Source organism: Pseudomonas juntendi (assembly GCF_009932375.1).
In the GTDB taxonomy this organism is placed as follows: domain Bacteria; phylum Pseudomonadota; class Gammaproteobacteria; order Pseudomonadales; family Pseudomonadaceae; genus Aquipseudomonas; species Aquipseudomonas juntendi.
The window spans coordinates 1-57,671 of sequence record NZ_BLJG01000013.1 but is presented as its reverse complement, the minus strand read 5'-3'; the positions used below and the strand labels follow the sequence as shown (position 1 = coordinate 57,671).

The following is a 57,671-nucleotide window of genomic DNA, read 5'->3' as shown; positions in this document are numbered from 1 at the left end:
CCCGCTACGGTCACGCTCGAGCAGTTGCAGGGCCATGCGCTGGGCGGTTTTCTGGCCTACACCTGGCAAGATGCGCAGGCCGTCGATCAATTGGCGGATAAGGGGGCTGAAGCTCATGGGGAAGGCCTGACAATTCAATAAGGGGCGGTTTATACCCAGCGGGGGCAGTGGCGTCAAATCAGCCTCCGGGTGGGAGCGCGCCGGGTCAAGAATAATGACCGCGGCGGCTGCCAGTACGCACAAAAAAAACCGCCGCTGGTGTCAGCGGCGGTTTTCGAGGGCGCATGCCTTAGAACGGCATCTTGAAGCCCGGCGGCAGCTGCATGCCGGCGGTCATGCCGCCCATTTTTTCCTGGCTGCTCTGCTCCACTTTGCGCACTGCATCGTTCAACGCAGCGGCGATCAGGTCTTCCAGCACTTCCTTGTCATCTTCATCGGTCGACATCAGGCTCTGGTCGATGCTGACGCGCTTGACGTCGTGACGACCGGTCATCACCACGCTCACCAGGCCGCCACCAGACTGGCCGGTGACTTCGGCGTTGGCCAGCTCTTCCTGCATTTTCTGCATTTTTTCCTGCATCTGCTGGGCCTGCTTCATCAGGCCGGCCATGCCACCTTTCATCATGGGGGTATACCTCGATTGGGTCATTTGATGCGGCCCGGCGCCGGGCCGGCCGCAGGGTTATCCGTTACTGGCCCTGGTTGGCCAGGGCTTCTACAGGCTCAATAGTATCCTGCCGCACCTTGGCACCGAACAACTTGATCATCTGCTGGATCAATGGATCCTGCTCGATCGAGGCGACGGCGCCCTGCTGACGCTCGGCCCGCTTGCGCGCGGCGGCCTGGGCCGGGGTTTCCTGCTCGGGCAGGACCAGTTCGATGCGCAGGTTCAACGTGCGCCCCAGATGCTGGTTGAGCGCCTCGTTAAGGCGCCGCTGCTGGGTCGTGTTGAACAGCGCACCCTGGCCTGGGTCCAGGTGCAGCAGCCAGTCGTCGCCATCGGCGGCAATCAGCGTACAGTTTGCTGCGATGTTGCCTGTCATACCCGAGACAGGCAACTGTGGGAATAATTCCAGCCATTGCAGGGCCAGACCGGTGGCCGGCTTGGCGGCTGGCAACGGGGCAGGCGCGGGCGCAGGGGCTTCTTCCTGAACGTGTTCGGCCAACTCGTCTAGGTAGCTGAAGCCAACCGGATCGCTTTCGCCGCCATAGTAGTCTTCGTCCAGCGGCGGCTCGTCGTCCCGGTCCATGCCAACGGCGGCGTAGGCAGACGGGTCGAAAGGCGGCTCGTCATGCACGGCAGGCGCGGCCGTAGGCGCCGCCTGCGGGGTCGGCCGCTGGGCTGACGCGGGCTCGGCAACAGGCTCTGCAACAGGCGCGCTGGTCGGGGCTGGGTCCTCCCACGGCAGGTCGACCACCTCGGCGACGGGCTCAGGCACCGAAATGGCCTCGACTTCGGCCCTCAGCTCGGCGTCTGCGGGCAGCTCGGGCTCATGGTCCACCGTGGCTGGCGGCGGCACTACCAGCGGCGCGGGCGCAGCGGGCGCAGGCTCGGCGGCGGGCGGCGGCACGGCAGGCGCAGGGGCTGCCACCGGGTTGGCAGGATCAGCTGTGGCCTGGCTGATCCCCACTGGCTTTAGCACCGGTTTCGGCGCATCGTCGGTGTCGGCCGGGCGGAAGGCGAGCATCCGCAACAAGACCATCTCGAAGCCACCACGCGGGTCCGGCGCCAGCGGCAGGTCACGCCGACCGATCAGGCCCATCTGGTAATAGAACTGCACATCCTCGGCCGGTAATGCCTGGGCCAGCGCCAGCACCCGGTCACGGTCGCCCTGGCCGTTGTCCACTGCCTCGGGCAGCGCCTGGGCGATGGCTACACGGTGCAGCACGTTGAGCATTTCCGCCAGCACGCCAGCCCAGTCCGGCCCTTGCTCGGCCAGGTTGCGCACGGCCTCCAGCAGGGCCCGGGCATCGCCCTCGAGCAGCGCCTGCAGCACCCCATAGACCTGCCCGTGGTCGAGGCTACCGAGCATGGCCCGCACATCGGCGGCCAGCACCTTGCCTTCGCCGAATGCGATGGCCTGGTCGGTCAGGCTCATGGCGTCACGCATGGAACCGTCGGCGGCGCGGCCCAACAGCCACAGGGCATCTGCCTCGAACGGGACGTTCTCCGCAGCCAGCACATGGCTGAGGTGCTCGACCACCCGCTCTGGGCTCATGTTCTTCAGCGAGAACTGCAGGCAACGCGACAGGATGGTGGCCGGCAGCTTCTGCGGATCGGTGGTGGCCAGGATGAACTTGACGTACGGCGGCGGCTCTTCCAGGGTCTTGAGCAAGGCATTGAACGAGTGCGTCGAGAGCATGTGCACTTCGTCGATCAGGTAGACCTTGAAGCGCCCACGGCTGGGCGCGTACTGCACGTTATCGAGCAGTTCGCGGGTGTCCTCGACCTTGGTACGGCTGGCGGCGTCGATTTCGATCAGGTCGACGAAGCGGCCCTCGTCGATCTCCCGGCACACCGAACAGGTGCCGCAGGGCGTGGAGGTGATGCCCGTCTCGCAGTTCAGGCATTTGGCGATGATACGGGCAATGGTAGTCTTGCCCACGCCACGAGTACCCGTGAACAGGTAGGCATGGTGAAGGCGCTGGTTGTCCAAGGCATTGATCAAGGCCTTGAGCACATGGGTCTGGCCGACCATTTCGCGGAACGAGCGCGGACGCCATTTACGTGCAAGAACCTGATAACTCATCGAAAAACCATCGTAGCCTGATCGAGCGGAAGATCGCTAATGCTAGCGGAGCGGGGGCAAAATTGCACCCTGCGCAGCTCGTCTAAGCTATGAAGCGGGCGCCTGTTGTCCAGGGAGGAGATGCTTTTGCGAAAACTGCTGGCCTTGCTGTTGGTCTGGGCTACCCAGAGCGTGGCAGAACAGCCGGTGCTGCGTTTTTCCGTGGCTGAAAGCTGGAGCATGCCGCTGGTGCGGATTGAAGATGACCAGCCGGTCGAGGGCCTGGTCTATGACCTTGTACAGGCGCTGGCCCGGGAAGCAGGGGTCCGCCCGCAGTATCACGTGATGGCCAGGCTGCGCTTGCAGGAGGCCATGAACAGCGGTGACATTGATGTGCGCTGCTACGTCAGCACGCAGTGGTTCAATGACCGCCCGGGGGACTTTGTCTGGAGCATCCCGCTGTTCCACCAGCGCGACGTGCTGGTGGGGCGCCTTGGCGACAGCAACCCGGTCGCAGCAGAACAACTGCCGCCCCAGGCCATCGGTACAGTGCTGGGGTACACCTATCCAACCTTGCAACCCCTGCTGGACCAAGGCCGGCTGAGCCGCGAAGACAGCCGCAGCCAGCTGCTGGTCCTGCAGAAACTGCAAGCCCACCGCTATCGCCATGCAGTGAGCAACGAGTTGTCGCTGCAGTGGTTCAACCAGGGGCAGCCGGCAGCTCGGCAACTGCAAGTGCTGGCAGTGCTGGAGGAGCAGGACCTGGGGTGCATGGTGCGCAACGACCCGGCGATACCCACCCAAGGGCTGCTGCGGGCCTTGGTGCGGCTGAAGCAGACGGGGGAAGTCGAGCGGATCCTCCAGCGGTATGCAGGGATGGGCCGTAGCGACAACCCGTCTGTCGCTCGCCCGTGAAACAGAAGCGCTGGTGATGTACAGAGGCTGCAAGCCAGCACGCTCCCTGTGGTCGCTGGCTTGCAGGCGATCTACGGTGAAGCTGGTGCCTATACCGCGTCGCCTGTTTCGCGGGCACGCCCGCTCCCACAGGATATTGCGGCCGATTCGAGCTCGCGTGCTGCCTGTGACATGGGTAGGCACCTAGAGGCGGAGAGCAAGGGCTGGCGACATGCGGCGCAGCGCCCTTAGGGAGATCACCTGGCCTGCCTAAATTCCAGCGACTGATGAAGCTGTCGGCGATGGGAGCATTGGGCGAGAAGCAGGACAGAAAGAAGGGATTCGCAGCAGATTGAGGTTTTCCGACCCCGGAAATGGAGGCGGCCCCACCAGCCACACCCCGGCACTCGATGTTCCCGCTATGGCTGCTCCCTTCCGGGCCTGACCAGGTTAACGGGTAATCAATGCGGGGGGACCGATGGGGCCACCACTACATGCCTCGCTGAGCAGCGAGTGGCGCCATTGTACCGGTCTTGGGGGCAGATACAACCTCTGGGAGCAGAAAAAGTCATCATTTCTCAATGACTTGTCTGGGTTGGGGTGGCGCTGCAGGCAAGACTGGCGCGAGGCCTGTGGGAGCGGGCGTGCCCGCGAAGCAAGCTACGCGATGGATGGCACCGGCTTTGCCGGTGTTCGCGGGCATGCCCGCTCCCACAAGTGGCGCGCGCAGGGACTCAAATAGTGATGCCCTGCTCGGCCAGGAACGCGACGAAGGCCTCTTCGTCCAGCACCTTCACGCCCAGCTCGCTAGCCTTGGCCAGCTTCGATCCAGCCCCCGGCCCTGCGACCACGCACTGGGTCTTGCCCGACACCGAACCGGCCACCTTGGCGCCAAGGCTCTCCAGCTTGTCCTTCGCCACATCGCGGCTCATGCGCTCCAGGGTACCGGTCAGCACCCAGGTCTGGCCGGCCAGCGGCAAACCTTCGGCGACTTTCTTCTCGCTGGTCCAGTGCATGCCGAACGCCAGCAACTGCGCCTCGATCGCGCGCGCCAGTTGCTGGTTGGCCTCATCCTTGAAGAATTCACGCACCGCATCCGCCTGCTTGGCCGCCAGTGCCTGGCGCAGGTCGATGCCGTCGGCAGCGATGATCTTGTCCAGGCTGCCGAGCTTGGCTACCAGTTTCTCGGCACCAGTTGGGCCTACCGAAGCGATGTCGAGCTTGGCGATCATGCCGGCCAAGCTGGTGCTGGCCGCGAATTCGGCGGCCAACTCGCCTTCGTCCTGCAGGTGCATGCCGCTGTCGAGCAACTGCTGGATAACCTTCTGGTTGTGCTCGTCTTCGAAGAAGTTGTGAATCTCGTAGGCGACCTCAAGGCCAATGTCCGGCAGATACGTCAGCACCTGCGGCAAGGCCTGCTGCACGCGCGCCAGGCTGCCCAGCGAACGGGCCAGCACCTTGGCCGTCTCCTCACCCACATCCGGTATGCCCAGCGCATAGATGAAACGCGCCAGGCTTGGCCGCTTGCTGGCTTCGATGGCCTCCAGCAGTTTGCGGGTGGACACCTCGGCGAAGCCTTCCAGGCCGACCACCTGCTCGAACTGCAGCTTGTACAGGTCAGCCGGCGAGCCGATCAGGCCTTCGTCCACCAACTGCTCGACACTTTTTTCGCCAAGCCCGTCGATGTCCATGGCGCGACGCGACACATAGTGAATGATCGCCTGCTTGAGCTGCGCACCACAGGCCAGGCGGCCGACACAGCGGTACACCGCCCCTTCGCTGGTGGTTTCCTTGCCCTTGCTGCGCTTGACCAGCTGGGTGCGCTCGACTTGCGAGCCACACACCGGGCACTCGCTTGGCACGGCAACCGGGCGGGCATCGTCCGGGCGACGCTCCAGCACCACCTGCATCACCTGCGGGATCACGTCGCCGGCCCGGCGGATGATCACCGTGTCGCCAATGCGCAGGCCCAGGCGGGCGATTTCGTCCATGTTGTGCAGGGTGGCGTTGGACACGGTCACGCCCGCCACCTTGACCGGTTTCAGGCGCGCCACCGGGGTGACCGCGCCGGTACGGCCGACCTGGAACTCGACGTCCAGCACCTCGGTCAGCTCTTCCATGGCCGGGAACTTGTGGGCGATTGCCCAGCGCGGTTCACGGGCGCGGAAGCCCAGTTCACGCTGGGCGGCCAGGCTGTTGACCTTGAATACCACACCATCGATTTCATACGGCAGGCTGTTGCGCCGCTCACCGATGTCGCGGTAGTAATCCAGGCACTCTTCGATCCCTGCCGCATGCTTGAGCTCGCGGCTGATCGGCAGGCCCCATGCCTTGAGCTGTTCAAGGATGCCGATATGGCTGTCGCCGATGCTGGCAGACAGCTGACCGACGCCGTAGCAGCAGAACTCCAGCGGGCGGCTGGCCGTGATTTTCGAATCGAGCTGGCGCAGGCTACCGGCAGCCGCGTTGCGCGGATTGGCGAAGGTCTTGCCGCCGGCTTCGGCCTGGGCTGCATTGAGGCGGTCGAAGCCGGCCTTGCTCATGTAGACCTCGCCACGCACTTCCAGCACCGCGGGCCAGCCCTCGCCGTGCAACTTCAGCGGAATGTTGCGCACGGTGCGTACGTTGGCGCTGATATCTTCGCCAGTGGTGCCGTCGCCGCGCGTGGCACCCTGCACCAGCAGGCCGTCGCGGTACAGCAGGCTAACGGCCAGGCCATCGAGCTTGGGTTCGCAGCTGTAGTCAACCGCGCCGGGCTGATCGAGGCCGTCCACCACGCGGCGGCCGAACTCACGCAGGTCGGCCTCCTCGAAAGCGTTGCCCAGGCTGAGCATGGGCACTTCATGGCGCACCTGGCTAAAGGCCGACAGGGCCGCACCGCCGACGCGCTGGGTGGGCGAGTCGGGGGTAACCAGGTGCGGGTGTTCGGCTTCCAACGCCTTGAGCTCGTTGAACAGGCGGTCGTATTCGGCGTCGGGCACACTGGGCTCGTCGAGCACGTAGTAGCGGTAGTTGTGCTGGTCGAGTTCGGCACGCAGTTCGTGGATACGGGTTTCGGCGGTCATGGAGTTTGTCTTCTCTTGCAAAGCAAAAGAGCAGCCTGGGGTGGCGGCTGGGGTCTGGACTAGCGATTGCCTGCCCTGGCCCTGTCGCCGGCAAGCCAGCTCCCACAGGCAATTGTGGGAGCTGGCTTGCCGGCGACAGGGCCGGAACAGGTAACAACACCCGAACCGGCCAGCACGCCCTCAGGCTGCTCTTTCGTTGGATCTGTCAGCGCTTCTGGGTCAGCGCACGGCGCTCGAACTCGACGATGCGCTGGCGATAGTGCTCGATGGTCTGGGCGGTCAGCACGCTGCGCTGGTCGTCCTTGAGCTCACCGTTCAGTTCATGGGCCAGCTTGCGCGCGGCCGCCACCATCACGTCAAAGGCCTGCTTCGGATGACGTGGGCCAGGCAGGCCGAGGAAGAAGCTCACCGCACGGGTGCTGAAATGGTCGATGTCGTCCAGGTCGAACACCCCAGGCTTGACCGCATTGGCCATGGAGAACAGCACTTCGCCGTGGCCGGCCATGCTTTCGTGGCGGTGGAAGATGTCCATTTCGCCGAAGCGCAGGCCGCTTTCAAGAATGTTCTGCAACAATGCCGGGCCCTTGAAGCCACCCTCGTCGCGGGAAATGACGCTGATGACCAGCACCTCTTCGGTCGGCGGCAGCTCCTTGACGCTGCTGCTGGCAGCGGGCGCCGGGTTGCCACGGGTGTTTTCGGCGGCGAAGTCGTCGTCGCTGTCGGTGAACAGGTCGGGCTCGCGCGGCTCGGCGCTCAGGCCCAGGTCGCCCTGCTGCACATCGGCCGCGGCTGTGGCGCGCTTGCCACGCTTGCTGGCCTTGGCCGGCTTTGGCTCGCGCTCGCGGTCACGCGCCGAGGCGCTGAGCGAAGGCAGGTCGCTTTCGTCCAGTTCCGGTTCTTTATGGGTATCCAGTACCCGCGACGGGCCGAGTACTTCGGCACTGCCGCCCTCTTCGTCCGGCAGGTTGGAATAACTGCGGTCCAGACGGAATTTCAACTTGCCTTTGCCGCCGCGCATGCGGCGCCAGCCGTCGAAAAGAATACCGGCAATGACAATGATGCCGATGAGGATCAGCCACTCGCGCAGACCGATTTCCATGTAATCCCGTGCCTCTATAAAAATATGCTTGAAAACAAAGGGTTCAAAGCCCTTTAACACGTGGCGCCAACTCTATGTTCTGACAGGCGTTTTACCCACGCAATAAACGAGTGACATTAAGCTAGCACGACCAAAGACAACTTTACACCGTCTGTCGCACATGACGGGGGCATTTCGTTGGAGAAAGTGCCCGCATCGTCGCACATCACGCATCGACCATGGCCATGGCGGCCTCCACATCAACTGCAACAAGACGTGAACAACCGGGTTCATGCATGGTTACCCCCATTAATTGATCGGCCATCTCCATCGCAATCTTGTTGTGGGTGATGTAGATGAACTGCACGCTCTCACTCATTTCCTTGACCAGGCGCGCGTAGCGCCCGACGTTGGCATCGTCCAGCGGCGCATCGACTTCGTCGAGCATGCAGAACGGTGCGGGGTTCAACTTGAAGATGGCAAACACCAGCGCCAATGCGGTCAGTGCCTTTTCGCCGCCGGACAGCAGATGGATGGTGCTGTTCTTCTTGCCCGGCGGTCGCGCCATGATCGTCACCCCTGTATCGAGTAGATCTTCGCCCGTCAGTTCCAGATAAGCGCTGCCACCACCGAAAACTTTTGGGAAAAGTGCCTGTAATCCGGCATTTATCTGATCAAAGGTATCCTTGAAGCGGTTGCGGGTTTCCTTGTCGATCTTGCGAATGACGTTTTCCAGGGTCTCCAGCGCCTCCACCAGGTCGGCGTCCTGGGCATCCAGGTAGCGCTTGCGCTCGGATTGTTGCTCGTACTCCTCAATGGCGGCGAGGTTGATCGCCCCCAGGCGCTGGATACGCGCCTCGAGTTGCTCCAGCGCCTGTTCGGTGCCCTGCTCGCTGGCATCGGCCTCCAGGGTGGCGAGCACCCCTTGCAGGTCGTAACCGTCGGCCAGCAGCTGCTCCTGCAGGGTCTTGCGCCGCACATCCAGGCCCTGGCACTCCAGCCGCAGCTGCTCCAGCTGGCCGCGCAACAACAGCGCCTGCTGCTCAGCCTGCGTGCGGCGCTTCTCGGCCTCGCGCAATTCGCGGTCGGCTTCGTCCATGTGCAGGCGCGCCAGGCGCATTTCCTCGTCAACACTCATGCGCAGTTCCAGCAGCGCTTCGAGCTTCAGGCGCAACTCCTCCTGTGGTGCCTCGCCCTCCTCCAGGTTCAGGCTCAGTTGCTCCTGGCGCTCGGTCAGCCTTGCTGCTTGCTGCTCCAGGCGCTCCAGGGCCTGGCGGGTGGAGTCATGCTGCGCACGCAGCGAGCCCAGCCGCACGGCCAGCTGGTGGGCGTGGTCCTTGTGCTGGCGGGCCTCCTGGCGCACCCGGTCGAGGCTTTCGCGCAGGGCGTCGCGGCGGGCCATCAATTGCTCGCGCTGCTCGGTGTCCTGGGCCATCAGCTCCACCGCCTCTTGCAGCAACAAGCGGGCTTCGCCCAGTTGTTCGTGCTCAAGGGCGCGCTGTTCTTCCAGTTCGGCCAGTTCTTCCTGCAAGCGCCGGCGGCGCAGCTCGACCTGTTCGGCGCGGGCACGGCTGGCCGAGAGGCTGGCTTTCAGTTCACCGTGCAGGCGGTTTTCTTCCTGGCTGCGGCGGCGCAGTTGCTCGCGCTGTTCTTCCAGGTCCAGCTGCTGCTCGCGCAGGGTTTGCAACTGTTGCTCAAGCTGTTCCAACGCCGCTTCCTGCTGCAGTTGTTCCTGGCCCAGGCGGTCGATTTCCTGGCCACGCGCCAGCACACCGCCTTCGGCCTCACCGCCACGGCGCACCCGCAGAAAGTGCCGGCCAACCCAGTAGCCATCGCGGCTGACCAGGCTCTGCCCGTCGCCAAGCGCTGTGCGCTGCGCCAGCGCCTGGGCCAAGTCTTCGACAGGCATGACCTGACCCAGCCAGGGTGCCAGATCGACACGGCCTTCGACCTTTTCCAGCAGGCTGCCGGGCAACGACGCGCTGGCATCGCTGGCCTGCAGCAAGCGCAGCTCGCCTTGTTCCAAACCAGCAAAATCGAGGCCGTTGAAATCGTCCACCAGCACGGCCTGCAGGTCAGCGCCGAGCACGGTTTCTACGGCAAGCTCCCAGCCCGGTTCTACCCGCAAGCCTTCGGCCAAGCGTGGCTGCTGCTGCAGGCCCTGGCCCTGCAGCCAGTCTGCGGCGCCCGCCCCCGGCTCCAGGGCTGCCTGCTGCAACGCTTCCAAGGATGCCAGGCGGCCGCCCAGGCGCTGCAGGTCGCCCTGCGCCTGCTGCTGGGCCTGGGTAGCCTGCTGCAACTGCCCGCGCGCGCTTTCCAGACGCTCGACCACCTGTTCTTCGGAGAGCTGCAGTTCTTCCAGCAACATTTCGCTGCTGGCCAGCTGCTCGGCCAGATCCAGCAGGGTGGCGTCCTGCGGATCGCTCCCCAGTTGCTCGCGCTCTTCGCCCAGCTTGCGCTTGCGCTCAGCCTGGCGCTCCAGGCTGGCTTCCAGCTGCTGCAGGCGCGCCTGCTGCACTTCGGCCTGGCGGCGCGGTTCGGCAGAGCGGCTGTTGAAGCTGTCCCACTGCTCTTGCCAGCCGTGCATGGCCAGCTCGGCCTCTTCCAGCCCCGCCGCAGCTTCTTCGGCGGCGCCCAGGGTCATTTCCTGCTCGGGTTCGAGCATGGCCAACTCTTCGCCCAGGGTCGCCAGCAAGGTGCGGTCATGCCCCAGGTGCGACTCGGTTTCCAAACGGGTGCGCTCGGCCTCCTTGAAGTCGTCCTGCAACTGGCGCAGGCGCTGCTGACCGTGCTGGATACTCTGCTCGACCCGGGCAATGTCACCGGCCACCGAATAGAAACGGCCCTGCACCTGGTTGAACCGCTCGGACAACTCGTGATGGCCGTCACGCAGGCGCTCGATGCTGGCATCGGCGTTGCGCTGCTCGGCCACCAGTGCCTCGTGGGCCACGCCCTGGTCACCGATCACCGACTCGCGCTGGCGTACCCGCTCGTCCAGGTCGCGCCAGCGCAAGGCCGACAACTGCGCTTTCAGCTGGCGCTCCTGCGCCTTGTACTCACGGTACTTTTCCGCGGCCTGGGCCTGGCGGTGCAGGCGCTCGAGCTGGCGTTCCAGTTCTTCACGCAGGTCGGTCAGGCGTGCCAGGTTTTCCTGGGTGCGGCGGATACGGTTCTCGGTTTCGCGGCGGCGCTCCTTGTATTTGGAGATGCCGGCGGCTTCCTCGATGAAATTGCGCAACTCTTCGGGCTTGGCCTCGATCAGCTTGGAGATCATGCCCTGTTCGATGATCGAGTAGCTGCGCGGCCCCAGCCCGGTGCCGAGAAAAATGTCGGTGATGTCGCGCCGGCGGCACTTGGTGCCGTTCAGGTAGTAGCTGTTCTGCCCGTCGCGGGTGACCTTGCGGCGGATGGAAATTTCGGCGTACGCGGCATACTCGCCGACCAGGGTGGTTTCGCTGTTGTCGAAGACCAGCTCGATGCTGGCCTGGCTGACCGGTTTGCGCCCACTGGAGCCGTTGAAGATGACGTCGGTCATCGATTCGCCGCGCAGGTTCTTCGCCGAGCTCTCGCCCATCACCCAGCGCACCGCGTCGATGATGTTGGATTTGCCGCAGCCGTTGGGGCCGACCACGGCCGCCATGTTGCTGGGGAAATTGACCGTGGTCGGGTCGACGAACGACTTGAAGCCGGCCAGGCGAATGCATTTGAGGCGCATCGGTCAGCCTCGGGCCAGTGCCGCCAGCACCAGTTCGCAGCTGCGCTGGCAGTAAGCGGTAAGCACCTCGCGAATGTGCGGCAGGTCACGGGCGACCACCGCTTCGAGCAGGCGGGCGAACAGGTCGAGGTAATCGATCATGTTGGCCTGGCGTTGGTCCAGCGCCAGGTAATAGGCACGGCTCATGGCCGGCTGCAGGTTTTCCACGGTTTCCTGCAAGAAAGGGTTATCGGCAAACGGATAGGCGGCGCGCATCACCGCGAAGCTGTCACCGACGAAAGCCTTGATGTCCAGCCGGTCGTGGGCGCGCTGCAGCCGCTGCTGAATCTCCAGAAACGGGCGCAGGTCGGCTTCGGTGCGCCATTTTTGTGCAACCGCATTGCCCAGCAGGATATAGAACTCGCCCATCAGCGCGCACAGGCTGCGCACGCTGCGTTCGTCCAGCTCGGTGACATGGGCACCGCGGCGCGGCAAGATCGCCACCAGGTGGCGGCGTTCGAGAATCAGCAACGCCTCGCGCACCGAACCGCGGCTGACATTGAGTGCCTGCGTAACCTTTTGCTCCTGAATGCGCTCGCCGGGCGCCAGCTCGCCGCGGATGATGCGTTCGGCCAGGTAATCGGCAATCTGCTCGGAGAGGCTGTCCGGGGCCTTGAACGTCATGGTTTTCCTTCAAAATCATTGAACTGGGCACAAGGGGCGAAGTGTAGCGCACTTGACCATTGGTCGCGCAGAGGGGGCAGGCGGTTTATTTGACCCAGCAGACAACCGCGGGCCCGGCGCGATCTATGCTTGCAATATGGGCAATGAAGAGGGTTGGGCGAGACCATGCGCAATTTCTTGACCCTTGGGTCAGAAAAATATTGACCTGCTGGACAGGTGTTGCTTAGAGTCCGCCCAACAACAATAAAACCATTGCGAGGCCATCCCCGTGATCCAGTTTCTCGTCAATCAGGAGCTGCGTAGTGAGCACGCCCTGGACCCTAACATGACGGTGCTGCAGTACCTGCGCGAGCACCTGGGCAAACCCGGCACCAAGGAAGGCTGCGCCAGCGGTGACTGCGGCGCCTGCACCGTGGTGGTCGGTGAACTGACCCAGGACGCACAGGGCAACGACAGCCTGCGCTACCGCAGCCTCAATTCGTGCCTGACCTTCGTCTCGTCGCTGCATGGCAAGCAACTGATCAGCGTCGAGGGCCTCAAGCACCAGGGCCAGCTGCACAGCGTGCAGCAAGCCATGGCCGACTGCCATGGGTCGCAATGCGGGTTCTGCACACCCGGCTTCGTGATGTCGCTGTTTGCCCTGCAAAAGAACAGCGACAGCGCCGACCTGCACCAGGCCCAGGAAGCCCTGGCCGGCAACCTGTGCCGCTGCACCGACTACCGGCCGATCCTCGACGCCGCCGAGCAGAGCTGCCGCCAGCCTTGCCGCGACCAGTTCGACGCCCAGCAGGCGCATACCATCAGCCGCCTGAAGGCCATTGCCCCCACCCAGACCGGTGAACTGAACAGCGGCGACAAGCGCTGCCTGGTGCCACTGACCGTGGCGGATCTTGCCGAATTGTACAGCTCGCACCCAGAGGCGCGGCTGCTGGCCGGCGGTACCGACCTGGCCTTGGAAGTCACCCAGTTCCACAAGACCCTGCCGGTGATGATCTACGTGGGCCACGTCGCCGAACTCAAACGCATCGAGAAAACCGCCAGCCACCTGGAAATCGGCGCTGCAACGCCGCTCACCGACTGCTACGGCGCCCTGAACGACGAGTACCCCGACTTCGGCGCCCTGCTGCACCGCTTCGCCTCGCTGCAGATCCGCAACCAGGGCACCCTCGGTGGCAACATTGGCAATGCCTCACCGATTGGCGACTCGCCACCCCTGCTGATCGCCCTGGATGCGCAGGTGGTGCTGCGCCAGGGTGAGCGTCAACGGGTGATGCCGCTGGAGGACTACTTCATCGACTACCGCATCACTGCCCGCCAGGACAGCGAGTTCATCGAGAAGATCATCGTGCCACGCGCCAGCCGCGACTGGGCGTTCCGTGCCTGCAAGGTATCCAAGCGCCTGGACGACGACATTTCCGCCGTGTGCGGCGCTTTCAACCTGAGCATCGAGGACGGGGTGGTCAGCGGTGTGCGCATCGCCTTCGGCGGCATGGCAGCGATACCCAAGCGCGCGCGCGCCTGCGAAGCCGCGCTGCGCGGCAAACCCTGGAACGCGGCGGCCATCGAGCGTGCCTGCCAGGCCTTGGCCGAAGACTTCACCCCGCTCAGCGACTTCCGCGCCAGCAAGGAATACCGCCTGCTGACTGCGCAGAACCTGCTGCGCAAGTACTTCATCGAACAGCAATCGCCGCACATCGAAACCCGGGTGACCGCTTATGTCTAACCACCATGTAGCCAAGAGCCAGGCCGAGATGGCCGAACTGTTCAGCCAGCACCTGACCACCGGGGTTGGCCGCAGCGTCAAGCACGACAGCGCCGACAAACATGTTTCCGGCGAGGCGCTGTACATCGACGACCGCCTGGAATTCCCCAACCAGCTGCACGTCTATGCCCGCACCGCCGACCGTGCCCATGCGCGCATCCTGCGCATCGACACCGCGCCGTGCTATGCCTTCGAGGGCGTGCGCATCGCCATCACTCACGAAGACATCCCTGGCCTGAAGGACATTGGCCCGGTGGTGGCGGGTGACCCGCTGCTGGCTATCGACAAGGTCGAGTTCTTCGGCCAGCCGGTGCTGGCCGTGGCTGCACGCGACCTGGACACCGCACGCAAGGCGGCCATGGCCGCAATCGTCGAGTACGAGGACCTGGAACCGGTGCTGGACGTGGTCGACGCGCTGCGCAAGCGGCACTTCGTGCTCGACAGCCACACCCACCAGCGCGGCGATTCCGCCAGCGCCCTGGCCAGCGCCCCGCACCGCCTCCAGGGCACCCTGCACATCGGTGGCCAGGAGCACTTCTACCTGGAAACGCAGATTTCCTCGGTGATGCCTACCGAAGATGGCGGCATGATCGTCTACTGCTCCACGCAGAACCCCACCGAAGTGCAGAAGCTGGTCGCCGAAGTACTCGACGTGCCGATGAACAAGGTGGTGCTGGACATGCGTCGCATGGGCGGCGGCTTTGGCGGCAAGGAAACCCAGGCCGCCAGCCCGGCCTGCCTGTGCGCGGTGGTGGCGCGCCTGACCGGCCAGCCGACCAAGATGCGCCTGCCGCGGGTCGAAGACATGACCATGACCGGCAAGCGCCACCCGTTCTACGTCGAGTACGACGTGGGCTTCGATGAGAATGGGCGCCTGCATGGCATCAATCTGGAACTGGCCGGCAACTGTGGCTATTCGCCCGACCTGTCTGGCTCGATCGTCGACCGCGCCATGTTCCACTCCGACAATGCCTACTACCTGGGCGATGCCACCGTGCATGGTCACCGCTGCAAGACCAACACCGCCTCCAACACGGCGTACCGCGGCTTTGGCGGCCCGCAGGGCATGGTTGCCATCGAACAGGTGATGGACCATATCGCCCGCCACCTGGGCCGTGACCCCCTGGCGGTGCGTAAGGCCAACTACTACGGCAAGACCGAACGCAACGTCACCCATTACTACCAGACCGTCGAGCACAACATGCTCGAAGAGATGACCGCCGAGCTGGAGGCCAGCAGCGACTACGCCGAGCGCCGCGAGTCGATCCGCCGCTTCAACGCCAACAGCCCGGTGCTGAAGAAAGGCCTGGCCCTGACCCCGGTCAAATTCGGCATTTCGTTCACCGCCACCTTCCTCAACCAGGCCGGTGCGCTGATCCACATCTACACCGATGGCAGCATCCACCTGAACCATGGCGGCACCGAAATGGGCCAGGGCCTGAACACCAAGGTGGCGCAGGTGGTGGCACAGATCTTCCAGGTGGATTTCAGCCGTATCCAGATCACCGCCACCAATACCGACAAAGTGCCTAACACCTCGCCCACGGCCGCCTCGAGCGGTGCCGACCTGAACGGCAAGGCGGCGCAGAACGCGGCCGAGATCCTCAAGAAACGCCTGACCGAGTTTGCCGCACGGCACTACCAGGTGACCGAGGAAGACGTCGAGTTCCGCAACGGCCATGTGCGGGTGCGCGATCAGATCGTCAGTTTCGAGCAGCTGGTGCAGCAGGCCTACTTTGCCCAGGTGTCGCTGTCCAGCACAGGCTTCTATCGCACGCCGAAGATCTACTACGACCGCAGCCAGGCCCGTGGCCGGCCGTTCTACTACTTCGCCTTCGGCGCTGCCTGTGTGGAGGTGATCGTCGACACCCTGACGGGTGAATACAAGATGTTGCGCGCCGATATCCTGCACGATGTCGGTGACTCGCTGAACCCGGCCATCGACATTGGCCAGGTAGAGGGCGGTTTCATCCAGGGCATGGGCTGGCTGACCACCGAGGAACTGGTGTGGAACGCCAAGGGCAAGCTGATGACCAACGGCCCGGCCAGCTACAAGATTCCGGCAGTGGCCGACATGCCACTGGACCTGCGCGTGAAGCTGGTGGAAAACCGCAAGAACCCGGAAGACACCGTGTTCCACTCCAAGGCCGTGGGCGAGCCGCCGTTCATGCTCGGCATTTCCGCCTGGTGCGCGATCAAGGATGCCGTGGCGAGCCTTGCCGACTACCGCGTGCAGCCGAACATCGACGCGCCGGCAACGCCGGAGCGGGTGTTGTGGGGGTGTGAGCAGATGCGAAAGGCGGTGGCCCAGCAGCAACCGTCTGAACAGGAATTGGAAACCGTCACCCACTGACAACGCAAGGCCCTGTAGGAGCGGCCTTGTGTCGCGAAAGGGTCGCGAAGCGGCCCCAAGATCTTGGCTACTGCATAGATTGTCGGGGCTGCGGTGCAGCCCATTCGCGACACGAGGCCGCTCCTACAAGGGGGCCGTGTCGATCTTTAGAGAGGTCGCATCATGCACCAATGGATCAACGCCCTCGCCGACCACCAGGCCCGTGGCGAAGCCTGCGTACTGGTGACCATCATCGAGGAACGCGGCTCGACCCCGCGCAATGCCGGCTCGAAGATGGTGGTCAGCGCCAGCGGCCTGTTCGACACCATCGGCGGTGGCCACCTGGAATACAAGGCCCTGCACATCGCCCGGCAAATGCTTGAAGCACAACGCACCACGCCGCACCTGGAACGCTTCAGCCTCGGTGCCAGCCTGGGCCAGTGCTGCGGCGGCGTCACCGTGCTGCTGTTCGAACCCATGGCTGCCGTGCAGGCGCACATCGCCGTGTTCGGCGCGGGCCATGTCGGCCGCGCTCTGGTACCCTTGCTCGCCGCCCTGCCCTGCCGGGTGCGCTGGGTCGACTCGCGTGAACAGGAATTCCCCGCATTCATCCCCAACGGGGTGACCAAGGTGGTCAGTGAAGAGCCGGTCGACGAAGTGGCACAGCTGCCACCAGGTTGCTACTGCATCGTCATGACCCACAACCATCAGCTCGACCTGGAACTGACCGCCGCCATTCTCAAGCGCAACGACTTCACCTGGTTCGGCCTGATTGGCTCGAAGACCAAACGGGTCAAGTTCGAGCACCGCCTGCGCGAGCGGGGCTACGACGACGCGCTGCTGGCGCGCATGCGCTGCCCGATGGGCCTGGCCGAGGTCAAGGGCAAGCTGCCCATCGAGATCGCGGTGTCCATCGCCGGTGAAATCATCGCCACCTACAACGCCTGCTTTGGCCAGCACGACGCTGCCGCCAATGCCGGCCCCATTGCCCAGTTGCTGCCGCCCTCCCGGCGCAGCCAAGCCCTTTGACGAGTGAGTTATGACCGTTACCCGCAAAGCCTACCGTGCCGCCATCCTGCACAGCATCGCTGACCCTGCCGAGGTGGGCCTGGAGGCATCCCATGAATACTACGAAGACGGCCTGCTGGTCGTCGACGATGGCCGCATCAGCGCCGTTGGCCACGCCAGCGAGCTGCTGCCGACCCTGGCCGCCGACTTTCCGGTCGAGCACTACCAGGACGCACTGATCACCCCGGGTTTCATCGATACCCACATCCACTTCCCGCAAACCGGCATGATCGGCTCCTACGGCGAGCAGTTGCTGGACTGGCTGAACACCTACACCTTCCCGTGCGAAAAGCAGTTTGCCGACAAGGCCCACGCCGACCAGGTGGCGAAGATCTTCCTCAAGGAACTGCTGCGCAACGGCACCACCACCGCATTGGTATTCGGCAGCGTGCACCCGGAATCGGTGAATGCCCTGTTCGAAGAGGCCGAGCGCCTGGACCTGCGGCTGATCGCCGGCAAGGTGATGATGGACCGCAACGCCCCGGACTACCTGACCGACACTGCCGAGTCCGGCTATGCCGAAAGCAAGGCGCTGATCGAACGCTGGCACGGCAAGGGCCGCCTGCACTACGCCGTTACCCCGCGGTTCGCCCCGACCAGTACGCCTGAACAGTTGACCCTGGCCGGCCAGTTGCTCAAGGAGCACCCGGGCGTGTACATGCACACGCACCTGTCGGAAAACCTCAAGGAAATCGACTGGGTCAAGTCGCTGTTCCCTGAGCAGAAGGGTTACCTGGACGTCTATGACCACTTCGAGCTGCTGGGCGAGCGCTCGGTATTCGCCCACGGCGTGCACCTGTGCGACGACGAGTGCCAGCGCTTGGCCGAAACTGGCTCGGCCGTGGCCTTCTGCCCCACCTCCAACCTGTTCCTCGGCAGCGGCCTGTTCAACCTGCCGCAGGCCGAGTGCTTCAAGGTCAATGTGGGCCTGGGCACCGACGTCGGCGCCGGGACCAGCTTCTCGCTGCTCAACACCCTGAACGAGGCGTACAAGGTGATGCAACTGCAAGGCGCGCGCCTGCACCCGTTCAAGTCACTGTACCTGGCCACCCTCGGCGGCGCCCGTGCGCTGCGCCTGGACGACCGCATCGGCAGCCTGCGCCCCGGCAACGATGCCGACTTCGTGGTGCTGGACTACAAGGCCACGCCGCTGCTGGACTACCGCATTCAGCAGTCCAACAGCATTGAAGAGACCCTGTTCGTGCTGACCACCCTGGGTGACGACCGCACCGTGCGTGAAACCTACGCTGCCGGGCGTTGCGTGCACCAGCGCTAGCCGCCACAGCCCTGGTAGGAGCGGCCTTGTGTCGCGATGGGCTGCAGAGCAGCCCCAGGGCTGAGCACACATGCACACCCCTGGGGCTAACCAGGCAAACGATCAGCCCTTGACGGAAACCTTGGGCTTTTTCAGCAAATGCGAGAACACCGCATGCAGGTCGTCCGAGGCGCTTTCCTCGTCCAGGTTCAGCTTGCTGTCGATATGGTCCATGTGGTGCATCATCAGGCTCACCGCCTGCTGGGCATCGCGCGCCTCGATGGCGTCGATCAGCTGCATGTGTTCGTCATACGAGCAGTGCGAACGCGTGCCGCTTTCGTACTGGGCAATGATCAGCGAGGTCTGCGACACCAGGCTGCGCTGGAAGCTGACCAGCGGCGCATTGCCCGCTGCCTCGGCCAACTTGAGGTGAAACTCGCCGGACAGGCGGATACCGGCACCACGGTCGCCGCGCGAGAAGCTGTCACGCTCTTCACGCACCATTTGCCGCAGCTCGTTCAGTTGCTCGGCGGTGGCATGCTGCACGGCCAGTTCGGTAATGGCCCGTTCTACCATGCGCCGCGAGAAGAACACCTGGCGCGCCTCTTCAACGGTCGGGCTGGCCACCACGGCGCCGCGGTTGGGCCGCAGCAAGACCACGCTCTCGTGAGCCAGCCGCGACAGGGCGCGGCGGATGATGGTGCGGCTGACGCCGAAGATTTCGCCCAGCGCTTCCTCGCTCAACTTGGTGCCCGGGGCCAGCCGCTGTTCAAGAATCGCCTCGAAAATATGCGCGTAGACGATGTCGTCCTGGGTACCGCTGCGGCCGGCCTTGCCGACCCGTGCAGGTTTCTTCAGAGGTTGCAGCTGTTCGTTCATGGGCTCTCGAGGCACGAAGAGAAAGTATGGCGCCATTGTACACAGGCTGAGGCGATTCCGCAGGGGGCGTTTTCGCTATATAGCCGTTGTACGACGCATTGCGCGCACAAAACATAAAACATTATTTGCATTCTTTGTACACAAAAGCATAATCCATCGAGCAACTTCTTGACCCATAAGTCAACAAAACGGTCGGACGCCTGCCTCACCTCGCGGGGTCACCAAGTGCATGGCGCAGGAACTGGCCCCCACAACAACAAGAAAGACTTGAGGAGTACACGCTGTGGAAAGCCGCAAATCCGAAGCCCCTACGCTGGATCTTGCCCCGCCGCTCGAAACGAGTTGGCTGGAGCGGATTTTCAAACTCAAGCAACACGGCAGCACCGTCAAAACCGAACTGATCGCGGGGGTGACCACCTTCATCACCATGGCCTACATCATCTTCGTCAACCCCAACATCATGGCCGACGCCGGCATCGACCATGGCGCCGCCTTCGTCGCCACCTGCATCGCCGCGGCGCTGGGTTGCCTGCTGATGGGCCTGTACGCCAACTGGCCGGTGGGCCTGGCGCCGGGCATGGGGCTCAACGCCTTCTTCACCTACACCGTGGTCGGCACCATGGGCTACAACTGGGAAACCGCGCTGGGGGCCGTTTTCGTTTCGGGCGTGCTGTTCATGTTCCTGACCTTGTCGAAAGTGCGCGAATGGTTGCTCAACAGCATCCCGGTCAGCCTGCGCCATGCCATGGGGGCCGGCGTCGGATTGTTTCTCGGGCTGATCGGCCTGAAAACCGCCGGCATCATCGTCGACAGCCCCGCCACCCTGATCAAGCTGGGCTCGCTGCATGAGCCAGGGCCACTGCTGGCGGCGGTGTGCTTCCTGCTGATCGCCATCCTCAGCTACAAGCGCGTGTTCGGCGCGATCCTGATCAGCATCATCGGCGTGACCCTGGCCGGCTGGGGGCTGGGCCTGGTGAAATTTGGCGGGGTGATGTCGATGCCGCCGAGCCTGGCACCGACCTGGATGGCGATGGACGTGGCGGGCGTGTTCAACGTCAGCATGATCAGCGTGGTGCTGGCGTTCCTGTTCGTGCACATGTTCGATACGGCCGGCACGCTGATGGGCGTGGCCCAGCGGGCGAATCTGGTAGCACCGGACGGCCGTATCGAGAACCTGTCGCGGGCGTTGAAGGCCGACAGTGCATCGAGCGTGTTCGGCGCGGTGGTGGGTGTGCCGCCGGTGACCAGCTATGTGGAAAGTGCTGCGGGCGTGGCCGCTGGTGGCCGCACTGGCCTGACCGCCGTAGTAGTCGGCCTGCTGTTCGTCGCGGCGATGTTCTTCGCGCCATTGGCCGGGATGATTCCGGCCTACGCCACCGCCGGCGCGCTGATCTACGTGGCGATGCTGATGATGGGCAGCATGGCGCATATCCATTGGGATGAAGCCACCGACAGCATTCCGGCGATCGTCACGGTGATCATGATGCCGTTGACCTTCTCGGTTGCCGATGGTATTGCGCTGGGCTTTATCAGCTATGTGGCGTTGAAGGCGGGTACCGGCAAGTACAAGGAAATCTCCGCCAGCCTGTGGGTACTGTGCGCGATCTTCATTGCCAAGTTCGTGTTCCTCTGAGCCCCGGTAGCCTGGCTGTAGAGGTTTAGTGTTTTCAAGATCGAGCGCCGCCCGCGCGGCGCGCGATTTCATGCCCGCTAGAACATTCAAGCCGAACACCCCGCATCACCCACCACTTTCCTGCAGACGAAAAAAAGCCCGCCAGTGTGAGAGCGGGCCAAAGGACCTACGAAGATTCTTCTAGCGACCAACTAGCTTCCACGGTAGGTCGAATAGCTATACGGCGAGATCAACAGCGGCACGTGGTAGTGCTCCTGCTGCTCGTCGATGCCAAAGCGCAGCACCACAACATCCAGGAACGCCTGGGCCGGCAGTTGCACACCGCGGGCGCGGTAGTAGTCGCCTGCGCTGAACTGCAGCTGGTAGACGCCAGTGCGGTAGTCGTCGCCTTGCAACAGCGGCGCGTCGACGCGGCCATCGCTGTTGGTCAGGGCGGTGTTCACCAGCTCCAGTTGCTGGCCTTCGACACGGTACAGCTCGACCTTGATCGAGCTGCCCGGGCAGCCATGCGCGGCATCCAGTACGTGTGTGGTCAAACGTCCCATTGCGTGTCGCCTCTTGTTCAATCTGTGGGCAAGAAATACTCGCCAGCGCACCCAAACAGGGCCTGCGGCAGGCGCGAATGACGCTATTAAGACATTCCACCGCAAAATTGTACACAATTTTTTAGACCCAGCGGTCGCCCCCCCACCGCACCTTGCCCACAAACGACCCAGCAGTCGCGAATACAGGCGGGATAACGACGTCCACTTCATTATCTGACCAATCAGGCAGGTTTCTTGCACTGTATTTCTTGCTGGCAGTGAAGCGACAAAAGGGCAGAAATGCGGAAAAACAGGCTTACAAAAGATTTCATAAGTTGTATACAATCAGCCCATCCGGTGGTGCGACATCCCGACGCGGCCCGCCCACCCCCCGCACCAACGCACAAGAAGGAAGACTGCAGTGAGCGCTGACTATCCTCGCGACCTGATCGGTTACGGCAACAACCCTCCTCACCCGCAATGGCCGGGCAACGCTCGCATCGCGCTGTCTTTCGTGCTCAATTACGAGGAAGGTGGCGAACGCAACGTCCTGCACGGCGACAAGGAGTCCGAAGCGTTCCTCTCCGAAATGGTTGCTGCCCAGCCGCTGCAAGGCCAGCGCAACATGAGCATGGAGTCGCTGTATGAATACGGCAGCCGTGCCGGTGTATGGCGCCTGCTCAAGCTGTTCAAGGACAGCGGCGTCCCGCTCACCATCTTTGCCGTGGCCATGGCCGCCCAGCGCCACCCCGACGTGATCCGCGCCATGGCCGAAGCTGGCCACGAGATCTGCAGCCACGGCTACCGCTGGATCGACTACCAGTACATGGATGAGGCCCAGGAGCGCGAGCACATGCTCGAAGCCATCCGCATCCTCACCGAAATCACCGGTGAACGCCCAGTGGGCTGGTACACCGGCCGCACCGGCCCGAACACCCGCCGCCTAGTGATGGAGGAAGGTGGCTTCCTCTACGACAGCGACACCTACGACGACGACCTGCCCTACTGGGAGCCGAACAACCCGACCGGCAAGCCGCACCTGGTGATCCCCTACACCCTGGACACCAACGACATGCGCTTCACCCAGGTGCAGGGTTTCAACTGTGGCGAGCAGTTCTTCCAGTACCTGAAAGACGCGTTCGACGTGCTTTATGCCGAAGGCGCCGAAGCGCCGAAGATGCTCTCCATCGGCCTGCATTGCCGCCTGGTCGGCCGCCCGGCGCGCCTGGCTGCGCTCAAGCGCTTCATCGACTACGCCAAGAGCCACGAGCAGGTCTGGTTCGCCCGTCGCGTGGACATCGCCCGCCACTGGCACACCACCCACCCGTACAAGAAAGAGAACGCCTGATGACCGCCTTCAAGACCCTCAAGCCCTCCGCCCTGGACCGCGACGCCTTCGTCGAGGTATTCGCCGACATCTACGAGCACTCGCCGTGGGTCGCCGAAAAAGCCTATGACCTGGGCCAACTGGGTGAGCTGGACGAAGTCGAGGCGCTGCACCAGCGCATGAGCGATATCCTGCTCAGCGCCAGTCACACTGACCAGCTGGCACTGATCAATGCTCACCCGGACCTGGCCGGCAAGGCCGCCATCCAGGGCGAGCTCACCGCATCGAGCACCAACGAACAGGCCGGCGCCGGTATCCACCAGTGCACCGCCGAAGAGTTCGCCCGTTTCACCGAGCTGAACGATGCCTACAAGGCCAAGTTCCAGTTCCCGTTCATCATGGCGGTAAAAGGCAGCAACCGGCACCAGATACTCGCCGCGTTCGAAAAGCGCATCCACAACGACAGCGAGGCCGAATTCAAGGAAGCCTTGGCACAGATCAACCTGATCGCCCTGTTCCGCCTGCTGCAGCTGTAAGCGGCAGCCGACCCTCATTCAGTACAACGAACATAAAAGAGAGACCCGCATGCGCACCCTGATGATCGAGCCCCTGACCAAAGAAGCCTTCGCTCCCTTCGGCGACGTGATCGAAACCGACGGCAGCGACCACTTCATGATCAACAACGGCTCGACCATGCGCTTTCACAAGCTCGCCACGGTCGAGACCGCCGAGCCTGAAGACAAGGCGATCATCAGCATCTTCCGCGCCGATGCGCTGGACATGCCGCTGACCGTACGCATGCTGGAACGCCACCCGCTGGGCAGCCAGGCTTTCATCCCGCTGCTCGGCAACCCCTTTCTGATCGTGGTCGCGCCCATTGGCGATGCACCTGTATCAGGCTTGGTCCGTGCCTTCCGCAGTAATGGCAGGCAGGGCGTTAATTACCATCGCGGCGTCTGGCACCACCCGGTGCTGACGATCGAAAAGCGGGATGACTTCCTGGTGGTTGATCGCAGCGGTTCTGGCAACAACTGCGATGAGCATTACTTCACCGAGGAACAGATGCTGATCCTCAATCCCCACCAATAAGAAAAGGTCGGTCATCGTTCTCGGTGATCGGCAGAGGTACATACTGTGGAAGCACACCTTCACGAATGGCTGAACCTGAGCATTCGCTGGGTTCACATGATCACCGGCGTGGCCTGGATCGGTGCATCGTTCTACTTCGTCTGGCTGGAGAACCACCTGAACCGAAGCAACCCGCGCGATGGGTTGTCGGGTGATCTCTGGGCGATTCACGGCGGTGGTATCTACCACCTGGAGAAATACAAGCTCGCCCCCCCGAAAATGCCCGAGAACCTGCACTGGTTCAAATGGGAAGCCTACTTCACCTGGATGTCCGGTATCGCCTTGCTGTGCGTGGTGTTCTACTGGAACCCGACGCTGTACCTGCTGGCCCCTGGCAGTACCCTCAGCGGTGCCGAAGGCGTGGCCATCGGTATCGGCTCGCTGGTCGCCGGCTGGTTCATCTACGACTTCCTGTGCGACTCGCCGCTGGGCAAGAAGCCGGCGTTGCTCGGTGCCGTGCTGTTCGTGCTGATCATCGCCGCCTGCTGGGGCTTCAGCCTGGTGTTCAGCGGCCGCGGTGCCTACCTGCACACCGGCGCGATCATCGGCACCATCATGGTCGGCAACGTGTTCCGCATCATCATGCCGGCCCAGCGCCAGCTGGTGGCCGCGATCGAGAACAACCAGACGCCCGACCCGGTACTGCCGGCCAAAGGCCTGTTGCGCTCGCGTCACAACAACTACTTCACCCTGCCGGTGCTGTTCATCATGATCAGCAACCACTTCCCGAGCACCTACGGTAGCCAGTACAACTGGCTGATCCTGGCCGGTATCGCGGTAGCTGCGGTGCTGATCCGCCACTACTTCAACACCCGCCACGACAGCAACAAGTACGCCTGGACCTTGCCTGTCGGTGCCCTGGCAATGATTTGCCTGGCCTACGTCACCGGCCCCAAACCGATGGCAGTGAGCCCTGAGCAGGCCGCCGCGAAGATCGAGTACCAGCCTCTGCCGGCTACGGCTGTGGGTGGCAAGACCGCCGCCGAGCAACGCGCCGAAGAGGCCGCCAAGGCCGCCGCAGCGCCTGCCGAAGCCCCGGCCCAGGCTACGGCCCAGGCCGGTGCTGGCGACTTCGACAAGATCCACAATGTCATCCAGGAACGCTGCACCGTGTGCCACTCGGCCAAACCGACCAGCCCACTGTTCAGCGCCGCCCCTGCCGGCGTGATGTTCGACACCCCGCAGCAGATCCAGGCCCAGGCCGCGCGCATTCAGGCGCAGGCAGTGGCCAGCCAGATCATGCCGCTGGGCAACATCACCCAGATGACCACCGAGGAGCGCAAGCTGGTCGGTGACTGGATCGCCAAGGGCGCCCAGGTCAACTGATCGAGCCACAAGCGTCAAGCTGCAAGCCTCAAGCTGTACGTAGTAGGAAGCAAGCATCGAGTGCCAGGCTCCAGTGCGGATACCAAGCTTTTTCTTGAAGCTTGCCGCTTGGAGCTTGGCACTTGGATCCGAGAATAAAAACAAAACTCGAGGTGCTGCATGTCCGAGTCCCGCAAGGCGTACATACCCGTTGCGCCACCGCGCGAACCCTTGCCCCTGTTCCAACTGTTCCTGGTTGGCCTGCAACACGTTTTGCTGATGTACGGTGGCGCCATCGCTGTGCCGCTGATCATTGGCCAGGCCGCCGGGCTGTCCCGTGAAGAAGTCGCTTTCCTGATCAACGCCGACCTGCTGGTCGCTGGCGTCGCCACCATCATCCAGTCGTTCGGTATCGGCCCGGTGGGCATCCGCATGCCAGTGATGATGGGTGCCAGTTTCGCAGCCGTGGGCAGCATGGTGGCCATGGCCGGCATGCCCGGTGTAGGCCTGCAGGGGATCTTCGGCGCGACCATCGCCGCCGGCTTCTTCGGCATGCTGATCGCACCGTTCATGTCCAAGGTCGTGCGCTTCTTCCCACCGCTGGTCACCGGAACGGTGATCACCTCGATTGGCCTGTCGCTGTTCCCGGTAGCGGTCAACTGGGCCGGTGGCGGCCAGGATGCCAGTACGTTCGGCTCGCCGATCTACCTGCTGGTGGCCGGCCTGGTGCTGGCCGTGATCCTGCTGATCAACCGCTTCATGCGCGGCTTCTGGGTCAATGTGTCGGTGCTGGTTGGCATGGGCCTGGGCTACGTGCTGGCCGGCACCATCGGCATGGTCGACCTGTCAGGCCTGAGTGAAGCGCCGTGGTTGCAGGTGGTGACGCCCCTGCACTTCGGCATGCCGACCTTCAGCCTGGCACCGATCCTGTCCATGTGCCTGGTGGTGGTGATCATCTTCGTCGAGTCCACGGGCATGTTCCTGGCCCTGGGCAAGGTGACCGACCGCGAAGTCACCCCAGGCATGCTCCGCCGCGGCCTGCTGTGCGATGCCGGTGCCTCGTTCATCGCCGGCTTTTTCAACACCTTCACCCACTCGTCGTTCGCCCAGAACATCGGCCTGGTGCAAATGACCGGGGTCCGCTGCCGCTTTGTCACCATCGTGGCCGGCGCCCTGCTGATTCTGCTCAGCCTGCTGCCCAAGGCAGCGTTCCTGATCGCCTCGATCCCGCCCGCGGTACTGGGTGGGGCGTCGATCGCCATGTTCGGCATGGTGACCGCTACCGGGATCAAGATCCTCCAGGAAGCCGACATCGGCGACCGCCGCAACCAGTTGCTGGTTGCGGTAAGCGTGGGCTTCGGCTTGATCCCCGTGGTGCGCCCGGAGTTCTTCGCGCAGATGCCGCAGTGGATGGAGCCCATCACCCACAGTGGCATCGCCATGGCCACGGTCAGCGCCCTGGTGTTGAACGTGCTGTTCAACATTCTGGGCGGTGCCGACCGCGCGGTGCACAACGACGCCTGTCACCAGCACTGAGGCAAAACCCCTTCGAGTGAACGGGAGCGGCCTGTAGCCGCTCCGGTCTCGAACCGCCGTAGACGCTATACCGTCGGCCCGCCGGAATGGGCCGCCCGGGGCACCTGCACGCCAAAAAAACCCAAAAAAAACAATAAGTCCGGGAAGCACAACATGAAACGCATCACCACGTCCCTCTTGCTGGGCAGCAGCCTGCTGGCCACCGTTCCTGCCCACGCGGGCGAATGGCTGCAATGGCACGGCGAAAGCCTGACCTACCTGTACGGCAAGGACTTCAAGGTCAACCCCAGCATCCAGCAAACGGTTACCTTCGAGCACGCCAACAAATGGAAGTACGGCGACACTTTCATGTTCGTCGACAAGATTTTCTACAACGGCAAAGCAGACGCCAGCAAGGGCGTGACCACCTACTACGGTGAGTTCAGCCCGCGCCTGTCATTCGGCAAGATCTTCGACCGCAAACTGGCGTTCGGCCCGGTCAAGGATGTGTTGCTGGCCATGACCTACGAACGAGGCGAAGGCGACAACGAGGCCTACCTGATCGGCCCCGGCTTCGACCTGGCCATCCCGGGCTTCAACTACTTCACCCTCAACTTCTATGTGCGCAACACCGAGGGCAGCCGCCCCGGGGACAATGTGTGGCAGATCACCCCCGCCTGGTCGTACACCCTGCCGGTGGGCAAGTCCGACATCCTGATCGATGGTTACATGGACTGGGTGACCGACAACGACCAGACCCGCCGTGGCACCTACCACGCCAACCTGCACGTCAACCCGCAGGTCAAATATGACCTGGGCAAGGCCCTGAACCTGGGGGCAAAGCAGCTTTATGTGGGCTTCGAGTACAGCTACTGGAAGGACAAGTACGGCATCGACAGCCGCGGCAACCTGGACAGCAACCAGAGCGTGGCGAGCGCGCTGATCAAGGTACACTTCTAAGAAGTTGACCAAACGCACAAGTTTGATTCACAGCGCTCCAGGACGGAGCACTTGAGGCGCGGCGCGCAAGCCAGTAATCTGCGCGCCCCCTCGATCAGGGCAGAACGGATTCTGCCTGCGTTTACTGACCGCTCAGTCAATGAATACGGGCGGTTGGCGAACGTGTTGCCAGCCTGAAAGACCCTTTTCATCCGTTCAGAACGAAGTCGAGCAGGAAGGTTTTGCCAACCCGGAAAAGTTGGCCCAACCCTTGCCAAACAGCTGTGGCCTATCGAAAAAAGCTGACTCAAAAGACAAAAAGCGCCAACAACGAGCGCAGACAACAGATCAAACAAGGGAGCGACACTCGCAATGCGTATCATCAACAGCCTGATCCTTGCTGGCGGCCTGCTGGCCTGCGGCACCACCTTCGGCGGTGACTTGCTGCAATGGCAGAACAACAGCCTGACCTACCTGTGGGGCAAGAACTTCAAGGTCAACCCGCCAACCCAGCAAACCGTGACCTTCGAACATGCCGATGGCTGGAAGTACGGCGACAACTTCATCTTTGTCGACAAGATCTTCTACCAGGGCCAGAAGGACGAGGGCAACGGCCCGAACACCTACTATGGCGAGATCAGCCCACGCCTGTCGTTTGGCAAGATCTTCGACCAGAAGCTGGAGTTCGGCCCGGTCAAGGACGTGCTGCTGGCCATGACCTACGAGTTTGGCGAGGGTGATACCGAGTCGTACCTGATCGGCCCGGGCTTCGACCTGGCCATCCCCGGTTTCGACTACTTCCAGCTGAACTTCTACAACCGCACCACCGACGGCAGCCGTGCCGGCGACAATGTGTGGCAGATCACGCCGGTGTGGTCGTACACCATCCCGGTGGGGGATTCCGACGTACTGATCGACGGCTTCATGGACTGGGTGGTCGACAACGACCAGAACCGCCGTGGTACCTACCACGCCAACCTGCACTTCAACCCGCAGATCAAGTACGACCTGGGCAAGGCGCTGCACTTTGGCGAGAAGCAGTTGTACGTGGGTGTGGAGTATGACTACTGGAAGAACAAGTACGGCATCAAGGACAGCGATGCCTTCACCACCGACCAGAACACCATGAGCTTCCTGGTCAAGGTGCACTTCTGACCTGAGCCCTCGGGGCCGCGCTGCGGCCCATTCGCGGGCATGCCCGCTCCCACAGGGTTCGTACTTCGTTCAAGTTATGCGCAGCACCTGTGGGAGCGGGCGTGCCCGCGAATAGCGGTGTAGCTGGTGCCGCCCAGTCTTTCGACATTTATATTCGAATGACTTATTTGGGCGGACTCTCATCTCAGAAGCTAGCTGTATATGAGGTAAGTTATGCCAAACCAGGCTGCGCCTAGATAAAGTAGCCAGTTACTGATTCGTAGCTGTGTTCTTAAATGCTTCGGGAAGTCGTCAATATCTTTTTGGTCTAGTTTGTTGTGACGGATGTGCAGGTTTTTTATTGGCCAAAAAAGTATGGCAGATACGACGCCTACTAACTGTAGTCGTGAGCGAAGATTTTGTTTGCCCCATATGGCAATATTTAATTTCAGCCAGTAACTGCTTGGTAGTGCTGGAATCATTTTTTCTAGAGTTTTCGCTTGCGCCAAGCGAATATAGAATGCCAGTCCGATCATGATCATGAAGCATGACGTCGTCGCCATGAATAATTTCATGGCTTTCGCTGCTAATCCGATCAGTGCAAGTGCAAAAGGTGTCGCGACAAAGGCAAGGCGCCATATTAATTCCATATGATCATTCGTGCTCGATAAATTCATTTAGCTCCTCGCCGATGTACTCCCCAGCGTTCATGTCTGCGACACTTCCGGCAAGAGGCCCGCTCGCCTCTTTTCAAGGTGGGAGCCAGGAACCTAGCAGGCTGTGGGCGGGTAGTTTTGGGGTGGGAAGGGGTTAGGAAGAGCCCTACAAGAGATAGAGATTTGGACTGCATGTTTTTTTGACGGCAAGGCCGGCCCTTTCGCGGGTGAACCCGCTCCCACAGGATTTGTGCATAGCCTGAAAGATGCTCAATGTCCGTGGGAGTGTGGGGGCGCGGTGAGTCCTCATGCAACGCTGGGCAACGCGGGTCACTGTATTAATGGCGAATAAGCCGACATGAAACCAAATAGAGCGGTGATTGGTATCCAGCAGATAATCAAGCATTCAACATTTGCCCAAGTTATTTTTGAATTTTCGAACCCGCATCCATCACCCTCGCAAACATTGGCTGACTGTTGTATTTGCACCATTGCGACTGAGAAAAAGGTGGTGTAGAGGAGTGTGAGCATGATCGGAATCATGGTGAAAAAGGAAAGTGGCAGGCTATCAAAAAACTTTTCGGATACATAGAATTCCCAGCACGCTATCAATAGGATAGGTGTGTAAAGCATCAGAGTGACACTGATGGCACTCCTTTCTCCTGGCTGATTCGCTTGAGTACAGCGAGCGACGATTTTTTTCATCAAGAAAAATATTGTGAAAGCTCCGAATATTGTACGCAGCAGCGGGATGAGTCAGAGGCCATGCTGACCTCTGATGAATAACCAGTGTCGATAGTGCCAGTAATAGAGGTACAGGCCCATGGACAAGGAAGTCATGATTATGAGTTTTGAGATTGAAACGACATAAAGCTGTGGTTTTTTGCAGGGTGAGGTGGTTAGCGATTCCGTATGGTGTTTCTGGTCTGAGTTCATAGTGTGGTTCTCATTTTATTAGCTTCATTAGGTAATATGCCGCTACCCATACAATGCCAATGGTATTAAGCGAGGATGCGATAAGTATTTTTCTTCTTAATTTTCTAGGGAATTGTAAGTGGTCTTGCTCATCCAATAGCCCACTGCGAATGCTTGAGGCGGGAGAACCAATGGTGCCAGCGATTACAGAAATAACTAGGATCCTGGAACCTATTTTGTTCTCTCCCCACATGCTGGTCGCAAATGGAAGGCAAGCGCTCCGTTGGAGCGCTGAGGTCATTTCTTTATATTGGTGAGAGCAGGCGATGTGAAGGTCAGATGCAAGCCCGATTAACGCGAGAAATATAGGAGTGCCCAACAGAAATAGTCTTAGTTTTACGTCAAGGTGGTCAATCATCTCCAAAGGCCTCGAAGATTAATTCGCCGAACTCCTCGCCAGCCTCCATGCCACCTATGCTACCGGCCAAAGCGCCTCCACCGGTGATTACTACTCCGCATACCAGGGCGTAGGGGCCGGCTCTCCAGCAAATCTTCGCAGAGATTTCGCCTACAAGCTTTCCTCCCAGCCACCCACCAGCTAAGCCACCGGCGAAATTACCTGCTTCGGTAACGCTGACTTTTTTACAGGTACTTGTGTTGCCCTCTTTGCATACCTCAGAAATCTTTAGTGTAGATCCGCCCGCGCCGGTAGCAACGGCAATATATCCTCCGGCTTTTAAATATTTGGCCATCTTGGCCAGCTTATCCAAATGTGTCGAGTAGCCGGGGATGTGTGTCGGGCCTCCCGCCTTACTCCAGTGATGCACCAAGCTTCTCGACGAGATTCCCAAGTCTCGACGCAAACTTTCATAATTACCGAGATTGAGCCGCTTGTTCAGAACGGTTGCCTTTAGATTTGAGCTCAATTGCTTAAATAGTTTTTGACGCTCTGCAAAAAATTCAGGGTGCCTAAGATGCCCGTGTTTGATGAATTGATTTTTATGCAGGTCTTCAATTTTTCGCAATATGTCGCTGAGTTCATCCAGCGACTTGCCGACCATCGCCTCGCTGACCCCCATCGCCAGGCTCACATCGCTGAGCAACCCGGCGATCTCGGCCTGATGGCGCATCAAGAATTCGGCTTCCTCCGGCGTCAGTTCCGCTAACGCTTCCCTAGCCTGTTTCGCCGCACTCATTGCAGACAGTTCTTCGCGCGTACATACCGGCCGCCGCAAACCATCACCAATGACAAAAATCTCACCTGCCTTGAACCCACGCTGATGCGTCGGGTTCAGCCGCTCCAGAATTGACCGAGGCAGGTTGGCCTGCGGCGCGCCCAGTTCAGCCAGTACTTCTTGATACGTCATGCAACGCGGAACGATGTAGAACCCAGGCTCCATGCCTTGTGGAGTGGGCGAAGGCTGAGCTACTTCTGGCTGATAGGTGCTTCTGCTCGGGCTACGCGCCTGAGCCTGCGCGGGTGCCTCACGAACAGGCTCAGGTGCTGGTGCCCTGTGCGACGCCGGTGTTGCAGCCCCACCTGCAACCACGCGATTGCTGCCCTGTGGGCACCCGCATTGCACCAGTGCGCCGTCCAGAGCCGTGGGAATACCGTCCTGCCGCCAGCGGGACTCGCCCTCGACGATGGTGCCCGCTTGCCCACATAGCGGGCAGGGCGTGGTCGGGTCGCCTAGCAGCAGCCAATTGCGGCCATGCACACGGCCCCTGGCCTGGCTGGCAATGCAGATGGCGCCTGTGGTGGTGTGGTCGCCGTCCAAGCCTTGGTATCGGCCAAAGATGTTCATGCGCAGGCTCATGGCTCGCCTTTTTTCGAGGTGGGAGCCATGAACCTAGCAGGCTGTGGGCGGGTTTTTTGGGGGCGTGGAGGCTTTAGGAAGGCGCCTACAGTGAATAGAGAATTGGACTACATGCTTGTTGGGCGTGGCGCTCTCGCTGTAAGCCGGGGATGGCTGACAGGTGTTCGCCGAGATATTTTTAGCGCCTGTGAGATCGAACGCTTCGGCGCTCGATCTCGCAGGCGCTGAATGTGTCGAGGCGAACACTTCGGCGCTCGGTCTCACCCGCGCCGCAGATCTTATGGCGAACACCTGCCAGCCCAGATGCAGGCTCAAGACATGCATCTGCAACCCATGCCCCCACCACCACACCTTTAGTCACGAATGCCACTTTGCCAACCCCGCAGGCAGTGCTTCACTGGGTCTTTCAAGCCTACCCGGATCCAGGAGCCCCCGATGAACCTGCACCAGTACGCTGAAACCCACGAAGTTACCAACCAGCCACCGTCCCTCGACGGTGCCAACCTTTACCGCCTCGACCTGCCACTCCAGGAGTGGTCGCGGCGTTTCGGCGCGGGCTGGGCGCAGTCGCGGATCGATGCCTACGGCGCCCTGGCCGGGGGGCCGCTGATGCAGGCTGGCTTTCTGGCCAACGCCCACAAACCCGAATTCAGCAGCCACGACCGCTACGGCCATCGCATCGACCTGGTCGAGTTCCACCCGGCCTACCACGAACTGATGCGCACCGCGATCGAGCACGGCCTGCCGTCGCTGCCATGGGCCGAGCCGCGCCCCGGGGCGCATGTGGCACGTGCATCCATGACCTACCTGCACAGCCAGGCCGAAGCCGGCAGCGGCTGCCCGTTGACCATGACCTTCGCCGCCGTGCCAGCCCTGCGCTTGCAACCCGAGCTGGCCGAGTACTGGCTACCGAAAATCCTCGCCTGCGAATATGACCCGCGCAACATCGGCGACCGGCACAAGGCCGGGGTCACCCTGGGTATGGCGATGACCGAAAAACAGGGCGGCACCGATGTGCGGGCCAACACCACCCGGGCCTACCCGGTCGGGGCGCCGGGCTCGGGTCAGGCCTATGAGCTGGTCGGCCACAAGTGGTTCTGTTCGGCGCCGATGTGCGATGCCTTCCTTACCCTGGCACAGACCGAAAAGGGGCTGAGTTGTTTCCTGCTGCCGCGCCACCGCCCGGATGACAGCCGCAACCAGTTCTATATCCAGCGCCTGAAGAACAAGCTGGGCAACAGCTCGAACGCCTCCAGCGAGGTGGAGTTTCGCGGGGCGTTGGCGTGGATGATCGGCGAAGAAGGCCGTGGTGTGCCGACTATCATCGAAATGGTCGCCATGACCCGCTTCGATTGCATGGTCGGCTCCAGTGCGCTGATGCGCCAGGCGCTGACCCAGGCTACCCACCACTGCGCGTACCGCAAGGTCGGTGGCCGCGTGTTGAATGAGCAGCCGCTGATGCAGAACGTGCTTGCCGACCTCGCCCTGGAGAGCGAGGCTGCGCTCGCCCTCAGCCTGCGCATGGGGCAGGCGCTGGAGCAGCTCGAAGATCCGCAGCAGGCGCACTTCGCCCGCCTGGTGACGGCAGTGGGCAAGTACTGGATCTGCAAGCGTGCGCCGGCCATGATCAACGAAGCCGCCGAATGCCTGGGCGGTGCCGGTTATGTGGAAGACAGCATCCTGCCCCGGCTGTACCGCGAAGCACCGGTGAACTCGACCTGGGAAGGCTCGGGCAATGTGCAGTGCCTGGATGTGCTGCGGGCCCTTTCCAAGGAACCGGGGGTGCTCGATGCCTTGTTCGCCGAGCTGGGCGATGGGCATGGCGACCCACGTTTGGCGGCGCATATCGGCAACCTCAAGGGGGCGTTTGCCGATACTGGCGACATGCAGTACCGCGCGCGGCAACTGACCGAGGATATTGCCCTGGCGTTGCAGGCCAAGCTGTTGCTGGAGGCGGGCAATGCGTTGGTGAGTGATGCGTTCATTGGCAGCCGGTTGGCGGGGGGTGGCCGGGTGTATGGGGCGTTGCCGCGTGGTGTGGATGTGCAGGCATTGGTGGCGCGGGCGACGCCAGCCTGGGCGAATTGATTCGGCTTCTTCGCGGGCATGCCCGCTCCCACAAGATCTTCATGGATGTCCCGGGCGGTGCCGTACCTGTGGGAGCGGGCGCGCCCGCGAAGAATCCAGCACCGATCAATGGGGGTGTATTTAGCCAAGAAGGCAGGCAAGATGGTTCACATGCATGTCCAGACAGGAAGCACAGTGTGAGCCACGCTTTTGTAGTCGTTGATACCCCCGAACAGGCCGTCGATCGTCTGGCGGCCCTGCATGAACAAGCCACCGGTGCCCTAAGCCTTGCGCTCAAGCGTTATCTGAAAGACCGCACCGAACCCGACGCTGAGCAGCGCGACCTGTTCCGCTACCCGGCCCTGCGTCTGACCTACTACAGCCATGGCGAAGTCGCCGCCACCACGCGCGCCTATGCCAAGGTGCAGGTGGCCGGCACCTACAGCGTCACTGTCACCCAGCCCGCGGCGTTCCGTGGTTATCTGCTGGAGCAACTGCGCCCGCTGATGCACGACTACACCGTTACCGTAGAAGTGGGCGTCAGCGAACAGAATATCCCTTACCCCTATGTGGTCGACCAGGGTGACGAACTGGCCGGCAGCGGCATCACCGCTGCGCAGCTGGCGCGGGTGTTCCCCAGCACCGACTTGTCGGCCGCCACCGACAATATCGCCGACGGCCTGTACGACTGGGATCATGCCGACGTGTTGCCGCTGGCACTGTTCGATGCCGCACGCGTCGACTTCTCGCTGCGCCGCCTGGTGCATTACACCGGCAGCGACTGGCGCCACATGCAGCCGTGGATCCTGCTGACCAACTACCACCGCTATGTCGACCAGTTCATCAGCCATGGCCTGGAGCAGTTGCGTGACGACCCGCGTTTCGTGCGCATGGTGCTGCCGGGCAACGTGGCCATCGAAAAGGGCATGGACCATGGCGAAGCCCAGGCGCTGGTTGCCAGCGTGGTCTGGCACCGTTACCAGATGCCGGCCTACCACCTGATCGCCGCCGACGGTGACGGCATCACCCTGGTCAACATCGGCGTCGGCCCGTCGAATGCGAAGAACATCACCGACCATCTGGCGGTGTTGCGCCCGCATTGCTGGTTGATGATTGGCCACTGCGGCGGCCTGCGCCAGTCGCAGACCATTGGCGACTATGTTCTGGCACACGCCTACATGCGCCGCGACGGCATTCTCGACCGCGTGGTGCCGCCGAACATTCCGATCCCGGCGCTGGCCGAAGTGCAGTTGGCGCTGCAGGAAGCGGCTGCGCAAGTGACCGGAGAGCGTGGCGAACAGTTGAAGAAGCGCCTGCGCACCGGCACCGTGCTGACCTACGATGACCGTAACTGGGAGCTGCGCTGGGCCCAGGAGCGGCCGCTGATCAACCTCTCACGTGCCGTGGCGGTAGATATGGAAAGCGGCACCATTGCCGCCCAGGGCTACCGCTTGCGGGTACCGTACGGCACCTTGCTGTGCGTGTCCGACAAGCCGCTGCACAGCGAGATCAAGCTGCCAGGTTCGGCCAACGCCTTCTATAACCGGGCGGTCAGCCAGCACCTGAAGATCGGCATTGCCGCCCTCGACCTGCTGCGCACCGAGCTCAACTCGTTGCACTCGCGTAAACTGCGCAGCTTCGATGAGCCGCCGTTCCGCTGAGGATCCATGTCACTGCCACCCCGTAACAAGCCGCGCCGCCCCCAGGCGCGGCCTGCCGCCGGCCCGCGTCGCCAGGCCAAGGCGCCGCCGGCCGAGCCCCGCCTGATCCTGTTCAACAAACCGTTCGACGTGCTGACCCAGTTCAGTGACGGTGAAGGGCGGGCGACGCTCAAGGACTTCATCGACATCCCGGGCGTATACCCGGCCGGGCGGCTGGACCGTGACAGTGAAGGCTTGCTGTTGCTGACCAACGATGGCGGGCTGCAAGCGCGGATTGCCGACCCCAGGCACAAGCTGGCCAAGACTTACTGGGTGCAGGTGGAAGGTGAGCCGAGCGACGAGCAGTTGCAGCGTTTGCGTGACGGCGTGGAGCTGAACGATGGGCCGACCTTGCCGGCCGAGGCGCGGCGCCTGGCCGAGCCCGCGTTGTGGCCGCGCAACCCGCCGGTGCGTTTTCGCAAGAGCGTGCCGACCAGCTGGCTGGAGCTGGTGATTCGTGAAGGGCGTAACCGCCAGGTGCGGCGCATGACGGCAGCGGTGGGGTTGCCGACCTTGCGCCTGGTGCGGGTACGCATTGGTGACTGGGCGCTGGAGGGGCTGGAGCAGGGGTGCTGGCGCGAGGTTCCGGCAAAATTGCAGCGCTAGTGGGGGCCGCTTTGCGGCCCATCGCGACACAAGGCCGCTCCTACAGAACCGCGCAAACCCATGCCTTGGGTCGCGATCCCCGCTTTGTGCGACCCCTGTAGGAGCGGCCTTGTGTCGCGATGGAGCGCAAAGCGCTCCCCGCATTCCCAAGGCCTAAACCCCTTCAAGAAACCCCACCACCACGCTCTTGATGATAAAGGCCAGCACCCCCAGCCCCAGCACGAAGAACAGGATCAGCGTACCGAACTTGCCCGCCTTGGACTTTTTCGCCAGGTCCCAGACGATGAAACCCATGAAACCGATCAGCACGGTGACCAGGATGATCATCATCCACTCTTCGAATACGGCGGGATCCATCGGTGTTCTCCAGGCAGTTTGAGCGCTCGAGTATACGCCCGCAGGCGCGGGCAATTACCGAAGGTGGGTCAATGGCAGCTCGGTGCTGGCCAGCACCTGGTTCAGCACGAAACTCGAACGCACGCTGGTGACGCCTTCGATGCGGGTCAGGCTGCCGAGCAGCAGTTTCTGGTAGTGGTCCATGTCGGGCACCACCACCTTCAACTGGTAGTCGGCATCCATGCCGGTGACCAGGCTGCATTCCAATACCTGTGGCAGGTTGCGGATAGCGGCCTCGAAGGTCTCGAAGCGCTCCGGCGTGTGCCGGTCCATGCCGATCAGCACGTAGGCGGTCAGGCTCAGGCCCAGCTTCTTGCGGTCGAGCAGGGCGACCTGGCGGGAGATGTAGCCGTCGTCCTCCAGCTGCTTGACCCGACGCGAGCATGGCGAAGGCGACAAGCCGATGCGCTCGGCCAGTTCCTGGTTGGAAATGCGCGCATCGCGCTGCAATTCGGCGAGGATGCTCAGGTCATAGCGGTCGAGTTTGCTCATGGCATTTGCCTTTTCTGTTCGGATTGCGGCGAATTATCATTCCAGGGTGAAAAATTGCGCAAGTACTATTTATATGAGCAATCTTCGCAATCCGCTGCCGCCAGCTGTCCGGTATCTTTATCAACAGAATCACTGCCCGGACATCAGTCCACGGCGACGCGCCCTAGGCGGGCGGTCGCGGCCAGCCATCCAACCGGATCCGCAGGCCCCCGGGCTACACAGCTTCCAGAAGACGCTGTGAGGTGAGCCGGCGCCACAAGTGCCGAGCACGGACGACAATTCCTGAAGGGAGGCCCTGCGGCCTCCCTTTTTTCATGTCGGTAATTTTAATTGGCCGGCCTGAAGAGCACGGTAGACTGGCTGCCTGCTGCAGTTTACCTACCGAGAGGAATACCATGACGTCGCGCATCTGGCAGTTGGCAGGTGTTGGTTTGCTGGGGTTGGGCATCAGCCTTGGGGCGCTGGCCGAAGGGCCCGGCGACCCTGGGCCCGGTCGGCCGCTGAACGCCCGCGACGAAGTGCGCCAGACCCAGCCGCCCCGGCAGGGCTACTATCAGGATATTCCCCGCCGCGATGGGGATGAGCATCGCTGGCAAGCCGGGGGGCCGGGGCCAAGGCCCGGTGGCGACTGGCAGGGGCGCCCGGACGGCCATGGCAATGGCTGGGGGCCGGGGCCGCAGTACCGCCCTGGGCACACGGTCGATCGTTTCCCTGACCGCTACTGGAAAGTGCCCTATCGCGGCCATGACTACTTCTACTCCGGCGGTTACTGGTACCGCCCGCATGGCGGCAATTACATCGTGGTAACCCCGCCTTACGGTGTGCGGGTCAATTACCTGCCGCCGTATGCACGGGAAGTGTGGGTGGGTGGGGCGTTGTTCTTCCTGGTTGCCGATACCTACTACCAGTACATGGCAGACAGCCAGGAATATGTGGTGGTCAACCCGCCGGCAGTGGCGCCGCCACCCGCGCCGCCACCGCCGGTTGCGGGCGGCTATGACGTGGTGGCGTACCCGATGTATGGCCAAGGCCCGGAGCAGCAGGAGCAGGACCGTTACCAGTGCCACCGCTGGGCGGTCAGCCAGTCAGGCTTCGACCCCGCCACCGCGACTTACGCGCCGCCGCCAAATGTGCTCAGCAATTACCAACGCGCACTGGGGGCCTGCTTCAGCGGCCGAGGGTACAGCGTCAACTGACCCACGCACAGGTTCAGACCGGGTCGGCATGCACCATCACATCCGCTTGCGGATAACGCTGGCGGATCACCCGCGAGGCTTCCACGCACAGCTCATGGGCATCATGCAGCGGCAACTGCCCGGGCAAATCCAGGTGCAGTTGTACGAACCACTGGTTGCCCGACAGCCGCGTACGCAGGTCGTGCACGCCTTTGACCCCGGGAATGGCCAACACCAGCGCGGCCATTTCCTCGCCCACATCGCCGGGCAGCTCCTTGTCCATCAGGATGGCGATACTCTCGCGCGCGATCTGCAGCGCGCTCCACAGGATGTAGAGGGCAATGCCCAGGCCGAACAGCGCATCCAACTGCGGCCAGCCGAAACGGGCCAGTAACAGCGCCAGCAGGATGCTGCTATTGAGCAGCAGGTCCGAACGGTAGTGCAGCGAGTCGGCCCGGATCGCCGTCGAGCCGGTCAGGCGGATGACCTTGTATTGGAATGCCAGCAGGGCGACCGTCAGCACCAGTGACAGCAGCATCACCGCGATACCGATGCTGGTATCACCCAAGGGTTGTGGCGTATGCAGGCGCTCCACCGCCTGCACGCCGATCAATACGGCACTGACGCCGATGAACAGCGCCTGCGCCATGCCGGCCAGGGCTTCGGCTTTGCCGTGACCGAAGCGGTGGTCGTCATCAGCCGGGCGCAGGGCGTAGTGCACGGCCAGCAGGTTGAGGAACGAGGCGACGGCGTCCAGTGCCGAGTCGGTGAGCCCGGCCAGCAGGCTGACCGAGCCGCTCAGCCACCAGGCCAGCGCCTTGCTCACTACCAGGATGCCGGCCACCGCCAGCGAGGCGCGAGTGGCCAGGCGCAACAGGCGCTGGTGTTCAGCCGGGGTGGTTATCATCCGTGGTCAGGTCCTTGTGGTTCAGGCTGCTGGCATCAGGCCAAGGCTGGCCAATTGCTCGACACTGCCGCGGTGCTGGATAAGCCGCGGGTCGTCAAGCGGCAGGCGCTGGCCCAGTTCGGTTTCAAGAATGGCCTGCAGTTTCAGGTTGTCGACCTTGCCATCCGGGCTGACGGCCTGTTGCAGTTTTGCCGGGTCGACCTGGGCGGTGTGGCCCCCTGGGTAGTAGATGGCGCCGGTGGCGAAGTCGATGCCGAAGGCGATCAGCCCGGGGATCACGTAGAAGAGGATGCCGATAGCGTCCATGGCGGCAACCACCGGGTCGATCTTGCCACCGATCTGGCCGCGACGGTCCGGGTAGAAAATGGTGCCGCACGCGGTCAGTTGGGTCAGCAGGGTAACCACGAGTGCGCCACCGATGGCGCGGGTTGGGATGCGCATGACAATCTCCGAAAGGGTATTCAGCAGGGCAAGCGAAGCGCCTGCGCCTGATGCTAAGACCATGATAGGGCAGGCTGGGTTCGCCGTTATACTCGCCAGACTGTTCGAGGACCACCATGATTTCATTACCCATTGATGCGGCCTTGCCCGCTTTGCGCCAAGCCTTGCAAACCCGCGACGAAGCGGTGCTCGAGGCGCCCCCGGGGGCGGGCAAGACCACCCGTGTGCCGCTGGCGTTGTTGCACGAGCCATGGCTGGCCGGGCAGACCATCCTCATGCTGGAACCCCGGCGCCTGGCCGCCCGCGCGGCGGCCGAGCGGCTGGCCAGTGAGCTGGGTGAGCAGGTTGGGCAAACCGTGGGCTACCGCATCCGCCTGGACAGCAAGGTGGGCCCCGGCACCCGTATCGAAGTGGTCACCGAAGGTATTCTTACCCGCCGCCTGCAAGCCGACCCGGCACTGGAGGGGGTGGGCTTGCTGATTTTCGACGAATACCACGAGCGCAGCCTGGATGCCGACCTGGCGCTGGCGCTGAGCCTCAACGGCCGTGAGCTGCTGCGTGACGACCCGCCCCTGAAAATCTTGCTGATGTCTGCCACGTTGGAGGGCGAGCGCTTGTCACGCTTGCTGGATGACGCGCCGGTCGTGCGCAGCGAGGGCCGCGTGCACCCGGTGGATATCCGTTGGGGGCGGCCGTTCCAGCCGGGGGAATTCATCGAGCCCCGGGTCGTGGAAAGCGTGCTGCACGCGCTGGCCGACCAGGCGGGCAGCGTGCTGGTGTTTCTGCCGGGCCAGGCCGAGATCCGCCGGGTGCACCAGCATCTGCAAGAGGCCTTGGGCGAGCGCCCCGAGATCCTGCTGTGCCCGCTGCATGGCGAGCTGGACCTCAATGCCCAGCGGGCTGCCATCGACCCGCCGCCAGCAGGCCAGCGCAAGGTGGTGCTGGCCACCAACATCGCGGAAACCAGCCTGACCATCGAGGGCGTGCGGGTGGTGATCGACGCCGGCCTGGCCCGTGTGCCGCGTTTCGATCCAGGTAGTGGCATGACCCGCCTGGACACCCAGCGGATCTCCCGCGCCAGTGCTACCCAGCGCGCCGGCCGTGCCGGGCGCCTGGAGCCGGGCGTGTGCTACCGCCTGTGGTCCGAGGCCCAACATGACCAGCTTCCTGCCTACGGCACTGCCGAGATCCTGCAGGCGGACCTGGCCGGCCTGGCCCTGCAACTGGCCCGCTGGGGCGTCACCCCCGAGCAGTTGCGCTGGCTTGACCAACCCCCCGCGGCCGCCTTCGCTCAGGCCCAGGACCTGCTGGCGCGGCTGAACGCGTTCAAGCCAGGCCGCCGCGACAGCCTCAGCGAGCACGGCCAGGCCATGGCCGAGCTGCCGGCGCATCCACGTATTGCGCACTTGCTGCTGCGCGGCCAGGCGCTGGGCCTGGCACAGATGGCCTGCGATGTGGCGGCGCTGCTGGGCGAGCGGGATATACAGCGCGGCGGTGGCGCAGACCTGCACAGCCGGTTGGCGCTGGTCAGTGGTGAGAGCCAGGCGGTACGGGGCGGCCAGGGTGGCGTGCAGCGTGCCCGGCAACTGTCGCGCCAGTACCGTGGCCTGCTACGGGGCAAGGCCAGCGCGGCGGTCGCCGACCCGGGCCACCCACGCTGGCTGGGTGCACTGCTGGCACTGGCCTACCCCGACCGCGTTGCCCAGCAGCGCCGCGAAGGGGGAGCCGAGTACCGCCTGGCCAATGGCCGAGCGGCGCTGTTTGCCGAGGTCGATGCCCTGATGAAGTGCCCGTGGCTGGTAATCGCCGACTTGGGTAGCCGCCAGGGCCAGCGTGAAGAGCGTATCTACCTGGCCGCAGCGTTCGATCCCAGCCTGTTCGAGGATGTGCTGGCCGAGCAGGTGGAGCAGGTCGACATGCTCGATTGGGACGAACGTGAACAGGTATTGCGCGCCGAGCGCCAACTCAAGGTGGGCGAGCTGGTGCTCAGCCGTGAGCCGCTGCCAGGCCTGGATAACGACGCCAAAGCCCGCGCGCTGCTTGGGCTGGTCCGCCGCAAAGGCTTGAACCTGCTGACCTGGACGCCGGAACTGCGCCAGTGGCAGGCGCGGGTGGCACTGTTGCGCCAGCTGGACCTGGCCGGGCAGGGCCACAGCGAGTGGCCCGACCTCAGTGACGCGGCCTTGCTCGCCAGCCTGGAGGACTGGTTGCAGCCGTATCTGGGCAAGGTCTCCCGACTGAGCCATTTCGCGGCCCTGGACTTGCCATCGCTGCTGCGCAACCTGTTGCCCTGGCCGCTGCCACAGCGCCTGGAAGAGCAGGCCCCGGCACACCTTGCCGTGCCCTCTGGCTCGAACATTCGGCTGGACTACAGCGAGAATCCGCCGATCCTCGCCGTGCGCCTGCAAGAGTTGTTTGGCCTGGCCGACACCCCGCGCATTGCCAACGGCCGCCAGCAGGTCAAGCTGCACCTGCTGTCACCGGCACGGCGCCCGGTGCAGGTCACCCAGGACCTGGCCAATTTTTGGCGTACGACCTACGCCGAGGTGAAAAAAGACCTCAAAGGGCGCTATCCCAAGCACTACTGGCCAGACGACCCACTGGTGGCGGAGGCCACGGCCCGGGCGAAGCCGCGGGGCACCTGAAGGCGGCGCGGTGCCCCTGCGCGCTGGCAGGCGACCGGGAGGGCGCCCTCAGGCGCCGGCTTTTTCTTCCAGCAACATGAACAGCCGGTAGAGCACCACGGTGCTGAACAGCTGCAGGAAGCCGCTGAGGCTGTCCATGGCCAGCTCCATGGCCGGCGATGGCTCGGGGAACGCCATGAGCAGCAAGCCGTCGATCAGCCAGATCGGGGCCAGCACCGCGACCACGCAAACCATGATGCGCATGAAATGCCCGGTGGTCATGCTGGCGCTGTCGCGCATCGCCTGCACCACCGGCCGGCCACGCAGTACCAGCAGGTACTCGGCGAACACCAGGTTGATCATGATCCACACGCCCGGGAAGACGAACAGGGCCAGGCCCGCCATGATCAGCAGCGAGCTGATCAGGATCAGCAGGGCCAGTTGCGGCCACAGCTGCAAGGCGCGGGCGAAGAGGTCGCGCTTGGCGATGTCCTGGCCCTGGCTACGGGTGTCCAGGTACAGGATCAGGGCGGCGCTGTACAGCGGATAGCACAGCAGGCTGATCAGCATGCCGTAGGCGGGCGATGCCTGGTCGCCCAGTTGCCGGTACAGCAGTTGGGTGAGCAGGGCCTCCAGCACGACCAGCGGCAGGCACAGCTGGATGATGTTCGGCAGGTGGCGGCGGAGAAAGTACAGGGAGTCGCGCAGAACGCTCAGCGGATTCATCGGGCTATATCGCATGGCAGTAAAAACAGGTGCATCACTTTAGCCCAAAGCAGGCGTGGCGCTGTCACTTGCTGAAAAATGTTTCACCCTTGCAGCGATTGAATCGCGCGGCGCAACGCCCCATCTTTGAGGTTGTCCGTTGTCCCGCTACCCATGAGGTCGCCCCATGAACACTGAAGAACAAACCCTGATCGACGGCCTGTTCGGCCGTCTCAAGCAAGCCGAAGACCCCAGCCAGCCGCGCGACCCGCAGGCCCAGGCCTGCATCGAGCAGCACCTGCGCCAGCAGCCGGCGGCACCTTACTACATGGCCCAGGCGATCCTGGTGCAGGAAGCGGCGCTCAAGCGCCTCGACGAGCAGAACAAGCAACTGCAGGCCGAGCTGGAACAGGCCCGTGCCCAGGCGGCCCAGGGCGGCAACAGTGCGCCCAGCGCTGGCGGTGGCGGTTTCCTGTCCAGCATTTTTGGTACGGGCGGGCGCACTGCAGCGCCGCCGGTGCAGCCACAGCGGCCAGCGCCTGCGGCGGCACCGGCTGGCGGCTGGCGTGAGCCGGCGGCACCGGCCTACGCGCAACCGCCGGCACAGCAGCCTGGCGTGGGCGCTGCGCCGGCACGCAGTGGTGCCAGCAGCTTCCTCGGTGGGGCCATGCAGACCGCCGCCGGTGTGGCCGGTGGTGTATTGCTGGCGCAAGGTATCAGCAGCCTGTTCAACCACAACTCCCAGCCCGAAGAGGTGGTCGAGGTGATCAAGGAAGAGCCTGCGCCGGCCAGTGACAGCGGTGGCTGGGATGACCAGGGCGGGCAGCAGCAAGTGGCCGACAACGGTGGCTGGGGCAGCGACCGGGGTGGTTACGCCGACACCGACTACAGCAGCGATGATGGTGGGTTCTTCTCGGACGACGACTCCTACGTCTGACAGGTCTGGCATACTGCTGGCATTTCCGGGGCTGCGCAGCGGCCCCGGTATTCCAGGCCAGACACGAGGTTCCCAGGTGAAAAAGATCGCGCTGTTCGCCGATGTGCAGAACCTCTACTACACCGTGCGCCAAGCCCATGGTTGCCATTTCAACTACACTGCCCTGTGGGCCGATGTCTGCCGTGAAGGGCAGATCGTCGAGGCCGTGGCGTATGCCATCGACCGCGGCGACAGCAAGCAGCAACAGTTCCAGCAGATCTTGCGCAACCTTGGTTTCGACGTGCGCCTCAAACCCTTCATCCAGCGCAGCGACGGCTCGGCCAAGGGCGACTGGGACGTGGGCATTACCCTGGATGTGATCGACGCCGCCAGCCGGGTCGACCAAGTGGTGCTGGCCTCGGGTGACGGCGATTTCGACCTGCTGCTGGAGCGGGTGATCCAGCGCCACGGCACCGAGGCGGTGGTGTATGGTGTGCCCGGGCTGACGGCGCTGTCACTGATCCGTGCCGCCAGCCGCTACGTACCCATCGAGGGTAAGTTGTTGCTCAAGCACTGAGGTCATTCGTGGAACGTATCGCTGTCATCGACTTTGAAACCACCGGCATTTCCCCAGGTGCCGGCTGCCGCGCCACCGAAGTGGCGGTGGTCATGCTGGAAGGCGGGCGTATTGTCGAGCGCTACCAGAGCCTGATGAACGCCGGTGTGCCGGTACCCGCATTCGTGGCCGGGCTGACCGGCATCACCACGGCGATGCTGCGCAGTGCGCCGCCGGTCGACAAGGTCATGAACGAGGTGGCCGAGTTTGTGGGTGAAACCCCGCTATTGGCGCACAACGCCGCGTTCGACCAGAAGTTCTGGGACTACGAGCTGGCGCGCATCGGCCGCAGCCGCAGCCAGTCATTTGCCTGTTCGCTGTTGTTGTCGCGGCGCCTGTTGCCGGCAGCGCCGAACCACAAGCTGGGCACCCTGACCCGCTGGGCGGGGCTGCCGAACACCGGTACTGCGCACCGGGCCATGGCCGATGCCGAAATGGCCGCCAACCTGATGCAGCACCTGGCCGGCGTGTTGCGAGAACAACATGGTGTGCAGCAGCTCTCGCATGGCCTGCTGTGCCGGTTGCAGAAAACACCGGCAGCCAAGCTGCGCGAGGCGCTGGTCAAGTATGCTTGAGGCGTGTTCGGCGCTCGCTTCAAGCGGCGCCCGCTTCAAACCGAACGCACCGAAAGTGTGCCGCTCATTTCAAGCCATTCTGTAACTTCTGTTCGCTCAGGCAGGCCCCTAGACTGTTCACCCGTAAACGGATTTCGAGTGTTCCAATGCCTGCCTCCCGTCGCATTCCCTGGTTGCTCATCGGCGCCTTCCTGGCGCTGTACCTGGTCTGGGGCTCCACCTACCTGTTCATCCGCATTGGCGTCGAGAGCTGGCCACCGATGCTCATGGCCGGTGTGCGTTTCCTGATCGCGGGTAGCCTGCTGTACGGTTTTCTGCGCTGGCGCGGTGCGCCGGCACCCACGTGGCCGCAATGGCGGGCTGCCGGGGCAATCGGCTTTCTGCTGCTAAGTTGCGGTAACGGCGGGGTAACGGTGGCCGAACACGCCGGCGTGGCCTCGGGGGTGGCGGCCCTGGCGGTGGCGACGGTGCCGCTGTTCACCTTGCTGTTCGGCCTGCTGTTCGGGCACCGCAACTCGAAACTGGAGTGGGCAGGCATTGCCCTTGGGCTGTTGGGTATCGCCCTGTTGAACCTGGGGTCCAACCTGCAGGCGAGCCCGATTGGCGCAGCGCTGATCATTTTTGCCGCGGCCTCGTGGGCATTCGGTTCGGTGTGGAGCAAAAGCCTGCCCCTGCCACAGGGGCCAATGGCCAGTGCCGCCGAAATGCTGGTGGGTGGCGCAGTGCTGTTGTTGGGCAGCCTGCTGTCGGGCGAGCGCATGACCCAGGTACCAAGCGCTGCCGGCTGGGGCGCGTTGGCCTACCTGGTGTTCTTCGGCTCTATCCTGGCCTTCAGCGCCTATATGTACCTGCTCAAGCACGTGCGCCCGGCAGCTGCCACCAGCTATGCCTACGTCAACCCGGCCGTGGCGGTGCTGCTGGGGATCCTGTTTGCCGGTGAACAGATCGGTGCCGAAGAGTGCGTGGCGATGGCGGTGATCATTGGCGCAGTGGTGCTGATCGGCCTGCCGCAGTGGCGCAAGCCTGCCAAACCCGTGTTGCCGTTGAAAGGCGAAATCTGCAAGTAGGCAGGGGCGATGCGGTAAACTTGCCGGCTTCGCTGAACCCCTGACGGTATTGCCATGAATTTCGCCCAACTCGGCCTGATCGAACCGCTGCTGCGCACCTTGCAGCAGCTGGCCTACACCACCCCAACCCCGGTGCAGGCCAAGGCCATTCCCGCCGTGCTGGCCGGCCGCGACCTAATGGCCGCGGCCCAGACCGGCACCGGAAAAACGGCAGGCTTTGCCCTGCCGGTACTGCAGCGCCTGGCCCTGGAAGGCGAGAAAGTGGCCAGCAACTCGATCCGTGCCCTGGTGCTGGTGCCGACCCGAGAGCTGGCCGAGCAGGTGCACAACAACGTGCGCGAGTACGCCGAGAACCTGCCGTTGAGCACCTATGCGGTGTACGGCGGGGTCAGCATCAACCCGCAGATGATGCGTCTGCGCCGTGGCGTCGACCTGCTGGTCGCCACCCCTGGCCGGCTGCTCGACCTGTTCCGGCAGAACGCGGTCAAGTTCAACCAGGTACAGACCCTGGTGCTGGACGAAGCCGACCGCATGCTCGACCTGGGCTTTGCCGAAGAGCTGCAATCGGTCTATGCCGCGTTGCCACGCAAGCGCCAGACTTTGCTGTTTTCCGCCACGTTCTCCGAGCAGATCCGCATGCTGGCAGGGCTGGCCCTGAATGACCCGCTGAGTATCGAAGTCAGCCCACGCAATGCCGCTGCCGCCAGCGTCAAGCAGTGGCTGGTACCTGTGGATAAAAAGCGCAAGGAAGACCTGTTCTGCCACCTGATGCGCAAGCAGCGCTGGAAGCAGGTGCTGGTGTTCGCCAAGACCCGCAACGGCGTCGACCAGTTGGTGGCGCGCTTGCTGGCCGAGGGTGTGAATGCCGATGGTATCCACGGTGACCGCCCGCAGGCGACCCGCCAGCGCGCGCTGGACAGCTTCAAGGCCCGGGAAATCCAGGTGCTGGTGGCAACCGACGTGGCTGCCCGTGGCCTGGATATCGACGATTTGCCGCTGGTGGTCAACCTGGACCTGCCCATCGTTGCCGAGGACTACGTGCACCGTATCGGCCGCACCGGGCGGGCGGGCAACAAGGGCGAGGCGATTTCGCTGGTGTGCGCCGATGAAGTGCAGCTGCTGGCGGCGATTGAGGTGCTGACCCGCCAGACCCTGCCGCGTCATGAAGAACCGGACTTCATTCCGGATCACCGGGTGCCGATGACCGACGCCAGTGGCCAGGTGATCAAGAAGCCGAAGAAGCCCAAAAAGCCGAAAGAGAACAGCGCCAAGCGTGGCTTGGGGCGCTGGATGGACAGCACCGAGGGGGGCAATGCCGAGCCTGCAGTGAAGGCGGTGCGCAAGGTACCTAGCTTCAATGGCGGGCCGCGCAAGCGCAAATCGTAGCCTCGCGGCGCCCACACTGGGGCGGTGTCAGCCCTGGGATTTGAGCCATTGTGCAGCAGCCCGCCCGGCGTGCTGCCCGCTGGCAAAGCATGCGGTGAGCAGGTAGCCCCCGGTCGGTGCCTCCCAGTCCAGCATCTCGCCGGCACAGAACACCCCCGGCATGCCTTTGAGCATCAGCCCTGCATCCAGCCCCTCGAAACGGACACCGCCGGCGCTGCTGATCGCTTCATCCAGCGGTCGCGCGCGCACCAGGGTGATTGGCAGGGCCTTTATCGCCTGCGCCAACGCTTCAGGGCTGGCAAAGGTTGCAGGGTCGGTCAGCTCGCGCAACAGTGCGGCTTTTACCCCATCGATACCCAGCTGGCTGTGCAGGTGCTTGGCCATGGAGCGCGAGCCCCGTGGCCTGGCCAGTGCCTGGGCAATCTTGTCCACAGGCTTGTCCGGCAACAGGTCAAGCAACAACACGCCCCGGCCATCGCGGTTGATGGCCTCACGCACCGGCGCCGACCAGGCATACACCAGGCTGCCTTCCACACCTTGCGCGGTGAGGATGAACTCACCTTTGCGCGGTGCACTGCCAGGCACGCTGAGGGCAATGTTCTTCAGCGGCGCGCCGGCGAACTTGTCTTTCAACAGCGCGCTCCAGCCGGCCACCTCGAAACCGCAGTTGCTCGGTTGCAGGGGCGAGATATCCACAGCCCGTTCGGCCAGCAGCGCTTGCCAGCTGCCGTCGGAACCCAGGCGCGCCCAACTGCCGCCACCCAGCGCCAACACCAACACAGCGGCGTTGACCAGGCGCTCGCCCTGTGGATAAGCGATCCGCAAGGCCCCCTCGGCGTTCCAGCCCAGCCAGCGATGGCGGGTGTGGATAACTACCCCGCTGTCGCGCAGGCGCTTGAGCCAGGCGCGCAGTAACGGGGCGGCTTTCATGTCGATGGGGAATACCCGACCTGATGTGCCGACGAAGGTCTCGATGCCCAGGCCGTGAATCCACTGGCGCAAAGCATCCGCGTCGAACTCGCCCAGCAGCGTGCCGATTTCACCTTGGCGTTCGGCATAACGGGCCACGAACGCGGGGTAAGGCTCGGAATGGGTGATGTTCATGCCGCCGACACCGGCCAGCAGGAACTTGCGGCCCACCGAAGGCATGGCATCGAACACCTCGACCGCCAAGCCTGCCTGGGCCAGGGCTTCAGCGGCCATCAGGCCGGCGGGGCCGCCACCGATGACGACAGCAAGGGGAGGCGATGCGGGGTTGAAATCGGGCATGGTGGGCAGCAGGCTGTGGAAAAGAGGCGCATTCTAGCGCAGCGCTGCCCCCGGAAGCACTGGTCAAAAAACAACCAGTGTTCTACAGGCCTTGCTGGTCAAGGCCTGCAGCGGCTTTCCCGCAGGTTATCCACAAGCGGTTCCACAGTCATTGTGAACAACCGATGACACGCGCTGCGCTGTGGTGAAGGATGCCGTGGCGTTTGGCCAAGGCCACCCGATCCTTGCTGTAGCCGCCGCCGATCACACCCATTACCGCAATATCGCGGCCCAGGCAGTGGCGCAGCACGGCCTCGTCGCGGGCGGCCACGCCGGCGTCCGTCAGTTGCAGGTAGCCCAGCGCGTCGTCCTTGTGCACATCGACGCCGGCGTCGTACAGCACCAGGTCGGGTTGATACAGCGGCAGCAGGTAGTTGAGGGTGTCGTCCACCACGTTCAGATAGGCGGTATCGCCCATGCCCCGCGGCAGGGGAATGTCCCAATCGCTGTGGGCCTTGCGTGCCGGGAAGTTCTGTTCGCAGTGCAGCGAGACCGTGATGGCCTCCGGGGTATCGTGCAGGATGCGTGCGGTGCCGTCGCCCTGGTGCACGTCGCAATCGAAGATCAGCACCCGCTGGACGCGGCCGGCCTCCAGCAGGTAACGGCTGATCACTGCCAGGTCATTGAAGATGCAGAAGCCGGCAGGGTGGTCGTAGTGGGCATGGTGGGTGCCACCGGCCAGGTGGCAGGCAACGCCATGCTGCAGCGCCAGTTCGGCCGTCAGCAGCGAGCCGCCCACTGCCCGTACGGTGCGCCGGGCCAAGGCTTCGCTCCAGGGCAGGCCGAGGCGACGCTGGTCTTCGCGGGACAGCTCGCCATTCATGTAGCGTGCGATGTAGTCGCGGTCGTGGGCCAGGGCGAGGATATCGTTGGGGCAGATGTCTGGGCGCAGCAAGGCCTGGTCGGTGGTCAGCCCACTGTCGACCAGGTGGTCGTGCAGCAGGCAGAGTTGTAAGCTATGCAGTGATAATCCAAAGAGCCGATCACGATGCCTATTGCAGTTCTCTACATCCGTTTCTCTAGCGTTGAGCAAGGTGATGGCAGCAGCCTTGAGCGGCAGGAAGAACGGGCAAACCAGTGGTTTGCACAGAACCCGACCTTCACCAGGTACGAGAAGACTTTTCGCGACTTGGGTCTGAGCGGCTACAAAGGCGATCACATCAAAGCGGGAGCGCTGGGCAAGCTGCTGCTCGCCATCGAGCAGGGGTACATACCCGCTGGCTCGGTTGTGCTTGTAGAAGCAATTGACCGGTTTAGCCGGCTTCCACCGCTAGAAACGCTGCGGCACCTTGAGACAATCGTAAAAGCTGGGGTGAACCTGATCACCTTGCGGGATGGTGTTCGCTACGATGAGTCCAGCTTGAAATCCCAAAGTCTTATGATGCTGGCCTACCATGCTTTCGCCGCGTTCGACTACTCGAACACAATTGCGGGCAACATCAGAGATTCCTACACAGACCGGGCAAAAGAAGCGAAGGTTGGAAATCCGATCAAGCGCCGTAACCCGTTCTGGCTCACCAGTGATGGCGAGTTGAAGGGAGATGGTTCGTTGGACGCCATCCAGCAAGTTTTCCAAGGCTTTGCGAACGGTGTTCCGCTACGTGCTCTTGCCATCCAGTACAGCCAGTATTTCGCCAATCGCCAGAGTTTAAAGCACGCTCTGAGAAACCCTGCTGCGATTGGCCACTGGCAACGCACCACCGCCATCGAAGTAGACGGTGAAAAGGAGCGGGTTCCGGGGGAGCTGATTAAAGATGTCTTTAAGGCAGCAGTCACCGATGAACTGTTCTTTCAAGTACAGAGAATGCTAGACGACTTAGCAGATCAACCAGTTACGGTCGCCCGTAAGTTTCCCATGGCTGGGCTGCTGCAATGTGGTGACTGTGGCGCCAATATGGTGCTTCTACGGCAGAACGCCAGACAGCAAACCGATGCCGTTCGTTGCTATCGTCGGATGCAAAGCAGTGAGAAGTGTACGAATCAGAAGACTATCCCGGTGCCGGTAGTTGGTTGGTTCTATGAAAACACACGCAAACCCCACGCTTTCCGGGCATACCAACGCACCAAACTACCAGAGAATCAACGCCAACGGATCAAGCTCGAAGGCCAGATCACCCAGTTGAAGCAGCAGCAGGCTCGACTACGGCAACTAGTCTTGCTGGATGATGGCGATAAGGATGCTCTGGCGGACTACAGCAAGCTTGTAGATGAAAAGAAAGCGCGTGAGCTGGAACTGGCATCGTTACCGCAGGTGGCTGATACGGCAGTAGTCGGTATGGCCGAGTTCCACCAGTTTCTTCATGGTGACCACTTCGCAATCTCCAACCTGTTGCAACAAGATGGATACCGGATCGTCTGCCATCGCGACGGACTTCTTGAAGTTAAGGTCAGTGCTGACGATAACCCGGTAGAATCAGCTCAGTACATCGGTTATGCCCGAAAGTATAAGATGTGGAAGATCAAGCCCAAGAATGCCGAGCTTCTATTTGTCGATAGCTACAGTCAGCTACAGTTCCCGCAACACGTCACCATAACTACGTCCGAGCAGTGGCAGCAGCGTGTAATGGGGACGGACTTGTCCGCGTATATGGATGACGAAGACTTAGCAGACTACCTTGAATCTCAAGGCTGAAGGCATATGCAAGGGGGTATGTTCGGCTACTAGGCCATACCCCTTAAACGACCGAAACTTTATTTTCACAAATGCATGCCTGAGCTATTGACAAATACAGAAAGTATGCGAAACTTCATATTGGTTGAGAAACTCATCCAGCCTTCCTAGAAGACCCCCCCCGCTTGACCCCATATATAAATGCCAATACTCGACTGACTCGGAATGGTTCAGCTCGTGTGTTACCCCGTTATCAGTCCGGGGCATATGACTGATGATTTGAAGATACGGGAACAAGTTGCACCGGCTTATCAAGATCAGTAATTCCACCTTGATATCATGGTTATACCCACGGCCAGTGGGAGCAGCGAAACTGGCCATTTACTTATAGCTTGCCCGCAAGGGGCGGCACAATACTTGTTCACGCAAGTACGCAGTACCAAAATTCAATATGCACATAGCCCGAAGCTCATTGTCCGAGCGACGGGTTTATTTTGCTCGTTGAAAAACCTTAACTCATGCAGGTAACAATAAATGCAAAGACCACTACGCCGTAGTACGTGCGAAGTTTGTGGAAGAACCCACTATTCAAGAAGTCCCCTGACCCGCTTTTGCGGATCAGCTTGCCAGTCTCGCAGCTGGCGCAGCAAGAACAAAGAAACACAGCAAGAACTTGAACAGCTCTTCATAGTTCAAGAGCAAGAAGAACAAACAAAGGATGTAGCTTGATGCCGAGCAATAACATATATCTAGAAGTACTAAAGGGAAGCGGGGCAATTTTGAGCTATTTCCTAGAGCTACCAGCCACGCAGTCAATCGCGGTGGATTATATCGAAGCAACAAGGGAAGAGCTTACTTACCTGTCCGCGTTAGTTGACCATATCTTGCCTGCCGGGAGTGTAGTTACTCTAGCCCATCTAGAAGCCCATAGAAAGCGCGTTATAGAAGCGAAAGCAACCAAGGTAGTCCAGCATATAGCCCCAGCATCCAAGGCCGCTCAGAAGCCTTCCCAGAGCGTTACAGCAGCAAGCAATAAACAAACCACAAACAAAGCAGCAAGATTCAAAGCTGGATTCAAGCCGGTACACAACCAAAGGAAACAATCATGACCACCGAATACCAATACGGCGTTAATGTCGTTGAAATATATCCGCACTCTGATGAAGACTTGCAAAAGCTGATTGCAGCCAAACAAGATCGCTACAACAGGGGCAGCGAAACACTACACTACAAAGATAAAGCGGCCCATATCCACTGGCAACGTAGCAAGCCGTTAGAGCCTGCCGTCATGGAACTTTTCGAAGAGATGGCGAAGGGGTATACGCTGGTAAAGCTGGCATTTAATCCGCCGCTAGATGTCTTTGCCGTACTACGCAAACCTGAAAAGATCATCAAAGCCGAACTTATTGAAGTGGCAAAGTCTGCTCGCAAAGAATATGACCGGTCTCGCTTTGAATTGAATATGGCTGAGACGGAGCGTCAGGTGAAGTTCAGCGTAGATCAAGTGAAGCGTGCAAAAGAAGCAGCGGTAGCAGAAGAAGCAGCAAGAGCGGCGGCAGCACTGAAGCAGGTTCAAGAAGCAGCGGCCTTGGCGGACCTGCTTAAAGCCTATGCCGCACCGGCAGAAGCCACAGCAGAAGAGAAAGCAATATGAACGACGAATACGTACATGGCGAGGGAATGCGACTAACGTTCACCCCAGCCGAGTTTGAAGTTCTTTGTACCCAGGCACGCAAGCACAAGATGCCTGTTCGCAAGTTTGTACACTGGATGGTCTCTTGCTTCATCAACTCTGTGCAGCCTGAAGGTACAAAGCGGGCGAAGTAGTCGCCCCTTTCGATTCAACGGTAAAAAGTAGGCACGAGGTAGGTACATCTTTGTCGCAATATCTGGCTACAGCCCTTGTGCCACGCGGCCTCGCCACTTTCAACCTTTACACAATTCCCTTTCTTGGAACCAGAAACATGCGGATTTCATTGAATGAAACTGCTAGTGCACGCCTGCTCGCTTTCATGGCATCGCGTGGCATTACCAATCCAACCCACGGCCTGAACGTGCTTATCACACTGGCCACCTTTAGCAACTCGATCCCAGCAAGCGTGGACGCCAATGGCAGCAGCCAACAACAGCAACAACCAACTTGAACACCCGTGCACCCATTGCGGCACGATGTTTAAACGCAGACCGGGTGGGCGAGAAACATGCACCCGTACTTGTGCCAAAGCAGCAGAGCGGCAGCAGAAGGCGCCAACCCTGACGACCAGAGAGAAGAAGATTGAACGCCGCAAGAAGCGGTTACTAGAGAACGCTTTCGGCAAGTGGCTACTTGATCAGGCCTTCCGGGCGGGAACAGTCCAGACTTACCACGGCATCACCGCTGACGGCCTTCATCGACTAAACGAGCAATACATCTACCGCAAGCAGCGGCTCGGTTGGATTGAGATGGGCCATGGTAAAGACATTTTCCAGCAGTGCCACGTCCAGCCCTTGAAGGGCCGTGATGGCAGCACCGGGCTAACAATCCCAGAGAACTTGTTTACCGGAACCGCAGAGCTGAACCAGAGGCAGGGCAACAAGCCAGTGAACACTTGGGCTGGCGCCTCGCTCCCTGCCACCGCCCGCAAGCGTAAGTGGAACATCACCAAAGGGATGACTCGGGATCAGGTACTACAGAAGCTGGCCGACTTCATCGGGCCTGAGCTAGACACCTTTCTCGATGAGCTGGACAAGATGCCCCAGCGAACATACCGGCTTCGTCTTGCCAAGACGGTGTTCAACCAGCAGAGCAACGAGCTGTGCGAGCCGCTGGACCGCCGTTACACACTGGCCGAGCTAGAGGTGGAATCGGTAGAGCGACTAGAGACTTTGAACGCTATCCAGCACGGTATGACCAGCACCACCGGCTTTGTTAGTAGGGGCGGTAAAACTGATTCAAGGCTGGGCGTACTTCATGATGAACTGGTGCGGTTCTCTGCTGTGTTGGCTGACGGGCAGCACCGAGACAACTGCCTGTTCATGTTGAAGCTGGTGCGGGTAATGGGCATCTATCTCGCCCAGATTGGCCGTGAAGAAGGCAAAGCCCACAGCCGATTCCTTGCCCAGGGCAATGCTAGTTGGGCACCACTGTCGCATCTATATCAGGGCCAGCCGTGGTGTACACCCGCCCACCTGCTTGCCGACGACTTGAATGGCTTGCTTAACGGCGTATACGACGCGAAGGGCAAAGAGCTGAAGCCGGGTATTGTTCCGATGGCCCAAGCTGCACTACAGGGGTTGGACATTGACCGTGACTACATCAGCAACCGGCTGTTGAAGCGCCTTGTCATCAACACCTTGAACCCGGTAGTGGCTGCCCCTGAGCAGTGGAGCTGGGAAGCCAACGGGTCAGACTGGCTGGCCTACATAAACAACTTGTACGCATCGCTTGAACCAACATGGCAAGCCCTGCTGGATGTTGGCCTCTGCACTGAAGAGCAGATGCTTGATGCACATGATGCGGTGCTGGTGAACCTTGTTGATGCCGTTGAGCTGTCCAGAAAGCACTATCGCGAGCAACGTCTGTTCACGGTCTACCAAATGCCGTTTACCCGCTACCCGGCACACCTTGAGTTCCCACCAGTGGCAGTAGAGCCGCTAGCACAGGCGGCATAGGGGTATGTCCAGATTTGGCGATACCTCGGTAAGAACGCTCCCGGAAAGTCGGGAGCTAATGGGCTGAGTTTTCAGCCGATTACCCGATGGATCAGCATTGATCCACATGCCTATTGAGCAAGGTGTACGCGGCCCAAGTCGAACTTGGGAGTGGCTTTCATGAGTTTCCAGTGAAAGCAGCACCTGCCAAATAACTAATGGAAAACTAACGCCATATCTAATCCCGTTGGCCACCATTTCGAGCCTGCTGGACGTCGCTACACCGCTACAGCCCAGTGTTTACGGGAGCCTACGCTACAGGGGGCTTAGCAGATCACGCCACAGCTAACGGTTGGGGCAGTATGGGTTGTTTCACAGCTTTTCCGTCAGTAACCACGCGGCATCGGGAATTTTGCTGCTTCAAGGTTTCAGACAGGGTAGATGCGGTATGCTTGATCAACACAACGCCATTTGGAGCGGATGATTGAGAAGTTATAACGAAGTTGCAATTGTACGGGTGAGAGCGAGCATAGCGGATTTGCATACTGCTCTGAGCCGAAGCAACTGCAATCGCTTGCACGCTCTGGTGACCGGATATTGCCAAGCCCTGCTTGATTGCGGAATCATCGATGAGTCTGAATGGAAGGAGCTATCCAATCTCGCGAACGACGCTTCAGCCAATTGGCAGGCACCACGTGACCTTTTCGATTCATCGCAATCTTGAAGAGCCAGAGGGCCTACATAGCGCCGTGATAATTGCCTGGTATCACCAAACGACCGTTAAACGATGCCATAAAATCCGGCCTGTAAAGGTATCAACAAAATAGGGTTTACATTCGATAGCGATACCTATACTGTAATCCCACGTTAAATGATACCTTTGGTGATTCCGATGTCTCGTACCTTCCTTTACTGCCGTGTAAGCACAGCCAACCAATTCACCGAGAACCAAGTCCAGGACGTGAAGAACGCGGGCTTCGATGTACAGGCGAGCCGGGTAATCGAAGAGACCATTTCCGGCAGCGTCCCTGCCAGTGAGCGTCCCGGCTTCCAGAAGCTGCTTGAACGAATGGAATCAGGTGATGTGCTGATCGTCACCAAGCTGGACCGCCTTGGCCGCAACGCTATGGATGTACGGCAGACCGTCGAGCAACTGGCAGCCACCGGCATCCGTGTTCACTGCCTCGCCCTTGGTGGCGTAGACCTGACCAGTGCAGCAGGCAAGATGACGATGCAGGTGCTGGGCGCTGTCGCAGAGTTTGAGCGTGATTTGCTGATCGAGCGTACACAGTCCGGCCTAAAGCGTGCCAAAGCTGAAGGCAAGAAGCTGGGGCGCCCTGAAGCCGTTGATACCACCAAGGCGGTGCAGAAGGCCAAGGCAAAGAACATGACACAGGCGGAAGTGGCAGCCGAACTGGACATCGGCATCGCCACGGTCAAACGGCACTGGAACAAGGCGCTGTAAGGCGTTACGCCCATAGCCGCCTTCGGGCGGCTTTTTGCTGCCTTGGATATTCTGAAATTATACCGTGCGGCTCGCTGCGGGCCAGCCAGAAGCATTAAGCACCGACCCACTGATGGTCCAGATTTGGGCCACCCACCTGATATTCCCGCCTCGGCTGATGGACGATATTCGGCTGTGGGCAATGGTCTCCGTGGAAAAGTTGGGGTTGCCGTCTGATTGGTAGCGAACGGGTGACCACCTTAGCCACGAAGCAGTTAGCTGATTACCACTGCATAAGTAGAAATCTTGTAGGCGGAACTTGTCCATCGGGAAGCGGTGCTCGGCAGGGAACTCCGGGCTGTAGTCTTCGTGGTAGATCAGCGGCAACGGCATGGGGGAGGTCGCGGTCAGGGCCAGTGCTGATCTTGAGATGGCCGGGGCCGCTTTGCAGCCCAATCGCCGGCAAGCCAGCTCCCACAGGGATCGCCTTAGGGCTGACAGGTGTTTGCCACAAGGTATGCAGCGCCTGTTAGAGCGAGCGCCGCCCGCGCGGCGCAATCGCGAGCTGCGCTCGCTCCTACGTTTGTTTCGGGCCAATTATTCCTGTGGGATTTGCGCGCGAACGCCTTGGTGCATGCCTCAATATCGCGCCGTACAAACAAGGCGGCCGCG

The 57,671-nt window shown here is 61.9% G+C and carries 47 protein-coding genes, 1 other RNA gene and 3 pseudogenes (1 of these 51 running past the window's edge); 30 read left to right on the top strand and 21 right to left on the bottom strand.

What is annotated here, in order from left to right:
* The 3 genes from recR to dnaX form a co-directional block, all read right to left on the bottom strand.
* On the bottom strand, positions 1–117 hold the 5' end (the start) of the coding sequence (gene recR / locus GYA94_RS02035) for a recombination mediator RecR (protein WP_009683911.1). Its footprint begins 486 nt before the window's first position; the window shows 117 of its 603 coding nt (coding positions 1–117); the start codon lies at positions 115–117; its stop codon lies off the left edge, out of view.
* A gap of 172 nt (positions 118–289) precedes the next feature.
* Positions 290–625, bottom strand: a complete 336-nt coding sequence (locus GYA94_RS02030; RefSeq protein ID WP_003254305.1) for a YbaB/EbfC family nucleoid-associated protein — start codon at positions 623–625, stop codon at positions 290–292.
* 64 nt (positions 626–689) lie between these two features.
* The gene (gene dnaX, locus GYA94_RS02025) at positions 690–2,750 is read right to left on the bottom strand and encodes a DNA polymerase III subunit gamma/tau (RefSeq protein WP_161891704.1); all 2,061 of its coding nucleotides are present in this window, start codon (positions 2,748–2,750) and stop codon (positions 690–692) included.
* 120 nt (positions 2,751–2,870) lie between these two features.
* Between dnaX and GYA94_RS02020 the strand changes: the two genes are divergently transcribed.
* Both GYA94_RS02020 and GYA94_RS28520 read left to right on the top strand, forming a co-directional pair.
* The gene (locus GYA94_RS02020) at positions 2,871–3,644 is read left to right on the top strand and encodes a substrate-binding periplasmic protein (RefSeq protein WP_110677339.1); all 774 of its coding nucleotides are present in this window, start codon (positions 2,871–2,873) and stop codon (positions 3,642–3,644) included.
* 177 nt (positions 3,645–3,821) lie between these two features.
* Positions 3,822–3,979 (top strand): annotated as a pseudogene (locus GYA94_RS28520) (MerR family transcriptional regulator); the annotation flags it as partial.
* A gap of 28 nt (positions 3,980–4,007) precedes the next feature.
* On the opposite strand, the gene ffs reads toward GYA94_RS28520, so the two are convergent.
* The 5 genes from ffs to GYA94_RS01995 form a co-directional block, all read right to left on the bottom strand.
* Positions 4,008–4,104, bottom strand: an RNA gene (ffs, locus tag GYA94_RS02015) — signal recognition particle sRNA small type.
* 253 nt (positions 4,105–4,357) lie between these two features.
* Entirely contained in the window at positions 4,358–6,688 is a 2,331-nt protein-coding gene (gene ligA / locus GYA94_RS02010) for an NAD-dependent DNA ligase LigA (protein WP_161891703.1), read from the bottom strand.
* Positions 6,689–6,893: 205 nt separating this feature from the next.
* Entirely contained in the window at positions 6,894–7,787 is an 894-nt protein-coding gene (zipA, locus tag GYA94_RS02005) for a cell division protein ZipA (protein WP_161891702.1), read from the bottom strand.
* Between the two features lie 205 nt (positions 7,788–7,992).
* Positions 7,993–11,481 (bottom strand): chromosome segregation protein SMC, encoded by a 3,489-nt coding sequence (gene smc / locus GYA94_RS02000; RefSeq protein WP_161891701.1) that lies wholly within the window; start codon positions 11,479–11,481, stop codon positions 7,993–7,995.
* A 3-nt stretch (positions 11,482–11,484) separates the two neighbouring features.
* Positions 11,485–12,144, bottom strand: coding sequence for a GntR family transcriptional regulator (locus tag GYA94_RS01995; RefSeq protein WP_009683923.1), 660 nt, complete (start codon positions 12,142–12,144; stop codon positions 11,485–11,487).
* Between the two features lie 268 nt (positions 12,145–12,412).
* On the opposite strand from GYA94_RS01995, the gene xdhA reads away from it, so the two are divergent.
* The 4 genes from xdhA (at position 12,413) to guaD (ending at position 18,582) form a co-directional block, all read left to right on the top strand.
* Positions 12,413–13,867 (top strand): xanthine dehydrogenase small subunit, encoded by a 1,455-nt coding sequence (gene xdhA / locus GYA94_RS01990; RefSeq protein WP_161891700.1) that lies wholly within the window; start codon positions 12,413–12,415, stop codon positions 13,865–13,867.
* Positions 13,860–16,259, top strand: a complete 2,400-nt coding sequence (gene xdhB / locus GYA94_RS01985; protein ID WP_110677348.1) for a xanthine dehydrogenase molybdopterin binding subunit — start codon at positions 13,860–13,862, stop codon at positions 16,257–16,259. The genes xdhA and xdhB overlap by 8 nt, the downstream gene beginning before the upstream one ends.
* A 162-nt stretch (positions 16,260–16,421) precedes the next feature.
* Positions 16,422–17,267: a xanthine dehydrogenase accessory protein XdhC gene (gene xdhC, locus GYA94_RS01980; protein ID WP_161891699.1), complete on the top strand. Its 846-nt coding sequence runs from the start codon at positions 16,422–16,424 to the stop codon at positions 17,265–17,267.
* Between the two features lie 10 nt (positions 17,268–17,277).
* On the top strand, positions 17,278–18,582 hold the full coding sequence (guaD, locus tag GYA94_RS01975) for a guanine deaminase (RefSeq protein WP_161891698.1): 1,305 nt from the start codon (positions 17,278–17,280) through the stop codon (positions 18,580–18,582).
* 102 nt (positions 18,583–18,684) lie between these two features.
* Here the strand turns inward: guaD and GYA94_RS01970 are convergent, their stop codons facing one another.
* On the bottom strand, positions 18,685–19,440 hold the full coding sequence (locus tag GYA94_RS01970; RefSeq protein ID WP_054890194.1) for a GntR family transcriptional regulator: 756 nt from the start codon (positions 19,438–19,440) through the stop codon (positions 18,685–18,687).
* 283 nt (positions 19,441–19,723) lie between these two features.
* Here GYA94_RS01970 and GYA94_RS01965 point away from each other — a divergent pair, with 283 nt between their 5' ends.
* Entirely contained in the window at positions 19,724–21,073 is a 1,350-nt protein-coding gene (locus tag GYA94_RS01965; RefSeq protein WP_009683929.1) for an NCS2 family permease, read from the top strand.
* A 191-nt stretch (positions 21,074–21,264) separates the two neighbouring features.
* On the opposite strand, the gene uraH is transcribed toward GYA94_RS01965, so the two are convergent.
* Entirely contained in the window at positions 21,265–21,618 is a 354-nt protein-coding gene (gene uraH / locus GYA94_RS01960; RefSeq protein WP_003259496.1) for a hydroxyisourate hydrolase, read from the bottom strand.
* A 400-nt stretch (positions 21,619–22,018) separates the two neighbouring features.
* On the opposite strand from uraH, the gene puuE reads away from it, so the two are divergent.
* From puuE to GYA94_RS01925, 7 genes are all read left to right on the top strand, one after another.
* Positions 22,019–22,945, top strand: a complete 927-nt coding sequence (gene puuE / locus GYA94_RS01955; protein WP_110677352.1) for an allantoinase PuuE — start codon at positions 22,019–22,021, stop codon at positions 22,943–22,945.
* Positions 22,945–23,460, top strand: coding sequence for a 2-oxo-4-hydroxy-4-carboxy-5-ureidoimidazoline decarboxylase (uraD, locus tag GYA94_RS01950; RefSeq protein ID WP_054911344.1), 516 nt, complete (start codon positions 22,945–22,947; stop codon positions 23,458–23,460). Before puuE ends, uraD begins: the two co-directional genes overlap by 1 nt.
* Positions 23,461–23,509: 49 nt before the next feature.
* Positions 23,510–24,013: an ureidoglycolate lyase gene (locus GYA94_RS01945; protein WP_009683933.1), complete on the top strand. Its 504-nt coding sequence runs from the start codon at positions 23,510–23,512 to the stop codon at positions 24,011–24,013.
* 45 nt (positions 24,014–24,058) lie between these two features.
* Positions 24,059–25,378 (top strand): urate hydroxylase PuuD, encoded by a 1,320-nt coding sequence (locus tag GYA94_RS01940; protein ID WP_029885695.1) that lies wholly within the window; start codon positions 24,059–24,061, stop codon positions 25,376–25,378.
* A gap of 159 nt (positions 25,379–25,537) precedes the next feature.
* The gene (locus GYA94_RS01935) at positions 25,538–26,893 is read left to right on the top strand and encodes a nucleobase:cation symporter-2 family protein (protein ID WP_009683936.1); all 1,356 of its coding nucleotides are present in this window, start codon (positions 25,538–25,540) and stop codon (positions 26,891–26,893) included.
* Positions 26,894–27,046: 153 nt separating this feature from the next.
* Positions 27,047–27,832, top strand: a complete 786-nt coding sequence (locus tag GYA94_RS01930; protein ID WP_161891697.1) for an outer membrane protein OmpK — start codon at positions 27,047–27,049, stop codon at positions 27,830–27,832.
* A gap of 351 nt (positions 27,833–28,183) precedes the next feature.
* The gene (locus tag GYA94_RS01925; RefSeq protein WP_110677356.1) at positions 28,184–28,966 is read left to right on the top strand and encodes an outer membrane protein OmpK; all 783 of its coding nucleotides are present in this window, start codon (positions 28,184–28,186) and stop codon (positions 28,964–28,966) included.
* A gap of 191 nt (positions 28,967–29,157) precedes the next feature.
* Here the strand turns inward: GYA94_RS01925 and GYA94_RS01920 are convergent, their stop codons facing one another.
* From GYA94_RS01920 to GYA94_RS01910, 3 genes are all read right to left on the bottom strand, one after another.
* On the bottom strand, positions 29,158–29,622 hold the full coding sequence (locus GYA94_RS01920; RefSeq protein WP_161891696.1) for a hypothetical protein: 465 nt from the start codon (positions 29,620–29,622) through the stop codon (positions 29,158–29,160).
* 309 nt (positions 29,623–29,931) lie between these two features.
* On the bottom strand, positions 29,932–30,306 hold the full coding sequence (locus GYA94_RS01915; protein ID WP_255326895.1) for a hypothetical protein: 375 nt from the start codon (positions 30,304–30,306) through the stop codon (positions 29,932–29,934).
* Positions 30,307–30,926: 620 nt separating this feature from the next.
* Entirely contained in the window at positions 30,927–32,333 is a 1,407-nt protein-coding gene (locus GYA94_RS01910) for a PAAR domain-containing protein (RefSeq protein ID WP_110679087.1), read from the bottom strand.
* A gap of 435 nt (positions 32,334–32,768) precedes the next feature.
* Here GYA94_RS01910 and GYA94_RS01905 point away from each other — a divergent pair, with 435 nt between their 5' ends.
* The 3 genes from GYA94_RS01905 to GYA94_RS01895 all read left to right on the top strand — a co-directional run bounded on the left by GYA94_RS01905 (position 32,769) and on the right by GYA94_RS01895 (position 36,706).
* Entirely contained in the window at positions 32,769–34,421 is a 1,653-nt protein-coding gene (locus tag GYA94_RS01905) for an acyl-CoA dehydrogenase family protein (protein WP_110679088.1), read from the top strand.
* A 176-nt stretch (positions 34,422–34,597) separates the two neighbouring features.
* Positions 34,598–36,061, top strand: coding sequence for an AMP nucleosidase (amn, locus tag GYA94_RS01900; protein WP_009685408.1), 1,464 nt, complete (start codon positions 34,598–34,600; stop codon positions 36,059–36,061).
* Between the two features lie 6 nt (positions 36,062–36,067).
* Positions 36,068–36,706, top strand: a complete 639-nt coding sequence (locus GYA94_RS01895) for a pseudouridine synthase (protein ID WP_110679089.1) — start codon at positions 36,068–36,070, stop codon at positions 36,704–36,706.
* A 153-nt stretch (positions 36,707–36,859) separates the two neighbouring features.
* Here GYA94_RS01895 and GYA94_RS01890 read toward each other — a convergent pair whose 3' ends face one another.
* Positions 36,860–37,063: a DUF2788 domain-containing protein gene (locus GYA94_RS01890; protein WP_003249787.1), complete on the bottom strand. Its 204-nt coding sequence runs from the start codon at positions 37,061–37,063 to the stop codon at positions 36,860–36,862.
* 54 nt (positions 37,064–37,117) lie between these two features.
* On the bottom strand, positions 37,118–37,594 hold the full coding sequence (locus tag GYA94_RS01885) for an Lrp/AsnC family transcriptional regulator (protein WP_003249795.1): 477 nt from the start codon (positions 37,592–37,594) through the stop codon (positions 37,118–37,120).
* 395 nt (positions 37,595–37,989) lie between these two features.
* Here GYA94_RS01885 and GYA94_RS01880 point away from each other — a divergent pair, with 395 nt between their 5' ends.
* Positions 37,990–38,790 (top strand): DUF6515 family protein, encoded by an 801-nt coding sequence (locus tag GYA94_RS01880; RefSeq protein ID WP_110679090.1) that lies wholly within the window; start codon positions 37,990–37,992, stop codon positions 38,788–38,790.
* Positions 38,791–38,803: 13 nt separating this feature from the next.
* Here GYA94_RS01880 and GYA94_RS01875 read toward each other — a convergent pair whose 3' ends face one another.
* The gene (locus tag GYA94_RS01875; protein WP_009685411.1) at positions 38,804–39,676 is read right to left on the bottom strand and encodes a cation diffusion facilitator family transporter; all 873 of its coding nucleotides are present in this window, start codon (positions 39,674–39,676) and stop codon (positions 38,804–38,806) included.
* Between the two features lie 21 nt (positions 39,677–39,697).
* Positions 39,698–40,117 carry a periplasmic Zn2+ metallochaperone PmcY gene (gene pmcY / locus GYA94_RS01870; RefSeq protein ID WP_029887386.1) on the bottom strand — a complete coding sequence of 140 codons (420 nt, stop codon included), beginning with the start codon at positions 40,115–40,117 and terminating at the stop codon, positions 39,698–39,700.
* 116 nt (positions 40,118–40,233) lie between these two features.
* Between pmcY and hrpB the strand changes: the two genes are divergently transcribed.
* Positions 40,234–42,762 carry an ATP-dependent helicase HrpB gene (gene hrpB, locus GYA94_RS01865; RefSeq protein ID WP_161891695.1) on the top strand — a complete coding sequence of 843 codons (2,529 nt, stop codon included), beginning with the start codon at positions 40,234–40,236 and terminating at the stop codon, positions 42,760–42,762.
* A 48-nt stretch (positions 42,763–42,810) separates the two neighbouring features.
* On the opposite strand, the gene GYA94_RS01860 is transcribed toward hrpB, so the two are convergent.
* A complete protein-coding gene (locus GYA94_RS01860; protein WP_161891694.1) occupies positions 42,811–43,467 on the bottom strand; it encodes a YciC family protein in 657 nt (218 codons plus the stop codon).
* Between the two features lie 166 nt (positions 43,468–43,633).
* Here GYA94_RS01860 and GYA94_RS01855 point away from each other — a divergent pair, with 166 nt between their 5' ends.
* The 5 genes from GYA94_RS01855 (at position 43,634) to rhlE1 (ending at position 48,006) form a co-directional block, all read left to right on the top strand.
* Entirely contained in the window at positions 43,634–44,383 is a 750-nt protein-coding gene (locus tag GYA94_RS01855) for a DUF2076 domain-containing protein (protein ID WP_161891693.1), read from the top strand.
* A gap of 76 nt (positions 44,384–44,459) precedes the next feature.
* On the top strand, positions 44,460–44,939 hold the full coding sequence (locus GYA94_RS01850; protein ID WP_009681780.1) for a LabA-like NYN domain-containing protein: 480 nt from the start codon (positions 44,460–44,462) through the stop codon (positions 44,937–44,939).
* Positions 44,940–44,947: 8 nt separating this feature from the next.
* On the top strand, positions 44,948–45,553 hold the full coding sequence (locus GYA94_RS01845; RefSeq protein WP_110676596.1) for a 3'-5' exonuclease: 606 nt from the start codon (positions 44,948–44,950) through the stop codon (positions 45,551–45,553).
* Between the two features lie 146 nt (positions 45,554–45,699).
* Complete coding sequence (gene yedA / locus GYA94_RS01840; protein ID WP_054906076.1) at positions 45,700–46,620, top strand: drug/metabolite exporter YedA; 921 nt, start codon at positions 45,700–45,702, stop codon at positions 46,618–46,620.
* A 54-nt stretch (positions 46,621–46,674) separates the two neighbouring features.
* On the top strand, positions 46,675–48,006 hold the full coding sequence (rhlE1, locus tag GYA94_RS01835) for an RNA helicase RhlE1 (protein WP_110676595.1): 1,332 nt from the start codon (positions 46,675–46,677) through the stop codon (positions 48,004–48,006).
* Between the two features lie 27 nt (positions 48,007–48,033).
* Here the strand turns inward: rhlE1 and GYA94_RS01830 are convergent, their stop codons facing one another.
* Both GYA94_RS01830 and GYA94_RS01825 read right to left on the bottom strand, forming a co-directional pair.
* On the bottom strand, positions 48,034–49,275 hold the full coding sequence (locus GYA94_RS01830; protein WP_161891692.1) for a TIGR03862 family flavoprotein: 1,242 nt from the start codon (positions 49,273–49,275) through the stop codon (positions 48,034–48,036).
* A gap of 148 nt (positions 49,276–49,423) precedes the next feature.
* A pseudogene (locus GYA94_RS01825) lies at positions 49,424–50,257 on the bottom strand (histone deacetylase family protein); the annotation flags it as partial.
* A 45-nt stretch (positions 50,258–50,302) separates the two neighbouring features.
* On the opposite strand from GYA94_RS01825, the gene GYA94_RS01820 reads away from it, so the two are divergent.
* The 6 genes from GYA94_RS01820 to GYA94_RS01795 all read left to right on the top strand — a co-directional run bounded on the left by GYA94_RS01820 (position 50,303) and on the right by GYA94_RS01795 (position 57,020).
* Positions 50,303–51,946, top strand: a complete 1,644-nt coding sequence (locus tag GYA94_RS01820) for a recombinase family protein (RefSeq protein ID WP_081264839.1) — start codon at positions 50,303–50,305, stop codon at positions 51,944–51,946.
* A 707-nt stretch (positions 51,947–52,653) separates the two neighbouring features.
* Positions 52,654–53,034: a hypothetical protein gene (locus tag GYA94_RS01815; RefSeq protein WP_155738386.1), complete on the top strand. Its 381-nt coding sequence runs from the start codon at positions 52,654–52,656 to the stop codon at positions 53,032–53,034.
* A complete protein-coding gene (locus GYA94_RS01810) occupies positions 53,031–53,579 on the top strand; it encodes a hypothetical protein (RefSeq protein ID WP_064314562.1) in 549 nt (182 codons plus the stop codon). The genes GYA94_RS01815 and GYA94_RS01810 overlap by 4 nt, the downstream gene beginning before the upstream one ends.
* 223 nt (positions 53,580–53,802) lie before the next feature.
* Entirely contained in the window at positions 53,803–54,069 is a 267-nt protein-coding gene (locus GYA94_RS01805; protein ID WP_161891691.1) for a hypothetical protein, read from the top strand.
* Entirely contained in the window at positions 54,035–55,576 is a 1,542-nt protein-coding gene (locus tag GYA94_RS01800; RefSeq protein WP_146073860.1) for a hypothetical protein, read from the top strand. The genes GYA94_RS01805 and GYA94_RS01800 overlap by 35 nt, the downstream gene beginning before the upstream one ends.
* 871 nt (positions 55,577–56,447) lie before the next feature.
* Positions 56,448–57,020, top strand: coding sequence for a recombinase family protein (locus GYA94_RS01795; RefSeq protein ID WP_064314565.1), 573 nt, complete (start codon positions 56,448–56,450; stop codon positions 57,018–57,020).
* A 237-nt stretch (positions 57,021–57,257) separates the two neighbouring features.
* Here GYA94_RS01795 and GYA94_RS01790 read toward each other — a convergent pair.
* Positions 57,258–57,392, bottom strand: a pseudogene (locus GYA94_RS01790) (histone deacetylase); the annotation flags it as partial.
* Positions 57,393–57,671 lie beyond the last annotated feature (279 nt).

What these genes read in the sequence shown, in the direction of transcription:
- GYA94_RS02030 (WP_003254305.1), bottom strand. Translation starts at nt 625, where the DNA reads ATGATGAAAGGTGGCATGGCCGGCCTGATGAAGCAGGCCCAGCAGATG.
- dnaX (WP_161891704.1), bottom strand. Translation starts at nt 2,750, where the DNA reads ATGAGTTATCAGGTTCTTGCACGTAAATGGCGTCCGCGCTCGTTCCGC.
- GYA94_RS02020 (WP_110677339.1), top strand. Translation starts at nt 2,871, where the DNA reads ATGCTTTTGCGAAAACTGCTGGCCTTGCTGTTGGTCTGGGCTACCCAG.
- ligA (WP_161891703.1), bottom strand. Translation starts at nt 6,688, where the DNA reads ATGACCGCCGAAACCCGTATCCACGAACTGCGTGCCGAACTCGACCAG.
- zipA (WP_161891702.1), bottom strand. Translation starts at nt 7,787, where the DNA reads ATGGAAATCGGTCTGCGCGAGTGGCTGATCCTCATCGGCATCATTGTC.
- smc (WP_161891701.1), bottom strand. Translation starts at nt 11,481, where the DNA reads ATGCGCCTCAAATGCATTCGCCTGGCCGGCTTCAAGTCGTTCGTCGAC.
- GYA94_RS01995 (WP_009683923.1), bottom strand. Translation starts at nt 12,144, where the DNA reads ATGACGTTCAAGGCCCCGGACAGCCTCTCCGAGCAGATTGCCGATTAC.
- xdhB (WP_110677348.1), top strand. Translation starts at nt 13,860, where the DNA reads ATGTCTAACCACCATGTAGCCAAGAGCCAGGCCGAGATGGCCGAACTG.
- xdhC (WP_161891699.1), top strand. Translation starts at nt 16,422, where the DNA reads ATGCACCAATGGATCAACGCCCTCGCCGACCACCAGGCCCGTGGCGAA.
- guaD (WP_161891698.1), top strand. Translation starts at nt 17,278, where the DNA reads ATGACCGTTACCCGCAAAGCCTACCGTGCCGCCATCCTGCACAGCATC.
- GYA94_RS01970 (WP_054890194.1), bottom strand. Translation starts at nt 19,440, where the DNA reads ATGAACGAACAGCTGCAACCTCTGAAGAAACCTGCACGGGTCGGCAAG.
- uraH (WP_003259496.1), bottom strand. Translation starts at nt 21,618, where the DNA reads ATGGGACGTTTGACCACACACGTACTGGATGCCGCGCATGGCTGCCCG.
- uraD (WP_054911344.1), top strand. Translation starts at nt 22,945, where the DNA reads ATGACCGCCTTCAAGACCCTCAAGCCCTCCGCCCTGGACCGCGACGCC.
- GYA94_RS01945 (WP_009683933.1), top strand. Translation starts at nt 23,510, where the DNA reads ATGCGCACCCTGATGATCGAGCCCCTGACCAAAGAAGCCTTCGCTCCC.
- GYA94_RS01935 (WP_009683936.1), top strand. Translation starts at nt 25,538, where the DNA reads ATGTCCGAGTCCCGCAAGGCGTACATACCCGTTGCGCCACCGCGCGAA.
- GYA94_RS01930 (WP_161891697.1), top strand. Translation starts at nt 27,047, where the DNA reads ATGAAACGCATCACCACGTCCCTCTTGCTGGGCAGCAGCCTGCTGGCC.
- GYA94_RS01925 (WP_110677356.1), top strand. Translation starts at nt 28,184, where the DNA reads ATGCGTATCATCAACAGCCTGATCCTTGCTGGCGGCCTGCTGGCCTGC.
- GYA94_RS01920 (WP_161891696.1), bottom strand. Translation starts at nt 29,622, where the DNA reads ATGAATTTATCGAGCACGAATGATCATATGGAATTAATATGGCGCCTT.
- GYA94_RS01915 (WP_255326895.1), bottom strand. Translation starts at nt 30,306, where the DNA reads ATGAAAAAAATCGTCGCTCGCTGTACTCAAGCGAATCAGCCAGGAGAA.
- GYA94_RS01910 (WP_110679087.1), bottom strand. Translation starts at nt 32,333, where the DNA reads ATGAGCCTGCGCATGAACATCTTTGGCCGATACCAAGGCTTGGACGGC.
- GYA94_RS01905 (WP_110679088.1), top strand. Translation starts at nt 32,769, where the DNA reads ATGAACCTGCACCAGTACGCTGAAACCCACGAAGTTACCAACCAGCCA.
- GYA94_RS01895 (WP_110679089.1), top strand. Translation starts at nt 36,068, where the DNA reads ATGTCACTGCCACCCCGTAACAAGCCGCGCCGCCCCCAGGCGCGGCCT.
- GYA94_RS01890 (WP_003249787.1), bottom strand. Translation starts at nt 37,063, where the DNA reads ATGGATCCCGCCGTATTCGAAGAGTGGATGATGATCATCCTGGTCACC.
- GYA94_RS01885 (WP_003249795.1), bottom strand. Translation starts at nt 37,594, where the DNA reads ATGAGCAAACTCGACCGCTATGACCTGAGCATCCTCGCCGAATTGCAG.
- GYA94_RS01880 (WP_110679090.1), top strand. Translation starts at nt 37,990, where the DNA reads ATGACGTCGCGCATCTGGCAGTTGGCAGGTGTTGGTTTGCTGGGGTTG.
- GYA94_RS01875 (WP_009685411.1), bottom strand. Translation starts at nt 39,676, where the DNA reads ATGATAACCACCCCGGCTGAACACCAGCGCCTGTTGCGCCTGGCCACT.
- pmcY (WP_029887386.1), bottom strand. Translation starts at nt 40,117, where the DNA reads ATGCGCATCCCAACCCGCGCCATCGGTGGCGCACTCGTGGTTACCCTG.
- hrpB (WP_161891695.1), top strand. Translation starts at nt 40,234, where the DNA reads ATGATTTCATTACCCATTGATGCGGCCTTGCCCGCTTTGCGCCAAGCC.
- GYA94_RS01860 (WP_161891694.1), bottom strand. Translation starts at nt 43,467, where the DNA reads ATGAATCCGCTGAGCGTTCTGCGCGACTCCCTGTACTTTCTCCGCCGC.
- GYA94_RS01855 (WP_161891693.1), top strand. Translation starts at nt 43,634, where the DNA reads ATGAACACTGAAGAACAAACCCTGATCGACGGCCTGTTCGGCCGTCTC.
- yedA (WP_054906076.1), top strand. Translation starts at nt 45,700, where the DNA reads ATGCCTGCCTCCCGTCGCATTCCCTGGTTGCTCATCGGCGCCTTCCTG.
- rhlE1 (WP_110676595.1), top strand. Translation starts at nt 46,675, where the DNA reads ATGAATTTCGCCCAACTCGGCCTGATCGAACCGCTGCTGCGCACCTTG.
- GYA94_RS01830 (WP_161891692.1), bottom strand. Translation starts at nt 49,275, where the DNA reads ATGCCCGATTTCAACCCCGCATCGCCTCCCCTTGCTGTCGTCATCGGT.
- GYA94_RS01820 (WP_081264839.1), top strand. Translation starts at nt 50,303, where the DNA reads ATGCCTATTGCAGTTCTCTACATCCGTTTCTCTAGCGTTGAGCAAGGT.
- GYA94_RS01815 (WP_155738386.1), top strand. Translation starts at nt 52,654, where the DNA reads ATGCCGAGCAATAACATATATCTAGAAGTACTAAAGGGAAGCGGGGCA.
- GYA94_RS01810 (WP_064314562.1), top strand. Translation starts at nt 53,031, where the DNA reads ATGACCACCGAATACCAATACGGCGTTAATGTCGTTGAAATATATCCG.
- GYA94_RS01800 (WP_146073860.1), top strand. Translation starts at nt 54,035, where the DNA reads ATGGCAGCAGCCAACAACAGCAACAACCAACTTGAACACCCGTGCACC.
- GYA94_RS01795 (WP_064314565.1), top strand. Translation starts at nt 56,448, where the DNA reads ATGTCTCGTACCTTCCTTTACTGCCGTGTAAGCACAGCCAACCAATTC.